Here is a 57,671-nt window from a genome sequence, read left to right as displayed (position 1 = left end):
AATATATTAATGTTCTCTTGCGTTGAAACAAGCTTTCCTTCGGGCAGATATTCTGACATTTTATAACCTCCGTTGTATCGGTAATAATGTTTACAAATAAACATATGATATTTTGCGCGAAGTTATGACATAGGCAAAAATCTTTGCAAAAACCTCTGAATTTGCAATTTTTCACGATTTGTGTTATTATAACGTTGTGTGTTTTAAATCCAATCCCGAAAGGAAACAGAATATGAACACTAAAAGGTATCTGAAAACACTGTGTGTTTTTATGACTGCTGCAACTTGTGTTTGTTCAGCTATTTCGTTCTCAGGGTGCGAAAGTAACCAAACACAGTCTGCAACTTCTGACGAAATACAGACTACTTCTGTCGGCTCGTTAAGCACAGGCGACGAAGCCACTGCCGCAGGAGCACTTGAGGAACTCGGAATTGACGCAGACTCGCTCGGAATTACTCCTAACATCTTCTATGATAAGTCTGACCGAATCGGATTCCAGCTTGATATGCCCAAAGACGGCGACACCATAGCGGTTATCCACACAACACAGGGCGACATAACGTTAAGATTCTTTCCCGAGCAGGCTCCCAAAACAGTTACAAACTTCATCAATCTTGCAAAAGAGGGCAAGTATAACAACACCACTTTTCACAGAGTTATAAACGACTTTATTGTTCAGGGCGGACACATCGGAAACGATGAGAACAACCCCAACGGAACAAGCTCGTACGGCTCACAGTTTGAGGACGAATTTTGTGACAAGCTTCTAAATATCAGAGGCGCAGTGTCTATGGCAAACACTTCACGTGATACCAACGGAAGCCAGTTCTTTATTAATCAGACAAGCAAAGAAGCATTTAACGCCGACGGCGGCTGGACAAAATATGAAGACTGGTGGAAAAACGTTAAAACCCAGCTTGTTAATTACAAAGATTCAAGTTTGCTCTCGGCATTTATTCAGGAAAACGGCGACAAGTGTTATGACACCGACATTATCGGTGACGAAATAAGAAAAATCTACGAACTTTACGGCGGTAATCCTAATCTTGACGGCGCATACAATGCCGTTGACAGGGGAAACACCGTGTTTGCCCAGGTTATTGCCGGTATGGACGTAGTTGATAAAATTGCAGGAACCAAGGTTGACGAAAATTATAAACCTGCGGAAAATATTGTAATTGAAAGTATTGAAGTTAAAGAATATTCTTCTGCCGACGCAACAACTGCGGCGCAGCAGCAAACCACAGCACAGCCAACCACATAATAAACCGCAAGCACTTTTAAACGGGAGTATCTTATGACTGATTATCCGATTGTTGCGATAATGTATGATTTTGACAGAACACTATGCACCAAGGATATGCAGGATTACAGCTTTATTCCAAGCCTTGGAATGACCGAAGAAGAGTTTTGGCGTTATTCAAATCAGCTTGGCAAGCAACAGCATATGGACTCTATTCTTGCATATATGTTTGCAATGGTTAAAATTTCACATGACAAAAACATTCCGCTTCAGCGCAAAACCCTTGTTGATATGGGCAAAAACGTTGAGCTTTTCAGCGGCGTTTACGAATGGTTTGACAGGATAACGCAATTTGGCAGAAAACATAACGTATTGGTTGAGCACTATGTAATTTCGTCGGGAATGAAAGAAATTATCGAGGGCACAAGTATAAGCAAGTTTTTCAAAAGTATTTTTGCCTGTGAGTTTCTTTATGACGAAAACGGTAACGGAATTTGGCCAAAGACCGACGTAAACTACACCAACAAAACCCAGTTTGTTTACAGAATAAACAAGGGCGTTCTTGATGTTGCAAACGACGTTGACCTTAACCGCTCAATGCCCGACGACAACAAGCGTGTGCCGTTTTGCAATATGATATACATAGGCGACGGACTTTCCGATGTTCCGTGTATGAAGATGATGAAAGCATACGGCGGATATTCAATTGCCGTTTATCAGCAAAAGGACAGCAAGGTTGAAGAATTGTTAAAAAAGGGCAGGGTGAATTTTATCTATCCTGCGGATTACAGAGAAAATTCGGGACTTGACGTCACGGTAAAAAACATCATCAAAAAAATGTCAATAAGTGAGATTCTATATAAGGAAAACATAAAACAACTCAAGAAAATTTAAGAATTAAAGATATTCTGAAATACAAAAATAGCAGGTTCAAATTTTTTGAACCTGCTATTTTTATCAATTTTTATTATTTTAAGAACACTTATCAACTATATTAAGGTTATAGATATAATTTCCGTCAACATCACCCGATATTCCGCCTACCGAAAGCACCCAAGTGTATTGATGCAGGTCAAAAAGCGTACATTCGCTCATATCGCCGTCAATTTGGGCAACCCAGTATGAATAACCCAATCCGATTATACTCTTATCAAGCTTTGAACCGTACCAGCTGACAGGAGCATAAACGCCTGCACGGTAAGAGCTGTTGCTCGTTATGTAACCGCAAAACGATTTGCAAATGCCTGACATCATTTCTTTTGAATAGGTTGACTGATAATCACATTCAACGTCAAAATACAAAGGCATATCAAGTTCTTTTCCGTCAATGGCTTCTAAGCAGGTTTTAGCCTCAAGAACAGCGTCGGTAGAGCTGTCCGCATATGAAAACCAATATGCTCCCACCTTTAAACCTGCCGATTTTGCGGCGTAGTAATAGGAATCAAATCTGTTATCTTTTTGGCTTATTTCATTTCCGAATCCCGCACGCAATATTACATAATCATAGCCCGAAGCTCTTACGGCATTAAAATCCACATCTCCCTGCCACGAGGATATATCAATACACTTTACGGTTGAGCCGCAAACGGTGACCTTACACCTTGCAGAAACACCGTTACCGGTTCTTGCCCAAACATATGCCGTACCCTGAGAGACGGGCTGAATTTCACAATTGTTGCCGTCTAACTTTTTAACCCTTACTATGTATTCGTTACTGCTGCCCCATTCAAGGCTTTGAGAGTCAATTTTAGAACCTGAATTTGAAGTTGCATTAATCTCGTAATTCTCTCCGACCTTTAAGCCAAGCGAGGATTTCCCGAGTTTTATTTTTTTCGGCTGTTCCAACACTTTAACTTTACAGCTTGCCTCAGCGCCGTTGCCAAGACTGCACTTTATTACGGCGGTTCCCGAAGCTTTTGCCGTTATTGTTCCGTCGCTTGCCGCAACTGCAACATTTTCATCTGTTGAAATATAATTCGGTTCAAAGCCAAATGTGTCGCTTATCGGGAAAAGTTTAAACTTTTCCCCTACTCCCAACTCAATTGAGTATGAATTAAGTTCAAGTAAATTCGGCTCAGTCCGAGGTTGAGTTTCATAATCCGTTGCTTTTTGCGTTGGCTCGGTAACAGGATATGTTGTAGACTCCTCATTTCTGTCTGTACTCGGAACAGTCGATTCGGTTTCATCGGGAATTAACGGAAGTTCCTTTATTATACCGCACAGATATTTTTGCAAAACACTCGCATCAGACACAGTAATTCTTCCGTCACGTTCAAAATCATATTCATTTTGTTCGCTCTCTGATAAAGTAATCAAATCGGCAGCAAATTTCTGAATAATAGTTGCGTCATTTACACCGTAATCGGATACCGCAACCGTATCGGGCGTACTTTCTGCGGCAGAAATCGGCGCAGTATAAGCAAATGCAGTCAGAACCACCGCACATACGATAAAAGCAGAGAAAAAACGTTTTAATTTCATATGTATCTCCTAAATAACGTGCAAAATTTCAGAGCATACAACCGATTGCAGGAAATGCAAAAAGGCGTAAGATACTCATAATTTCATTGGACATTATAATTTTTAAAAACATCTGCCCTATGATTATAACACAAGACACGGCAGTATTCAATTTAAAATGGCTTTTTAATGCGCTTTTTGCTATGCAAAGCAAATTCTCACCTTAATAATCAGTCTTGCCTATAATAAAAAATTTAATGCAAATTGCTGTTTTGCACAGATTCCAAATCGGATATTCTGTGGTCGGCAGTCTTAATTTTGTTATCAATCACCGCTTCGTGCTGTTCAATTCGATATACACGTTCAATCAAATTATTGTGTTTATCTACCTTTTTTTCAAGCTGTTCGATACGATAATTCAAAAGTCTTGCAGTAGTTATCACACCTGCAAGCGCACCGACAAGTGTGCCTGCAAACGAAAACAGGGCAATAATGATTTGTTCGCTCACAACTTCACCTCCGCAATAGGGCAAAAAGAAAGAGAAATTGCATAAAAATATGCAACTTCTCTTTAAATCGAAGTAACGCTCCGTTTTGCTTGCAAAGAGCAGAGTATGCAACAGATTGCAGTCAATGCAGGGTGCGTTTGCTCCTATCGTCAAATTGTGGGATTATCTGTCCTCATTTAAAATTTTTATATTCCCTTATCGTATTAGGAGGCAAAGGACATCTGCACGATGATTGTCTTTACAACAAAGGTTTAAGATATTGTCCCGTAAACGACTGCGGATTATCCGCAACCTGCTCAGGAGTACCCTGGGCAATCAGCGTACCGCCCATATCTCCGCCCTCCGGTCCGAGGTCGATTATATGGTCAGCGGTCTTAATCAAATCAAGGTTATGCTCGATAACCACAACCGTGTTTCCGCCGTCAACCAACATTTGAAGAACGTCTACAAGTCTGTGAACGTCTGCAATATGAAGTCCTGTTGTAGGCTCGTCAAGTATATATATTGTCTTTCCCGTGCTTCGTTTTGAAAGCTCGGTGGCAAGTTTTACACGCTGAGCTTCACCGCCCGAAAGTGTTGTTGCGGACTGTCCAAGCTTTATATATCCAAGTCCGACATCACAAAGTGTTTGCAATTTTCGTGAAATTTTGGGCTGGTTTGCAAAAAACTCCGTGGCTTCTTCAACAGACATTTCAAGCACATCGTTTATTGATTTTCCCTTATATTTTACCTCAAGGGTTTCACGGTTATATCGTTTGCCCTTGCACACTTCACAGGGAACGTACACGTCTGACAGGAAGTGCATTTCAATTTTTATGATACCGTCGCCCTGACACGCCTCACAGCGACCGCCCTTAACATTAAAACTGAAACGGCTTTGCGAAAATCCTCGCATCTTTGCGTCTTGAGTAGAGGCAAACAATGCCCTTATATCGGTAAACACACCTGTATATGTTGCAGGATTGGAGCGCGGAGTTCTTCCGATAGGGCTTTGGTCAATTTGAATTACCTTGTCAAGATTTTCAATGCCTTTAATCTTTTTGTGTTTTCCCGAAACCGTCTTGGCACCGTTCAGCTCACGAGCAAGCGTTTTATAGAGTATTTCGTTGATAAGAGAACTTTTGCCCGAACCCGAAACACCTGTTACGCAAACGAACTCTCCAAGCGGTATCTTGACATTTATATTTTTGAGATTATTTTCAGCCGCTCCGATAATTTCAAGAAATTTGCCGTTGCCCTTTCTCCTGTTTTCGGGAACGGGAACACAGCGTTTTCCGCTTAGATATTGCCCTGTAACAGAATCTTTGCAGGCTTTTATCTTGTTTACATCTCCCGTGCAGACAATCTGTCCGCCGTGTATTCCCGCTCCGGGACCCACGTCAACAATATAGTCTGCGGCATACATTGTGTCTTCGTCGTGTTCAACCACAATAACTGTATTTCCAAGGTCACGCAAACGCTTCAGCGTGCTCAACAGCTTTTCGTTGTCACGCTGATGAAGACCGATACTCGGTTCGTCAAGAATGTAAAGCACGCCCATAAGCGAGCTTCCTATCTGGGTTGCAAGTCTGATACGCTGGCTCTCTCCGCCGCTCAGTGTTCCCGAACTGCGTGACAAAGTCAAATATCCAAGTCCGACGCTCTTCAAAAAGTTCAGACGTTCCTTGATTTCTTTGATTATCTCCGCCGCAATAATCGACTCTTTTTCGGTCAACTTAAGGTTTTCTACAAATTCAAGCGAATCAACAACAGACTTTTTGCAAAAATCCGAAATATTAATTCCGCCGACCGTAACCGCAAGGCTTTCGGCAGAAAGTCTGTCACCGTGACAGGCGTCACATGGGATTTCCGTCATATAACTGCGAATTTCATCCTTAATCCAGTTACTGCTCGTTTCATTGTAACGGCGCTGAAGATTGTTGATAATGCCCTCAAACGGTTTTTCATAACTTCCGCTGCCGTATACCGACTTTCGCTGTATTTTTAACGGTTCATCACCTGTTCCGTATAAAATCGCATGAATAACATCATCAGGTATATTCTTCAGCGGTTCCGAAAGTGAAAAATTATATTTTTTGGCAAGCGCCTCAAAATACATTGCCGCAATAGAGCTGCCCTCCATTGCCCAGCCGCTGCCCTTTATGCCGCCGTCTTTAACGCTTTTATTCTTGTCGGGAATTATTTTGTTTTCATCGATTTTAAGAAAAACTCCCAATCCGGTACATTTTGGACATGCGCCAAAGGGATTATTAAACGAAAACATTCTCGGAGTCAGCTCGTCGATACTTATGCCGTGTTCGGGACAAGCATATTTTTGAGAAAAAGTTACGTCTTCCCCGCCTGAAACATTCACTACAATAAGGCCGTTTGCAAGTTTTGAGGCAGTTTCAATGCTGTCGGAAAGGCGAGAAGTAATCTCGGGCTTGATTACAAGTCGGTCAACGATTACATCAATATTGTGCTTTTTATTTTTCTCTAACGGAATTTTTTCAGATAAATCATATATTACTCCGTCGGCACGAACACGAACAAAACCCGACTTACGTGCGCTGTCAAGCACTTTGGCGTGTTCTCCCTTTCTTCCCCTTACCACCGGAGCAAGCACCTGAATTTTTGTTCTCTGCTCATAAGTCATAATTTTGTCAACAATCTGGTCAACGGTCTGCTGTTTAATCTCACGTCCGCAAATCGGACAATGCGGCACACCTATTCTTGCGTAAAGCAAGCGCAGATAGTCGTAAATCTCGGTAACCGTGCCTACGGTTGAACGGGGGTTCTTGGAAGTGGTTTTTTGGTCAATTGATATTGCAGGTGAAAGTCCCTCAATGCTCTCTACATTAGGCTTGTCCATTTGACCGAGAAACATTCTTGCATAAGACGAAAGGCTTTCTACATATCTTCGTTGTCCCTCGGCATATATCGTATCAAAAGCAAGAGAGCTTTTTCCCGAACCCGAAAGTCCTGTAATAACAACCAGTTTGTTACGAGGAATTTCAACATTAACATTTTTTAAATTGTGTTCTTTTGCTCCCCTGACAATAATTTTATCAAGTTCCATTTAATCTCACCTCTTAAAAATCGCAGAGATAAAAAATGCTCCCCTTGACGGGAAGACATTTAAATCGGAGCAATGCTCTGCTATGTTTGCCAAAGGCAGAGCTTGCAATAAATTGAAAACAGTGCAAAAAGCGTAAGCTCTTCGGGATTTCAGTCGCAAATTGCAGCTTTGACTGAAATTCTGATGTACCCCTGCTTTATAGGCGGAGCGCTTATGCACTTAGGTTATAAAAGTCTGCCGCAAGGGGACGACATCTGCCGCCCCCAAGCGGAATTAATAATTATTCTTTTGAAGAATCATCTTCTGAATTGTCGCTGTTGTTTGCAACTTCATCAGGTTCAGCAGATTCAACCGGTTCAACATAGGTTCCGTTCATAACCGCTTCAAAGTCTTCACTGCCCATCTTTTCGTGTTTGATAAGATAAGCCGCAATTTCGTGGAGCTTATCGATGTTGTCGCTAAGAATCTTAACGGCTCTTTCGTAACAATCATTTACTATCTTGAGAACAAGCTCATCAATCTTAGCTGCGGTAGCCTCGGAATAATCCTGAGTGCGTCCCATATCACGACCGAGGAATACGCTGTTGTTGTCTGAACCGTAGTTTACACAGCCGAGTTCCTTTGTCATACCGTACTTGGTAACCATTGAACGCGCGGTTTTGGTTGCCTTTTCGATATCGTTTGAAGCACCTGTTGAAATGTCGTCAAGGATAAGCGCCTCTGCAACACGTCCGCCGAGTGCAACAACAATATCTTCAAGCATTTCGTTTCGTGAATTATAGGATTTATCCTCAGTCGGAAGCGGCATTGTGTATCCGCCTGCCATACCGCGAGGAATAATTGAGATTTCATGAACAGGGTCCTGAGTTTCGAGCTTATCAAACAGAATTGCGTGACCGGCTTCGTGATAAGCTGTCAGCTTCTTCTCCTTATCGCTCATAATCTTTGTCTTCTTCTCGGCACCGACAACTACTTTGATGGTAGCTTCCTCAATTTCCTTCATTGTAATTGCCTTTTTGTTTGCACGTGCGGCAAGCAAAGCGGCTTCGTTAAGAAGGTTTTCAAGGTCTGCACCGGTAAATCCGGCAGTTGTCTTGGCAATCGTCTTTAATTTAACATCAGGAGCAAGAGGCTTTTTGCGTGCGTGAACCTTGAGTATTGCCTCACGTCCGTTGACATCAGGATAGCTTACAACTACCTGACGGTCAAATCTTCCCGGACGAAGAAGTGCAGGGTCAAGAACGTCAGGTCTGTTGGTTGCGGCGATAAGGATTACGCCCTCGTTTACACCAAAACCGTCCATTTCAACAAGCAACTGGTTAAGAGTCTGCTCACGTTCATCATTGCCTCCGCCAAGACCTGCGCCTCTCTGACGGCCGACTGCGTCGATTTCGTCGATAAATATAATGCACGGCGAGTTTTTCTTTGCCTGGTCAAACAAATCACGTACACGTGAAGCACCCACGCCGACAAACATCTCTACAAAGTCTGAACCCGATATTGAGAAGAACGGAACACCGGCTTCACCTGCAACAGCTCTTGCAAGCAAGGTTTTACCTGTTCCGGGAGGTCCCACAAGAAGAACACCCTTAGGGATTCTTGCACCGAGTTTGTTGAACTTTTCAGGGTTCTTAAGAAATTCAACAACTTCTTTCAATTCTTCTTTTTCCTCGTCTGCGCCTGCAACATCATCAAATGTTGTCTTGCACTTTTCATCGTTTGTATTTTTAATCTTGGCTTTGCCAAAGTTCATCTCTTTGCCGCCAAGACCTGCACCGCCCATACGCTTCATTATGAATACCCAGGCAGCGATAAATATAACAACAAGAATTACAGTCGGAATTAAGTCCAAAAGAAGCGAATTGTCGCTTGCCCGAACATAATTATAAGTCATCGCCTCATCGGCAGACGCCTGATACGGCTTGATGTCATCAATAAATCTTTGAATATCGGCAAGCTGACCTTTGACTACTACCTGATTTGGCTTTTTGCTGTTAAGAATAGAGGTTGAATCGGAACTTGCCTTTGTTGAGTCTGTCGGGTCTGTTGCTGACTCAGTATTGCTTGAGGCATTGCTTCCGATTGACGATGTAGAATCATCATAAGCCTTTTCGCCCTCTTTAAGGGTAATTTCAATTGCACCGGTACCGTAATTGATAGTATAACTGTCAACTTTATCATCAACAAAGTACTGAACAAGCTCCGAGGTTTTCGGCGGCTCGCCCTGTCTTGAACTGAGAATCATTGCGGCAGCAAGAATAATCAAAATTGGAATACCTAAATAAAGAAGCAGATTGCGTACCTTTTTCTTGTTATCCAATGCGTTTCACTCCTCTTTATATTGTTTGTATGTAATCAACGATTATGAAAAATTTACGAATAAACCGAAGGTTTAAGAACGCCTATATACGGGAGATTTCTGTATTTTTCGTCATAATCCAGACCATATCCGACAATAAATTCATCGGGAATTGTTGTTCCGATATATTCCGGAACAAGCGAATTTACTCTGTGCTGAGGTTTGTCAAAAAGGGTGCAAATTCTAACCGACTTTGCCTTTTTTGCTTTAAGATAATTTGCGATAAATTCAAGCGTATTGCCTGTATCAATAATATCCTCAACAATCAAAATATCTTTGCCCTCAATCGGCACGGACATATCCTTTGATATTGTAACATCGCCCGAGCTTTTTGTTGAACTTCCGTAGCTTGAGGCAACCATAAAATCAATCGCAAAATCAAGATTGATTTTTCTGACAAGGTCAGTCATAAACACAAAACAACCCTTCAAAAGTCCCACAACTACAAATTCCCTGCCATTATAGTCCTTTTCTATCTGTTTTGCAAGTCTGTTCACAATATTTTCAATATCTTTTTCAGAATAAAGTACATATTCAACGTCCTTGTGCATTATTTTGCCCTCCCGATTTATCTGTTTTTATTGATAAACAATTTTTTTTATTTAAAAATTCGCCGTCAGCGGAAAACCCGATTTTTTCGCACCATAAAACTTTTGAGTCAAGTGCAAGCAAAAGCAGATTATCCCTTATTTCTGACGGAATTTTCATTTCGTTCATAAGTTTTCGCAAAGACTTTGTAACATTGCGTTTTTGCGGTCTAAATGTGTCGCCGTTCCTGCGGGTTCTGAACATCGGAATCGGCTGATTTTCATCCGAATTTAAATATTCGGCAGAATAATGTTTGCCCAAATACTCAAACTCAGCCGTGTTTTTTAACGGAATCTCGATTTTATATGAATTAACGGATAACAAATCTGTGTTTACTATCCTGAAAATGTTCTGTTTTGAAACTGCGGTATAGTCCTTGGAAAGTTCAACCGCACCGCCGTTTTTCAGTATTCCCGTCATAAGCTCAATGTGCCTGTATTCGGGTTGAAATTCGGCATACTCATTGCATAAAATTGATAAAGCGGCCTTAATCACTGCCGTATCATAATTCAAAAGCATTTTACAGTCAAACCCCAAGTTGTTTTTGCAACTGCTAAGTGCTGACCTTGCCTGCTTTTTGATATAGTCGTGTGCTTCTCTTGCGGCTTGAGAAAAACGCATTGCGCTGGTCTCAAAGCTCGGATTTATTTCTTTTAACGGCACCACAACCGAGTGCCTTATTTTATTGCGTGTATAATCATCAGATAGATTGGTGCTGTCTGTAACAAATTCGAGGCTACGTTCTTGGCAATATGCCTCAACCTGTGAGCGTGTTACTTCTATCAGCGGTCTTACGATATTTCCCCTAACGGGAGAAATCCCGCCCGCACCGTTAATTCCCGAACCTCGGGCAATATTATATATCAGCGTTTCCGCATTGTCGGACATTGTGTGAGCTGTGGCAACTTTGGCATTGAGTTTTTCTGAAAGTTCATCAAAAAAGCGGTAGCGAACATTTCGCCCACATAACTCTTCACTGATTTTTTGTTGCTTTGCCAGAGTCCTTACATCAACTTTTTTTATAAATAATTCAACATTATATTTCTCACAAAGAATTTTGCAAAAATTTTCATCACGTTCCGCCTCTGCTCCTCTGAGCAAATGATTTACGTGAGCGGCATAAATTGTAAGATTATATAATTCTTTTATATCATTAAGATTATCAAGCAAAGAAACGGAATCAGCTCCGCCCGAAAGCGCAACAACCACCCTGTCTCCGCTTTTAAGCATATCATATTTTTTTACGGCGTCGGCAATCAGACTATTCATTTCTGTCCTCCGTGCCCGAGAACCTCATAAATTCGCCCTGCCAATGCAACTTAACGGTACTTGTCTCGCCGTGACGGTTTTTGGCAACAATACACTCGCCAGAATTCATATCGGCATTCGGCGCAGCCGCCTGTTCGGCTGTCTTGTCGCTGTAATATCCCTCACGGTACAAAAACAATACAATATCCGCATCCTGCTCAATTGAACCCGAATCACGCAAGTCGGAAAGCTGGGGTCTGTGGTCGGTACGCTGTTCCGAGGCACGGGACAACTGTGAAAGCGTAATTACGGGTACGTTCATTTCCTTTGCCAAAATCTTCAAGTTTCGGGTAATCTCCGAAATTTCCTGAACACGGTTATCAATTCTTCTTCCGCTCGCCATAAGTTGAAGATAGTCGATAATAACAAGGTCAAGATTGTGAAGCCTGCGCAAACGCGACTTCATTTCCGTAATTGTAATTCCTGGAGTATCGTCAAGATAAAGTTCGGTTTTCTTTAATATATCGCTTGCGGGAATGAGTCTTTCCCATTCCTCATCGCTGAGCTTGCCTGTTCTAAGCTTTGTGCCGCTTACAAGTGCTTCTGTTGAAAGCAAACGGCTTACAAGCTGCTCTTTTGACATTTCAAGAGAGAAAAACGCAACCGTCTTCCTGCTTTTGCATGCGGCGTGGCGTGCAATATTGAGCGCAAAACTTGTCTTACCCATACCGGGACGAGCCGCAAGCAAAATAAGGTCGCTTCGGTTAAGTCCCGTAATCATTCGGTCAAGGTCACCGATACCTGTTGGAATCGGCTTTAGACTGTCGTCGGTGTCTTTGTTCAAGGCGTCAAGACGATTAAAGGTCTGAAAAATGACCGAATCAATATGTTCAAGCCCCGACCTTTGATTGCCGTTTCTTATATCAAAAATCTTTTGCTCGGCAGAATCAATTAAGACGGAAGAGTCTTCTTCTCCTGCTGTTGCGTCGTCAATAATTTCTCTTGCGGCGGTAATCAGTCTGCGAACATTGTATTTTTCGGCAATCAGCTTTGCATACGACGGGGCGTTGGAAATTGACGGACAATTATTTACCAAATCCATAAGATAGGTTTTGCCTGTTGCATCGTCAAAAGCCTTATTCTGTTTTAATTTTTCAAGCAGGGTTACAAAGTCAACCGCCATTCCGAAGTTTATCATTTCCTGCATCTGAGAAAAAATCAGCTTATGCAAAGAAACATAAAAATAATCAGGCGACTTTATATAATCAATTACCTTGTCAAAAACATTGCTGTCAAGAATGATTGCACCAAGCACTGCCTGTTCGGCTTCGGGACTGTACGGCATATTTGCAATATCATACGCACCCGTAAATTCTGAATCTGCCATTTTGTACTCCAAACATATTGCTTTTCGGATAAGATTTCGGTTCTTACGGCACCAAATCAAACATTGATATATATAAATCGCAGTAAAGATTTCGCCGTAAATCAACAATATAAAAACTTTTTAAAAGATTATTTCTGTTCTGACACCTGAACGTCTATTTTTGCCGAAATTCCCGTAAACAACTTAACTTCGGCAGAATATGTGCCAAATTCCTTTATGTCACGTTCAAGCACAACCTTGCGTTTGTCAACGGGAATGTTGTACTGCTTTTTGATTTCTTCGGCAATTTGCTTTGCGGTAATACTGCCAAACAATCTTCCGCCCTGACCTGCCTTTGCGGTCATAACGAACTTTTTGCCCTCAAGAGTTTTCTTTTGGCTTTCAGCCTGCGCCTTTGCGGTGGCAAGTTTAAAGTTCTTGGAATTTTCTGCATTTTTATATTCATTCATAGCCTGGGCATTAGCCTCTTTGGCGAGTTTTTTCGGCAGCAAATAGTTACGTGCGTAACCGTCCGATGCCTCAACAAGCTCTCCCTTTTTTCCGAGGGCTTTTATGTCCTGCAATAAAATAACTTTCATAATCTACAATCCTTTCTTAGGAATTATCGGCGTCGTCAAGCACTGAATCAATCGCAGACACAAGCAGATGATAAACCGTGTCTTTGGCGTTCTTCTCAAGCTGGGTTGCCGCCATCGTCTGGTGACCGCCGCCGCCGAGTTTTTCCATTATTATCTGAACATTTACACGTCCGTAACTGCGGGCGGAAATGTTTATCTTGTCATTATCATTAAATATAACAAACGATGCGCTTATTCCTTTGAGCGTAAGCATTTCGTCTGCGGCTTGTGCCGCCGCAAGTCTTACGTCCGCCGAGGAATGTTTTGAAAACGAAATTGCACACCCTCTGTAAACCTGGGAACTGCAAACAATGTCCACTTTCTCACGATAAGTTTCAATACTGCCTGAGAACATCTCTTTTACAGTAAGGGTGTTTGCACCCTTTTTGCGAAGATAAGCGGCAGCTTCAAACGTTCTTACGCCTGTTTTAAGCACAAAATTCTTTGTGTCAAGCATAATGCCTGACAAAAGGGCGTCAGCCTGAACATAGCCGAGCGGTGAGTCGTCAAGACAGCTTATAATTTCACTGCACATTTCCGACGCGGATGACGCCGAAGGTTCGTGGCAAAACACAAGGGCGTTGTTAATGTAGTTAACCGCCTTGCGGTGGTGGTCAATTACTATTACACGTCTGCACTTTTCATAAAGCTGAGGACTCTCAAGAGAATGTTCAATGTGCGTGTCAACAACAATAAGCAGAGTTCTGGGGGTTACGCCTCTTTCTGCTTCTTGCGGAGTGATAAAAATTTCTTCCTCAAGTCTTTCCGAAGCATAATCAATCAACTGCTTTGCCATTGAGGTTTCACGGTTGATTACAACTTTGCTGTAACGCTTAAAAGACTTTTCCATTATGCATTGAAGTCCTATTGCAGCACCCACGCAGTCAAGATCAGAAAACCTGTGACCCATAATAAAAACTTTATCGGCGTCGCAAACGGCACGGCTCAGGGCGTTGGCAATTACTCTCATACGCACCTTGCTCACCTTTTCGGTTGCAGCCGCCTTGCCGCCAAAAAATTCATAACTGTTATTGCTGAGTATAGCTACTTGGTCGCCGCCTCTGCCGAGTGCCATTTCAAGGGCTTTTCGAGCGTTCATCTCGCTGTCTTTAATAAGCTTTTCTCCTCTGCTTAGTCCGACAGAAATAGTGGCTGTAAGATGGTTTGCGTTAATTGAGCGAATTGTTTTGAGAATCGGAAACTTTGCGGCAGTCATTTTATCAATGTCCGAATCTTTAAAAATTATCATATAACGGTTGGTTCCGACTCTCTTGTAAAGAGCGTTGTACTCCGCCGCCCATTTTTGAAGCGATGTTTCAACCGAAGCCACTATCTCGGAATACGCTTCGTCGGAATCATTAAAGAAGTCCTCCGCATTATCAAAAGAAATCAGGGCAACGCAGGGCATTGTTGAGTGATATTCACGAACTATGTTTTTATAATATGTATTTTCAAAGAAATGGCATACTATTCCGTCGCCTGCCGACACACAAAAAGCCGTAAACTCCTTGCCGTCGCACGCAATGTCAACACCCTCGCTGTCGCACACCTTGCTGATATCAAAACCGGATAAATATGCGTTTATGCTCTCGCCCTCAGGGCTTTTGCCGCCACACATAACCTTGCGAAAGCGGGCGTTGCACCAAAGTATGTCGCCGTCCTTGCCTGAAACCGCAACAGGATATTTGTACTTTTCAAGGTGCTCGGGATTAAAGCCCTTTATTTTTTCTGCGGTACTCTTAACAATACCTTTTATATAATTTTGAAATCGAATCGACAATACAATTACAATCGTAAAAGCACCGACAGTTATGCCAAGCTCGATATAGCACAATATTTTATTGTAGCTGTAAGTCGCCATTGTCATCATCAGCATTGCCATAGCAAAAATCAGAAACCAAGGCGTCAGCGTCCAATGCTTTCGTTTCATAATCTACTCCTGTTTTGAGTTAAGAGTTTAATATAAGACAGTTATTAACGATAAACTAAGAACGTGTGCGTTCAAAAGCGGAATTTAGCCGCAGTTTTGAACACATATCAGTAAAATATTTAAGTCAAAGCAAATCCTGCATAAATTGCAGGCAGTGTATAAAAACGTCAGCCCCTCAGGGCTTCAGCGGAAGATTATAACTTCCGCTGAAATTCCGAATATCTCATTCCGCCTCAAAGACGGATACATCTGTACTTAGGTTATACTTCCTGTAAAATCGGCAAAATCATCGGTGCTCTGCGTGTGCGCTGAGCAATCAACTTTGCAATTTCTTCCTTAATGCGATTTTTGATTATTCCCCACTCGTGAACATTTTTGTTTGCACAATCTTCCAAAATTGAAAGGGCAAGTTGCTTGACCTCGTCAAGAAGTCCCTCGCTTTCACGAACATAAACAAATCCTCTTGACACAATATCTGGTCCGCTGATTACGTGGCCGTCGTAAACGTCAAGCGAAGCAACTATTATTATAAGGCCGTCCTGTCCAAGGTGCTTTCTGTCGCGCAGAACTATGCTGCCGACATCACCCACGCCGAGACCGTCAACAAATACTTTTCCCGACGGAACCGGAGCAAGCTCTTTCATATAGCTTTCGTTTACTTCAACAGTGCTTCCGACATCGCCGATATATATATTCTTTTTGTTCATTCCGAGAAATTCTGCAAGTTCTGCGTGCTTTCTGAGGTGCTTCTGCTCACCGTGCACCGGAATAAAATACTTTGGCTTTACAAGCCTGTGGATAATTTTAAGTTCCTCCTGACAAGCGTGTCCGGAAACATGAACCTCATACATTGATTCGTAAATAACCTTACAGCCTCTTTTAAGCAACTCGTCAACAACGTTGCCGACTGTTTTTTCGTTGCCGGGAATAGGATTAGCCGAAATTATAATAAAATCGCCCTCTCCTACAACAACCTTGCGGTGGTCAGAGTATGCCATTCTTGACAAGGCGCTCATAGGTTCTCCCTGGCTTCCGGTTGTTACAAGAACAATCTCTTCGGGAAGATATTTGTCAAGCATATCAATATCTATTAATATGTTTTCGGGAACGTGAAGATATCCGAGCTTTTTGGCAACCTCCATATAGTTGACCATACTTCTGCCCGAAAAGGCAACTTTTCTGCCGTACTTTTCAGCGCAGTCAATAATCTGCTGAACTCTGTTTACATTTGAAGCAAATGTTGCAATAATAATTCTGTATTTCTCGGCACTTCTGAATAAATTATCAAAACTTCCCGACACAAGTCTTTCGGTCGGAGTATAGCCGGGGCGTTCAGCATTGGTGCTTTCGGCAAGCAAAGCAAGGACGCCCTCGTCGCCAACCTGTGCAAAGCTTGACAAATCAATCATATCGCCTGTAATAGGAGTACAGTCAATTTTAAAGTCACCTGTGTGAACTATTGTTCCTGCCGGGGTTTTGATTGCAAATGCAACCGCATCGGGAACTGAGTGATTAACGTGAATAAACTTAACACTCATACAGCCGAGCCTTATTACATCGCCTGCATTAACAACATTAAGTTTTGCGGAGCTGATAAGGCTGTGTTCCCGAAGTTTGTTTTCAACAAGCCCCAGCGTAAGCGGAGTACCGAAAATCGGGATATTTACTTTTGAGAGCAAGAACGGAAGCCCTCCGATATGGTCTTCGTGACCGTGGGTAAGAACCAAGCCCTTTACTCTGTCTTCATTTTGTTCAATATAAGTAAAATCCGGAATTACAAGGTCAACGCCAAGCATATCTCCGTCAGGAAATGCCATTCCGCAGTCAACAATTATGATGTCGTTTTGACACTCAATCAAGGTAATGTTTTTGCCGATTTCATTAAGTCCGCCGAGAAACGAGATTTTAACCGACGGTTTTTTTGCGGAATTTGACTTTTTATAGTAGGGTTTTTTGCCCTTTTGTGCGTTTTGACTTCTCTGAAAGCTCTCAAAATTTGCAAATTCCTTTGAATTGTTAGGTCTTCTTCCCTGATTTGAAGCCTTTGAAAACTGATTTGGTGTATTTTTTTTGTTCTTTGAGTACCAATTCTGTTTTGATTTGTTACTTGTTTTTTTGGTTTGTGTACTCACAAATTTACCTCCGTGTTTATTTAAAATTTAAAATATATATTCAGAAGAATCAGACTAAATTCTGTATAAAAATAAAATAAATACAGAATATTATAATTTGTCGCCGTCAAAAGACAAGAATATTTAGCGGCCATATTCACGGCAAATTTTTCTTCTGATTTAATCCGTAAATCCTACGGAATTTATTCCCATTTTTAGTTAAATATATACTACTTCATAATATATTTATTTATTCTACCTCAGATACAGTCATTGTGTCAAGGCATTAAAAGAATTAAAGACATTTTATTTTAAGCAACAAACAGGAGGAAATTTGCGGCGTTGTTCCTAATGTATACCGAATTTATAGGTTTTTAGTAAAATCGCTTGACTTTTGGGAAATTAAGCCGTAAAATAATAGTTAGCAGAGTCTAACCTGTATGCATTGTAAACTATTATACATTAACTCTCTCTAATTGGCAATATTAATAAATAATGGTTGCAATTATCAATTCAGAGTATTATAATAGGTAATAAATGCGATACGGCAAAAATGCAGTGTTGCACAATCATTGCATAAGGAGAATTTGCTTGAAACACGTAGATGTTTTTACGGACGGCGCTTGCAGCGGCAACCCCGGTCCGGGAGGATGGGGAGCAATTTTGAGGTACAACGGCCACGAAAAGGAACTTTCGGGCGGAGAGGCTAATACCACCAATAACCGAATGGAGCTTTCGGCGGTGATAAACGCCCTCGGTGCACTAAAGCAGCCGTGCGAAGTAACGCTGTACAGCGATTCTCAGTATGTATGCAACGCATTAAAGCTCGGCTGGGCAAAAAAGTGGAAAGCAAACGGTTGGATGCGTAACAAAAAAGAACCTGCCCTCAATCCTGAACTTTGGGAAAGTCTTTTGAATCTTTGCGAAGTACACAAGGTTGAGGTTGTGTGGGTAAAAGGTCACGCAGGTCATCCCGAAAACGAGAGATGTGACAGACTTGCCGTTGCAGCCGCACAAAAATATATTTAATGATTTGCGAAGGTGATATATATGAGAGAAATTTATGCCGATAACTCGGCTACAACAAAAATCGCACCCGAAGTGCTCGACAAAATGATGCCGTACCTTACAACTTACTACGGCAACCCGTCAAGCCTTTACAAAATAGGCGGAAAAGCCAAAGAAGCAGTTGAAAAAGCAAGAGAAAATATTGCCAAAAACCTCGGCGCCGCTCACGCAAGCGAGATTTACTTCACTTCAGGCGGAAGCGAGTCGGACAACTGGGCTCTTAAGGGTGTTTGCCATGCGCTTAAAGCAAAGGGCAAAAAACATATTATTACTTCAAAGTTTGAGCATCACGCAATTCTTCACACTTGCAAGGCACTTGAAAAAGAAGGCTTTGAGGTAACATATCTTGACGTTTACGAAAACGGCATCGTTCATCCCGAAGATGTTGAAAACGCAATAAGAGAAGATACGGCAATTGTTTCGATTATGTATGCAAACAACGAAATCGGCACAATTCAGCCTATTAAAGAAATCGGCGAAATCTGCAAAAAGCACAAGGTACTTTTTCACACAGACGCTGTACAATCTGCCGGTTATGTAAAAATTAATGTCGTTGAGCAGAATATTGACCTGCTCTCTATGACAGCTCACAAAATACACGGTCCAAAGGGCTGCGGACTGCTTTATATCAGACGCGGCATCAGAATAGACAACCTCATTGAGGGCGGCGCACAAGAAAGAAACAAGCGTGCCGGCACAGAGAACGTTCCGGGAATCGTAGGTCTTGACGCAGCTTTGCAGATGGCTGTCGATACTATGGACGAAAGATGCGCAAAGCTCACAAAAATGCGTGACAGACTCATTGACGGACTGCTTAAAATCGAGCGTTCAAGAATTAACGGCGACAGAGTTCACCGTCTGCCGGGTAACGTTAATATGTGCTTTGAGGGAATTGAGGGTGAAAGTCTGCTTCTTAAGCTTGACCTCAACGGAATTTCCGCTTCATCAGGTTCTGCATGCACTTCAGGCAGTCTTGACCCAAGTCACGTTTTGCTTGCTATCGGTCTTCCTCACGAAATTGCACACGGAAGTATGCGACTTTCGTTCTCTGACGACAACACAGAGGAGGATATTGACTATATCTTAAAGGTAGTACCTGAAATTGTTAATTATCTGAGAGCTATGTCTCCGCTTTGGGAAGATATTAAAAAGCGTGAGGCAGCCGAAGCGGCTCAAAAATAATCAGGAATTATAAATGTAATAAACAGGAGGTAAATATATATGGCTTATTCGGAAAAGGTTATGGATCACTTTGCAAATCCGCGTAATGTCGGCGAAATTGAAAATGCAGACGGCATTGGCGAAGTTGGCAACTCAAAGTGCGGAGATATTATGAAAATGTACATCAAGGTTGATAATGACATTATCACTGATGTAAAATTTAAAACATTCGGCTGCGGCGCAGCTATTGCCACAAGCAGTATGGCAACCGAGCTTATCAAGGGCAAGCCGATTGAAGAAGCTTTAAAGCTTACAAACAAGGCAGTTATGGAAGCTTTGGACGGACTTCCGCCGGTAAAGGTTCACTGCTCTGTTTTGGCTGAGCAGGCTATCAAGGCTGCTGTTTCCGACTATTACAAGAAAAAGGGCATTGACCCCGAACCGATTGTCGGCACAGTACCTGAGTGCACATCATGCTCTTGCGGCTGATAACAAATAAAATATAACGTAGTGCAGATGGTACTCACCTCTTAGGTGGGTACCATTCGGTTTTTTGGCGGGAGTTATAATCCCCGCAGAACCCCTAAGGAGCTGACGCTCCTTTGCACCCTTGCAATCTGTCGCAAATTCTGCTTCTTGAAAGCAGAGGTTGCTCCGATTTAAGACTTTAAACAACAGAGGTCAGGCTGTTTTGCCTGACCTCTGATTTTTTTATATTTTAAAGTTGTCATATAAGGACTTGCACCCTTACAAAATAAGTTTAACCGAAAATTTGATTAACAAGGTTCTGCTTAACACAGAACACCGTGATGTATATTATTTCTTTTCGGTTAGGAGTTTATTTAACTCATCCATAAAGGTATTAATATCCTTAAACTGGCGATAAACCGAAGCAAAACGCACATATGACACCTCGTCAGCCGCCTTTAACTGCTCCATGGCAAGCTCGCCAATCTGCATTGTAGTTACCTCACGGTCAAGACTGCTTTGGATTTTTGCTTCAATTTCGTCAACCATAGATTCAATCTGCTGAATTGAAACAGGACGTTTTTCACAGGCGCGCAAAATTCCTGCCGTAAGCTTATTACGGTCAAAAACTTCACGTGATTTGTCACGCTTAACAACGATTATCGGAACGGTCTCTATTACCTCGTGGGTAGTAAAACGCTTGCCGCACTTAAGGCACTCACGACGTCTGCGGATTCGCTCACCGTCATCAGCGGAACGTGAGTCAATAACTTTGCTTTCTTCATAACCGCAATATGGACATTTCATCTGCTTTCACCCCTGTATTATTCTCTTAAATAATTATAACATATTCCCGATAAAATTCAAGAAAACAATAATTACAATTATATTACAGAGAAACGGCACAGAATATAAAAGACTCAATTTAATCTGTATGACAGTGATTTGTTAATATTTCCGAGAAGTTTTCCCACTCCGAAAATCAGAAGCATCTCGGGGATGCACTTTACTGCCTGGCTTATAAATCTTGCAGACAGAAAAACGGTATAAGGTGTTCCCTTGCTTGCGCCGTAGAGCATAAACAGCCAAAGAGCCGCAAGGAATGTCTCTACCGCAAATGTATTAACAAGCCATGCTATTAGAACACGCGGGATTGTAACCTTGTTTTTATAAAATGCAAAGCCGTAAATCAATCCGGTAATCAAACCGCTTATAGTGAATCCCGGAAAATATGCGCCGGTCGGACTTATCAAAAATGAGATTATATCTCCCAATGCACCCACAAGTGCGGCAGGAAACGGTCCGAACATTGCTCCGGTTGCGGCTATCGGCAAAAATGCTGCCGAAATTTTGACATTGTTACCGAAGAACGGAAGTGTTGCGTTTGCAAACATTCCCAATACCACTCTTAATGCAAGCAGCATTGCAATACAAACAAGCGCATAGACATTTTTTAATTCTTTGCAAGAATCATAGAACTTTTTTAATTGTGACATTTTGACCTCCAAACACTGCTTTTGATTAAGTAACATTAATCAAAAGGTTGAATTACTCGGTGTTGCTTTAGGAGGTAAAGTTGCATTGTCAACAAAAAAAGCGGACAGAAAACTGCCCGCTTCAAAAACGTCCCAAAGTAACAGCGGGATGCGAAATCTGTACCGCAGAAGCAACGCTTCTTTCGTTTTTGCGGCAACTCCCCGTCCGCAAAACACTTTACGCACAAATTTCTACTCTGTGATGTTGTCTTTCGACAAATTTACTTTAAATCGGAAAAACGCTCTGCTTTGCTTGCAAGTAACAGAGATTCGACCGATTGCAAGTCGTGCAAAAGAGCATTAGCTCTCCAAAATTTCGGTCAAATATAATCTTTCACCGAAATTCTGAATGAAACCCGCCGCCTTAAAAGCAAGTAACATTTGCATTCTAATTATATCACTAAAGGAGTCTGTGTCAAGCCCTTTTGTGACTGCTGAACGAACTGTTCATCTTTTTTATTACATTTGAAAGCGGTTTGTAAATTAGAATTGTAACAATTGAAACAACAAGCCCCTTTGCAAGTGTAAAAGGCACATTAAAAATTACAAGCGATTTTAAAAGGGTGTCCGAACTCGGAAGAATTGTTTTGTACATTGCAACAATCGAGTCCATATCGCCGCCGAACCACATATTCGCATACGCAGGATAAACAATGACAAAGTTTACAATTACGCTTGCAACAGCCATGGCAACTGCGCCGATTATGCAGGCAACAACCACTCCCTTTTTATTTTTATGGTATTTATAGATTAAGCCTGCCGTAACCACAAAAACAGCTCCGAGCAAAAAGTTAGAAAGCTCTCCCACTCCCCCTGAGGTTCCGAAAGGAAGATGGATAATGTTTTTTAACAGGCAAATCACAATACCCCACAAAGGGCCGAGCACAAACGTGCCTATAAGCTCGGGCAAGTCCGAAAAGTCCAATTTTAAAAACGACGGAACAAGCGGAATTGAAAATTCGATATACTGCAACACTACTGCAATGGCAGTAAGCATGGCGGTAACCGTAAGCTTGGTTGTGAGAATGTTGTTGTTTGTTGATGTACGATTATTCATTGCGACCACTCCTTATACTGACAACCGTAACAGGTTGTTTGAGCGCAGCTGAAATTAAAAAATTCGTCAGAAAAATCAGATTTTTCTCATATAAATCTTTAATCCGATTAATGTTTCAAAATTTTTCACTTTCGGCAGCTCACAGTATGATAAAATTTTAGAGTATCGTCGGGAAAAAGAAAACCCGTTACAAAACGTAACGGGAGCGTTATGCACCAATAGTGCCAATCTTCTTTCATCCGGACTATAACCGTCGGTGCCTGAATTTCACAGGCTCGGCAAGCAACGCTTGTTCGTGGACTTTGACCACCGGTGGAGAATTTCACTCCGCCCCGAAGACATTCAATTAATATTATAATATCATTGCAATCATAATTTGTCAATGGCAATATATTTTCAAACGAGTGTAATTTATTGTTCTCGGCGTTTCAGGCTTCTTAGATAATTCTTAGTGCCATCGTCGATTCGCCTGCTTTCAACGCATTTTTGAACGGTTCGGTTAAAGGTTATATCGTCAAGCGAATTGCTTCTTAAGTACGCCAAGGTTTTTTCCCTGCACTTTGCAACAGCCGTTGCAAGCAGCCACGCCTGTGCGACGCTTACATAATAGGCTTTATTATTAATTCGATCACAGCGTTTAAGCACACAGTCTATGTAATCGTCATCAAGATAGTAGTTTAACATTATAACAACGGCAACACGAATTGCCCACTCGTTTTTGCTGTCAAGATACTTTTGAATATATTGAAAAAAATCAACCCTGTACTTTTTTACCTCTTTAACGGAGCAACAAAATCCGTCACACACCGCCCAACTGTCAACACTTGGAACAAAACTGTCAAAAAGACTTGCAAAGTCATTAAAATCTTGAGTTTTAATCAGCCCGATTACATATGCCTTAAGCATACGAATTTCGTAATAGTCATCGGCTGCCGACTCTAAAAAACTGCGGGGATTTCCCTTTGCAATCTCTTTGCTGATTTCACGCAAACGAGGAACCCTTATTCCTATAAAAACGCTTTTATCATTATCCGGCACAAGCGAAGAATGAAAGTCACGGTATTTTAAATCTGCCTCGCTCTTTAGAAGCTCAACTAAGTTTGCAAAGTCATCTTTCGTCCAGTTCTCAAGCCTTAGTTCCATATTTTGACTTCCTTTTTGCATCATATTCGGCGCATGGAGTATTAAGGTCAAGATAGGCAATATCATGATGAGGTACACGGTCTTTTTCGGGAGGAAGCTGCATATAATCGCCGAAAACCATTCTCAAATATTCATCATATCCCGACATACACGGCAGCTTGATACCCTCAAACGTAACATATGAAACCGAATCGTAGATGCGCTTGGGATACTCTTTTTTCATCCAGTACGGACCCGAACAAAGCTCGGTAACGCACTTGTTTTCGTCAATTTTGTATTTTGTCATATGTTTTTCGGCAGTGCGCCAAATCTTATTGCGAATCTTTTTGCCTCTGAAAATTGAAAGCAGAATCTTGCTTCCGAAGCTCATTATGCCCCCGTGATTTTCAGGTACAATCTGAGCCAAAAAAAGCGAATAAAGCATTGTCCAAACAAACTGCATTTTGCGTGCAAAGCGGCTGTCGGGACAAACATCAAGGGGAAATACATCAAGCACAAGCCCGTGCGGAATGTCCACATCGGTCTGATTTGTTTTTACCATAGTGTAATTTGTATCCGTTATTGTAACGAATATATTACCTGTAAACATTTCATCATCCGTCTTTAGCAATCTGAAACGTCCGTCAGCCTTTTGTTCTTTCCAAAGCACAACAAGTTTTTCATAGTCGGGTCGCGGCATAAGCACGTCCGCATCATCGTCCCACGGGACAAATCCGCCGTTTCGCAGTGCTCCGATTAGTCCGCCGCCTATAAGATAAAACGTCAGGTTGTTTTTCTGACAAAAATCTCTGAAATATACAAGCATATCGAGCTGTTTTACTTGCAGCTCACGCAGAACATTGGGGGTTAAAGTAACTTTATCAGACATATTATTCACCAACTTTGTCAGTAACAATCGTGTTTTTGGCAACCTTTCTTTTAACCTTTTCTATATGCTCTTTGGCTTTGCTGTTTTTAATTTTGTGCTGCCAAAACGGAATCTGAATAAGTCCAACCAGTGTTCCGATACCGTACGATATATGCAAAAGCGGAAAAATAAACGGCAAAAGAAAAAACTGAGGATGAATGTTTTTCATTGTAAAACACGCAACGGTGTTAACAACGTCGAACATTCCGTACAATATAATGAATATGTATAAAAACAGCGGATAACCCAAAAATGCGAGTATTGAACAGGCGATAATCATCAACAAAAATACAAAGGGAACAAAATGAAAATATGATATACAGCCGGGACATTCCGACACGGTAAGCCCTATCCAACGTCCGTTAGAATACTTTTGCCTTATCATAGTTCTAAGATTATTCCTTGAGTGCTGATAGGAGATAATGTCGGGGCAACAGGCAAGTTTGTAGCCTGCCTGACGTATTCTGTAATGGAACTCATTATCCTCTGTTCTTCCGAGGTTTTCATTAAAGCCGCCGACTTTTTGAATCACCTCACGGCGGTATGCTGCGTGAAAAAGGCTGTCAAGATATTCCTTTTCTGCCGCAGGTCTTCGGTAGCTTGCAATTGAGCTTCCGAACAGGGAATCCTCAGCCGCAAGCAAGGTAAGCTTCCAGGGAGAAACATTTGAGCTAATGTTAGGACGTCCGCCGCCGACAACATCTTCACCCTGATTTATGTTATACACATTTCTTGACACAAAGTTTCGCGGTATTCTTGCATGAGCGTCAACACGAATAATTATATCCCCTCTGGCAGTCATAAGTGCCTCATTCCACGAAAACGCCTGGTTTTTCTTGGCACACCGAACAATTTTAACGTCCCAAAAGTTGTAACCCTCGTTTTTAAACCGCTCCATCATTTCGTAAGTTCCGTCTGTTGACATACTGTCAACAAACACCACTTCAATATTTTCGTGCGGATAGTCCTGAAGCGAAATATCCTTAAACAAGCCTTTTAATGCGTTCGCTTCGTTATACGCTATCATACATAACGATACTGTCATATCAATCCCCTGTTTCTTTCATACATAACAAGCCATCGTGTTGAATTTACCGCTGATACAAGATAGTACGGCAAAACATATATTGCAGGAACAACAAAAAAGCAAAGCAAAATCCAGCCCAAAAAGCTGATTGTCAGCTTGATTGCCGAACCCAAGTGTCTCAGTGAAAACGGAATTAGTCTAAATACATAGGCTGACACCGGTTTGCTGTCGTCAAGTGCATAATACGAAAGTGGATAATAAAGCACAATCAAAAAGAATAACACCTTGACTATAACCGTAACAACCATTGACAGCACGAGGATTGCCGATGTTAAGTCAAAATTTAAACTTCCGGTTAAATCAGCGTCTAATGCGTTGGAAGCATAAAGATATGCGTTAAGAACTCCTGTTATCACGTTGTATATTACAAACAAAGCAAGGTTTAAAAGCAATGTCTTTAAATATCTGTTTATTCCTCTGAAGAAATAAAACATATCGGAAACTTCTGTTTTTTCATACAGCACAACGTTTGCCGCCATCTTGATTACACCGTTAATAATCGGCGATATGAAAACAAAGCCCATCTCTATTAACGAAGCGATAACCACATAGGAAATTTTATTTTCATCTGCAATTTCATAGGTGTTTAGGTCAACAAGATTGAATACAAAAGCAAACATACTGACAATATTCATAAACAAGATAAGTGCAATACAAACAACCGAACCCCCGGCAATAATCGGAAGCCAGTTGCCGCTTAAAGACTTTCTTGCCTGATTTTTTATAATTCTTTCGGTTTTCATTCAGTCATCCCTTTTTAGTGTAATCTAAGTGCGGAAGTTCAGCTGAAGTTATAATTTTTCCACTGAATTTCTGAGGAACCGACGCCCCTATGCACCGTCTGCAATCGCTCGCAAGTTCTGCTCTTTGCAAGCAAGGCAGAGCGATTCTCAGACTAAATATTACAATGTATAAAGCCTGTATATTGCCTCAAGGCAAATTTGAGCGTGCTTGAAGAAGTTATTATAATCCACACTTTCGTCGGCGTTGTGCATACGTATATCATCGCCCTTAAAATTCGGTCCAAAGGCAACGCCTCTGCCTCCGAGCTTTCTTGCATATGTTCCGCCGCCTGTGGAATAAATATCAACTTCTTCACCTGTTACGCTTTTGTATGTTTCGGAAAGCACCTTAATCAGCTCTGAATCCTTTTCTGCGTACAGCGGCTTTTCGTGGTTTAATACTTCTGACTTTAGATTGCTGTTTTCAGCAACTTTTTCAAATTGCTTTATAACCACATCGCTGTTCACAGTAACGGGATAGCGTATGTCAAACTGAGCGTACGCTTTGTTTTCTTCAATATGGACACAGCCGAGGTTTACCGTAAGGGAACCCGAAACGGAATCGCTCATCTTGAGTCCGAGCGAACGGCCGTTTGTCTCTTTATTTATTGCATAATCTATAAACGAGCATATAGAGCCGATTTCTGGAACATCATATGCATTTGCAATAAGGTCAATAAGCTCCAATGCCGCATTCTGACCTTTTTCGGGTTCGCAGGCGTGCGCCGCCTTTCCCCTGCTGATTATCATAAGGCCGTCAATTGTATAATTAAATTCAAAATTGCCCTTACTTGCGTCTGCAAGCCTCATAAGGAGCTGCTCGTCATAGCTTGACGAATCAAGCATTACATATGCCATATCAGGTACTGCATTTATTGCATTGCCGGAATGGAACTGAGAAAGTGTTTTTGCGTCGTTGCGTTCGGTGCTGACCTGTATATGAAGGATTCCTTTTTCGGCACAGCAAATTCCGTATTCACTGTCGGGCGTGAAAGCCATATCTGGAAGCGGCATTCTTTCAAAATAGCCGTCCATATCGTCCATACCTGTTTCTTCGGAAGTACCGTAAATTGCACGGATTGTGTTTTTTCCTGCAACGCCTTCGTCTTTTAAAGCACGCAGACAATAGAGATTAACCAAAGCCGCTCCCTTGTCGTCCGCAATTCCTCTGCCGTAAATTCTGCCGTCTTTTTCGGTAAGAACATACGGGCTTACACTCCAGTTGTTTCCGGCAGGAACAACGTCAAGGTGTGAAAGGACGCCGCAAAGTTTTCCTCCGCTGCCAAGCTCAACATGAGCGCTTTTGTCTGTAACACGCTCCGAAAGCAAGCCAAAATCGCTTGCACGCTTAATTATAAACTTGAGCGCTCTGTCACACTCGTCATCCCTTTTACCGTCAATGGACTGCATTCCTATAAGTGTGTTTAAATCCGCAAGCAACTCGTCTTTATACTTTAAAATTTTATCGCCGAATAACATAAATATCAACTCCGTTTACTAATTTTTCGCTTTTTATAAATGTGAACCAATACTGTTACACCAACATATATTGCAAAAGCACAGCCTGAAGCTATACTTATTAATAATCCTGTACTAAATCCCGGCGTTTCATAATAAAACTCAATATTGCAATCTGTATTTGCCGGAACTTTCACAGCCATAAAGCCGAAATCGACTTTTTCAATGTCAACAGGGCTTCCGTTTACGTATGCGGTAAAGCCCGTGCTGTACGGAACGCTGAAAAACAGCAGATTGTCATCGCCCTTATTATTAAATTCAGCTTTAAATCCGTTGTTTGTATATTCAAACGAACTGCAGCTTGAAGCGACAAGTTTTTGGCACTGCGCCTTGTACTGCAATTTGCCGTACTTATAATCATCAACAACACTGTCAAAACTGTCGGGGTCATCACCGTAAAGCAGCTTATACTTTTCGTCCGTATAGCCTGTAATGTCGGAATACTTTGACATTACCTCACGGCTGAGAATGAGCGAATAAAGCGTTGCTTCGGTTTTGTTGCTGTCTTTAACTCTTTCAAATTCTTCTTCGGTAATAAAGCTGTCAAATGTAAATCCCATAGGTATATAACATTCGTTTTGGTATATATCAAAATTATTGCACGTTTTAATATATTTCCAATAAGGCATCTTGGTGTTTCCCTTATCATCAAGGAACGAATAATCGCTGTCACTGCTGTCGCTGTCTTTGTTATAATCAAAGTAATATTTGCAGCTGAGCAATCCCCTAAGCCCATACACGGAAAAATTAGGTCTTGAAGCCACGTCACGGGTAACTCCCATTGCATTATAAAACTGCATAATAGACGGTGACACCAAACTTTGAAAACAGTTTATGCTCTGAATTTTCCAATACATCGGGGTATTATCAACACACTTATAAAAATCACTTCTTACGTTTTCCAAATCATCGATTTTTATATCGTCACGCGCATTGATAATGTCATCCTTAATTTTTTGCGTTGTTGAGCTTGAAATAACTCCGGTCCCGATAATAAAATATGAACTTAACAAAGCTACAATTAAAACTCCCGATATTGAGGCTATTGAAAATCTTAACAGGTTATGCCTGAACTTTTTAAAGATGAGTATAAACGCAAGAATACTCATCAGCGCCATCAAAACATATATCCAAAAACGCTCAAATGTTGCCTGAACGCCTATTGAATAAAATTCTTCGCCGTTTTCATCTTCGGTAATATTCGGCATAAACCCAATAAGCAGAGCCGCACCTACCGTAAGCGAAACCGACCATATCGTCGCACGCCGCCAATTCTTTTCGGAGCAATCTTCAAGAGCACGCAAGCTTGCAAGTATAAACATCAATACGAGCATATAAAACCAGCGTGTGTAATAAATAGAACTGTTCAGCAATTGGAACAGGCTGTTAAGCACCGGAACAAACGCAAACAGCATTAAAAGCGTAATAAATTTTTTGAGCCAGTCACGCTTGGCAGACTGCAAAAAGGCTATAACTCCCGTCATACCGAAAAGCGGAAGCCAACCTGCAACAGAAGCCCACTTGCAATTGGACTCAGGCGTGAAAACAGGCATAGCGGGCAAATCCGCAGGGAATAAAAATCCGAGAATCACAAGCCAATATCGCTGAGCCTTGTTGTTAACAAGCGCTTCCCAGCCGCTTGGCAAAGTATCCAATCGGGGATTTCCCATAATGCCCAAAACAGACGGCAAGAGGATGAATGTCGAAGCCGCAAAACCTATAACGGTTTCGAGCGCAAGGAGCAAAAATTCCCTGAACTTGAATTTATAAGCTTTGGTAAGCGTAATCATAAGAAAATATATTACAACAAAAACTACCTGACCCGCAAAAAAGTAATAATTTACAACGCAAGCCGCACAAACCGCAACCGCAAAAACTCCGCGCCTTTTGTCATATAAAAATGCATCCAATGCAGCCAAAAGAAGCGGAAAAACAATCATCGGCTCGTGAAAATGGAAAAAGAATACGTTATAAATTGAGAAGCCCGAAAACGCATACAAAAGCCCGCCCAAAACTGCGTACATCTTGTTTTTTACATAACGCTGCAAATACACATGAGCTGACGCAGCGGCACAGGCAAACTTTAAAATTAAAATGGGACCGATAAGATAAGGAACAAATTCGTTCGGAAACGGTATTGTCATCCAAAAAAACGGACTGCCCATAAGATAAAAGCTGTAACTTGACAAAAGGTCAGAGCCAAGGTCGGTTGTGTGGCTCCAACCGAGCTGACCGCTCTTTACAGCGTCGTGAACCATCTGATAAAACGGAATTTCCTGAACATTAAAATCGCCGTAGTAATAAAAAATTCCGCCGTTTAAAACAATAAACGGAACAAACAAAATAGCAGCAGCAACAAGAGCTGTAAAAAAAGTTAGCAACAGGTAGTGCCTGTTTTTGGGTTGAAAACGTCCAAGCCTTGCTGTCATTTTAATTCTCCTGACTGGTAATAAATATGAAACGTCATACGATAGTATATACAAATATTGTCTTTGACTTTTTATTATAAAATAGTATAATATCAATATATTATATCATATTCAAAGCTTATTTGCACTAATTTTTGTAAAAAAGCGGGGGATTTTTAATGCCGTACCATTTTTATGCAATGATGTCAAGAATGAAATACATCAACCGCTGGGGATTGATGAATAATACTAAAAACGAAAACATCAGTGAACACAGCCAACAGGTAGCAATAATTGCACATTGTCTTGTGCTGATACACAACAAACGCTTTGGCGGACACCTTGACGCCGAAAGAGCCGCCGTGCTTGCGATTTTTCATGACTCTACCGAGATAATCACAGGAGATATGCCCACTCCGATTAAATACTTTAATCCTCAAATAAACGAAGCCTATAAAAAAATAGAGAACGTTGCGGCAGACAAGCTTATATCAATGCTCCCCGAAGATTTCAAAGAAGACTTTGAAGAAATTATAAAAGCAAACGGCGAGCAGGATAAGGAGCTTAAAAAATACGTTAAGGCGGCGGACAAATTTTCTGCGCTTATTAAATGTATTGAAGAACTCAGAATGGGAAATGATGAATTTATAAAGGCAAAAGATACCATTGAAGCTTCTTTAAAAAATATGAATCTGCCCGAAGCGGAGGTTTTTGAAAAGGAATTTTTGCCTTCGTTCAGCCTTGCGCTTGATGAACAGGAATAATGTCGTTAATTAATCAAAAACACAGTAAAATGAGGCTTTTTAGCGAAATCGTAAAGTTATTATTCTTGTATGGAATTATCTGACAAATAATTATGATATAATAAATTGATAAGTTTATTTTGGATTATTGTATTTTACATATTAACCTAAACGGAGGTGCAGTATGTCTAACCAAACCAAAGGAAATTTAGTTGACATAAGCTCAAACACCCAGGTTCTGAATTTGTATAAGAAGAGGGGCAGAATAAAAAGAATCGTATGTATCGTTCTCTCTGTTATCTTTCTTCTATCGGGGAGCGGATTTGTTTATTACTATTCTGTGTTAAACTCAATGAACTACGTTGATATTTCTAACGACAATGATAACACCGGCTCTACTTTGCCGAGTTCTTCCGATGTTTTTGGCAACGGAACTTCAAGCAACGATTTACTTCAAAACTCAAAAGTTCTTAATGTTATGCTCTTCGGCGAAGATAATAATCATGGTGACAAGTATGGACGTACCGACACAATGATTATGCTTTCAATTGATAATATCCACAAAAAAATCAAGCTGACTTCTTTCCAGCGTGATACTTATGTGTATATTCCGGGCAACGGTTATGATAAAATTAACGCTTCGTACACGTTGGGCGGCGCAAAACTTTCAATTCAAACCATTGAAGCAAACTTTGGAATTAAGATTGACAGATATGCTGTTGTAGATTTTGAAAGTTTTATAAAAATCATAGATACCCTTGGCGGTATTGATATGGAAGTTACTCAGGACGAGATTGACTATATTAACTATCAGATGTATAAAAACGACCAGACCGATACCGCAACAACAATTACCGATGCGCCCGGCAACGTTCACCTAAACGGTCAGGAAGCGCTTTGGTATGCGCGTGACAGAGGTTTGACAAAGGGCGAAGATGACAACGAAATCGGAATTGACGGCGATGACTGGGACAGAACATCCCGTCAAAGAAAATTGCTTGAAACTTTGTTTGAAAGTATGAAGAGCGCAGATTTGGGACAAATTGTTTCAATTGTAAGCTCAATCGGTCCTTTGATTACGACAAATCTTAAAAAGGACGAGATTACAGCGCTTGTTTCAAATGCATTGACATATTTAAAATATGACGTTGAACAGTATTATGTTCCCGAAGAGGGACTTTGGTACTATGACGATGACACACCGTCGGGTTCCGTTATCAGAATTGCCGATATGGAAAAACAGCGAATTGCTTTTGCTAAGTTTATATATGAGGTTGGCGACAGCAGCTCAAATAACGGCAACGCCCAAACCACAACAAGCAGCAACTAAAACTAAACAGAATTTATAAACGGGCTGATGAATCAATCATCAGCCTGTTGTTTTTTGGTATTGTCTTGAGAGAGTGTTATGATACAATTATATTAAAACCATAATACAACGTATATCAACCTGTTAGAATATTAAGTTACAAGGCAGAAAGACAACAAAGGTACGCAACGCAAATTATGAGGCTTTATGCGACAAATCTTTTAAATCACATAGTAATAATCAATCATACACAACAAAACGGTCGGCAAAACTGCCGACCGTTAATTTGTTATAGCATTAATTAGTTTTAATAATTGTTCCGAGCTTGTTGCGCGGAATTGAGAAAGCAACGTTATTTGCGTGGTCTCCCACTCTCTCAAGAATTGTAAGCATATCAAGAAAGATAGTGCCCTTTTCAGCGTCACAGACGCCCTTGTTCATTCTGTTTATGTGATTAAACTTATAAATCTTTACATAGCTGTCAAGTGAACTTTCGGTTTCAATAACTGATTTTGCGAGCTTAAAGTCTACGCTTTGAGCGTTAAACATGGTAAGACCGTCATCAAGCAGTTTGGTAACCAGCTCATCAAGATTGTGAAGCTCAGCGTTTGCTTCATCAGTAAACTTGATTTTTCCGTCAATCATTTCACGTGCACGTTCGGTTATGTTCTCTGCGTGGTCGCCGATGCGCTCAATATCCTGAATTGCGGAATACATAACGCCCATTGTTTTTCGGTCAATATCAACAATATCAAGTCCGTTGATTTTAACTATATAACGGGTAATTTCGTGGGTTAAGTAATCAATAACCTTTTCGTTCTTTTCAACTTTTTCAATGTAATGCGGGTCTTGCTCAAAAAAGGCTCTCATTGCGTAATGATAATTCTTATTGGCAAGCTCTCCAAGACGCTTACACTCATTTTCTACTGAGCGAACAGCCATAGGCGGAGTAGTAAGAATACGATTGTCAAGGTAAACTGTCTCCATCTTTTCCCTATCATCATTGAGGTCAGGCAAAATCATCTTTGTGATTTTTATAATAGGATTTGAGAACGGAAGCAGGATAACTGTAATTGCAATATTAAACAATATATGCACAGCGGATATTTGAGCCGCAATGCCTACTGTTTGAGCCGGGAACAACATTTCGATTAATTGTGTATACGGCAATAATGCAGTAATTAATGTCATTATTGTTGCACCAAAGCAACTTATTAAAAGGTTTGAAAGCGCAATCTGCTTTGCGGTTCTGTTTGCGCCCATTGAAGACAGAATTGCCGCTGAACAGGCACCAACGTTAAATCCATATACAATATAGACAGCCTGGTCAATGTTTGTTATTACCCCGGCAGTTCCCAAAGCCATCAGGATACCGACTGAAGCCGATGAGCTTTGAATGATTCCCGTAAATATAATGCCGACAATAAGACCAAGCAACGGGAAACTGAGTTTATCGGCAATGCTTAGGAATGCATCGCTCTCGCCCATCCATCTGAGATTATCACTCATTAGCGAAAGTCCCAGGAACAACATACCAAAACCGGCAGCAATTTGTCCGTAATAGCGGTAATTGTTCTTTTTACTGAACGTGATTACAAGCGCACCCGCAAAAATAAATATCGGAACAAAAGCCTTGATATCAATCGCAAGCAAAAGTGAGGTTACCGTAGTACCGATTTTGGCACCAAACAATATTCCGATTGCCTGTCCAAGCTCCATAAGTCCGGCATTGGCAAAACCAACAACCATTGCGTCCGTTGCCGATGAACTTTGAATTACACCGGTGACAAGCAAACCGACAAGCATAGCAACAAATTTGTTGCTCGTTATCTTCTCAAGAAGATTTCTCAGCTTACTTCCTGCGGCAAGCTCAAGGCCCTCACCCATATTTTTCATACCGATAAGGAATAAACCCAAGCCGCCAAGCGCCATAATCAGTTTAAGCACAATCTCATATGTATACATAATTGCATATCTTCCTTACTGCATAATACTATGTCCAAAATGTAATTATATTCGGATTTTTTTGCAAACGGTGCGAACCAAGCTTCTGAATAAAACAAATCAAGATAAAAGCGCAGATATTAGCTTCATTCATCCAATCAAGAATTGCACACTTATAGTATTATACCATATCCGCAAATATATTTCTACAAAAATTAGAAAATAAAAATTTTTAACAGTATTTTACAAAACAAAAGGTTGGAGTTAAATAACTTCCAACCTTTTGTCAGTGCAATACCCTCCAATTTTATAAGTATACACTGATTGACTATTTATCAAGTTTTACATAAAAAATATTTAAGAACATTTCAAAGAACGCATCTTCATCAATGTGATATTCCGCATATTTTTCGCCCATCTTTACTTCACCGGGGACATTCTGCATATTTAATGCGTTGAAATTGTTCTGTAAGGCTTCGCTTGCAAGATAAGTCGCCTTGTTTGCACCGACATTTGTCATCATATATGGCGAAGCGGCATTATATAAGTCAAGCAAAGTGGTAAAATCAGCCTTGGTTGATGTTACAAGCTGATTGAAAAATGCATTAAGATATTGCTTTTGCCTTTTCATACGACTGTTATTTGACAAAAGCTTAGTTGTGTCACGATAACGCACATATGATTCAGCGTCTTTGCCCCACAGCGTAACAGTTTCGCCTTCGGTAAAATTCCTGAAAGTCTCAATCGGGGTAAGCTCAACGCCGCCTACGGCATCGTTCATATAGGAAATTCCGTCCAAATCAAGTGCGACATAGGAATTAATCGGAACGTTATAAAACAGTCTTCTAACTGCCGCCACTTCATTTTCACAGCTTTTTTCTTTGCCGTCACCATATGAATATGCAAGACAAATCTGCTCTTTCTTGGTTCCTACGTATTTACCCTCAGTTGAATATGCCTCAACATCGGCTATGGTTTCACGGGATATGCTTACAAGAGTTGACTTAGACGTTTTGGTATCATAAACCAAAAGCATAAGAGCATCGGCGTCGCCGTTTTGACCGTAGGTATCATCCTCAGTCTCAAAATCACGTTTATCTACTCCCATAAATAATATGCTCGCCAAATTCTCGTTATACATATACCTATCGCCTTTGTAGGTTATATATTCACCGTTTTCGTGATTTTCAATATTATCGGGGACTTTAAGTGAAACATCTTCAATTTTGGTAGTCATATCACTTTTACCTGTATTAAGAAGCACCGCAACTGTTCCGATAGCGGCAAGTGCAATTGCAATAAGTACACATAATACAATGATAATTACCTTTTGCCAACGTTTCAGATGCTTATGACTGCCTTTATGAGAAGATTTTTTTCTTTTTTTGATATTACCCTTCGGAACTAAAAAAACAGATTTATTAACCGATTTATTACTTTCGCTCACTTCATTTTGTTTTTCGTTGGTACTTTCCGGGATTTCATCGCTAAAAACATATCTTCTGTTAGTATGTCGGTTCATCCTTAATTAACACTCCCTGTACCAAAAATCTACCGTCATTGTTGCCGTTGAGACATGTGCTGAGAGTAAGCAGCTTACTGTCAAGATTGAGCTCAACGTCACTGTTAACGTTACGAACATCCGAATGTGGATTCATAACGTCGTTTATATATTCCTGAAACACATTATCGTCAGCAAAATTAAACGAATTCATTATATGCCTTGAATCATAATTATAGGCAGAAACAATTTCATACGTCAATTTTCTGTTTTTCTGATAAATGTAAATATACTTGTTCTCATTAAAGAAATCTTCATCTTCAAATTTATGCAAATCGGCAAACATACTTCCGTCAAGCATATTATGACCGTAAAGCACGGTGTCTCTGTCAGAAAAATTACGTAAATTTGAAAATTCGGAATAAATCGAACCTGCAAACAGGTAGTTTTTATTTACATCATGGTCAATGTAAAACAAGTCGCTGGTCTTGCTCTGCAAAACAGGATAATCAATATTCGTGTTCGGAATTGTTATCCAGGCATATATTTCGTCATTTGTATTTGCAAGAGCATCAAAATCAATCGGATTTTCGGCTAAATCAGTATCGGAATTTTCATAAGAAGCTCCCGATGTTTGTATCTGTGCGGTTGTTGCTTCAACTGAAGATTTGACACTGTTATAGTCATTTTGTGCTTTTAAATTATTTACAAAAACAAACAGCACACATACGAGTCCTATTAGAATAATTATTAAGAACGTAACCAGTAAAACATAAAGATACGTCTTTTTTTGTTTATTGTCGTTATTTTCCATATAACACACCACAAAATATGTATCATCAATGCACAAAGTTCACAAAAAGTGTCATTACGCAATTGAACATTTACACAATTTTATTCATTACTAATTCAATAGCATTATATAACAATATACCTCTTATGTCAACAATCAGATAAAAATATTGACATAATAATAAATATTCAACCAAAATAAAAAAACCCTTGTATTTCTACAAGGGCGAAATAATTAAAAATTATTTACTTAATTTGCGGCTAACAATTACAGCACCGATTGAAGCAAGTGCAATTGCTGAAATAGCAATTGGAAGAGCAGGTGTTGTACCTGTCTGTGGTGAAGTCTTGCTTGTATTTGTAACAACTGTTGTGTTATTTGCTGAGCTGTTAGAAGCTGATGAAGGTGTTGTAGCTGAACTGTCAGAAGGTGAAGTTGGGTTTGTAGTTCCGCCCGTTGTAAAGTTTGGTGTAGCTGTGATGTCACCAAAAGTTTCAACTACAAGCTTTTCGGAATCAAGTGAACCTGAATTAATTTTATAGTCACCGGCAATAGTCCAGTTAACAAAAGTATAGCCGTCGTTAGCTACCGGGCTAAGTTCAATAAGTGTACCGCCATTTGGTCCTTTGCCAACCTCTGAAGCAACTACATACTGAGCTGAACCACCGTCAGACGGTGTTACTACAACATTTACTTCTTTGCCGCCTGTCGGGCTCGGAGCCGCAAAAACCGAGGTGCAAGAAAATGCGATAAGCATCATTGCAAACAGAACAGACATAATTTTAAAAGTTTTGCTTTTCATAATTTTTCCTCCCATATTCAAATATTGATTTAGAAATAAATATACCAATATTTATTTTGTACCCTAAGTTTACCACAACTGTTTAAAAAAGTAAAGCGTTTTTTGCATTTTTTTAATTTTTAACGTATTTTTAGTCAGATATTTGATTTTAAGGGCTTAGATTGACTATTTAATGCTTCATTGGAAATTAAGCGACCTTATCATAAAATACACTTAAAAATTGTTCAAAAAACTCTTCTTCTCTGATTCGATACTCTGCATATTCATCACCCATGCTCATATCTCCGGGTATATTAAGAATTTCAAAATCCATTCCGCTGCCCATAATAAAGTTTTTTGATAAATATGAAATAGTTGACGCACTTAAATTTGTACAAGAGTACGGAGCTGTTGCATTAAACAAATTCATCGGAGTGGTTATGTCCAACTTTGTTTGAGCAGCAAATTTTTTCATAAACGATTCAACATAAACCTGCTGTCTTGAGTTTCTTTCAAGGTTTGCCTCAACATCTTCGCTGTCACGTGTTCGTACAAAATTTTCTGCTTCAACACCTTCAAGATGATATGTTATTCCCTCGTGGAAATCACCTATGGTAACAGGTGATACTACGTCAACACCGCCTACGCTATCATTGACTTCAGCAATACCATCCATATCAAGTGAAAAGTATAGATTAATTGGAATGTTATAAAACAAATTTTGTACCGCACTTACAATATTTGCGCAGCTTGACGCTTTGCCGTCGCCGTAAGCATACGCAAGACAAAGCTGTGTCTCTTCCATTCCGACATACTTTCCGTTGATATCATAAACAGGAATATCCGTCATTGTATCACGCGGAATATTAACCATATATACTTTATTGCTTAATGTATCCATAGCCATGATAACGTCAACATCGGCTTGACCGCCGGTTTGGTTGGCGTTTGTTTCATCCATACTTCTCTTATCAACGCCCATAAACATCATGTTGACCATATCTTCTTTGTACTTATACAGCCCGCCGTTATAGCTTATGTATTGACCGTCATTTTGAGAAATAGCACCTAAGCTGTCCGGAGCATTAATTGAGTAATCATTGTTTTTAAGTTCCTGTTCACCCTTATATATCAAAAACGCAAGAGTTCCTGTAAAGGCAACAACCAAACCGATTAATGTACACAATGCAGCGATTAAAACCTTCTTCCAGGTCTTCATCTTCTTTTTGTGATGATGGTGATGGTGGTGACCGTGGTGGTGATGATGATGGTGACTTCCCGAAGACGAAGAAGTATGAGTTCTGTGTTTTTTGGGAATTTTAAAAACATAGTCATCACATTCATCGGAAACCTGACGTTCATCTCTCTGAACAGGTTCACGAAGGGCATAATCTTTTGAAAGATAGATTTCCTCATTCGGTCTGTTTTCAGATGATTCTTCCGTATTTGTGTCGGCGTTTCCCTTTACACTTTCTTCGGCATTAACCTGATTATTAACTTTTTCGGTTTCAGCAGGTTCATTTGCCGAATTTTCCGCATCATTATGTTGGCTCATCGCTTACAAGCACCCCCTGAACAAGATAGCGACCCTGTCCGGAATTCGGACATGTACTTAAAATAACGATTTTATCATTAATTGTAACGCTTGTACCCTCTCTGACATTCGCATTTACAGAATGAGGAGAAAGCAAAGAATCAATGAACTTCTGATACACATCATCATCTGTAAAGTCAAATGAATTCATAATATGCCTGTCATCATAAATCAATGCCGAAGCAACCTCGTATGTTAATTTATGACCCGGAGTATATATGTAGAAATATGGATTTTCGTCAAAAAATGTTTTGTCTTCATACTTATGCAATCCTGCAAACATACTGCCGTTTGCCATATTATGACCGTACAAAAGTGTAACTCTGTCGGTAAAATCTTTTGAATTGCAAGACTGACTGTAAATAGCTCCCGGAAAACTGTAACGCTTGTTAATATCGTGACTGAGATAAAAATTGTCCTCTGAGTTGCTTTGCAGTACAGGATAATTGATTTGTGTATTCGGAACAACTATCCAAGCATACACTTCATCGTTTTTAGCCATAAGCGAATCAAAGTCAATAGGACCTTTGGATTTTTTCTCTGTTGCATCGGGCGTATCATTGTCCGCGTTTGTATCTATATCCTCATCAATATTAGCTGCGTATGAACTTGCAATATTATTGTAATCCGAAGTGGTATTATTGATAATAATTGTCTTATATACAAGATATGCACAAGTAACTGCAATCGCTAAACCAAAAACCACAATTACAGAAATAATTATAGTATTTCTGGTTTTTCTGTTTATTCGCATAATATATCACCTTAGTAACTATATATCTCAATGCAATTTTAACATTATTATGAAATAATGTCAATTATATTATATAAAAAATAAAGGTCACCTATATGGCAACCTTTATATAACAAGAATTAAAATCTACAATATGATACGATTGTCTTATTGCAAAATCAGTTTTTCTTAGCCTTTGTCTTTGCCAATACAACTGCAGCAGAAGCACAACCAATTGCTGAAATTGCAATTACGGCAAACGGAAGTGAATCGGAACCTGTCTTTGGAGACATTGAACCCGAATCCTTAACAACGGTTGAAGATTTATCGCATATTACCCTCGGCTGAGTTGCAACAGGGCTTGCAACGGTAGCTGCAAAAGCCGGAACTGCCGAAAATGCAACCAATAAAACTGCAATTGCAGAAACTAATAACTTTTTCATAAAATTACCTCCTAAATAATTGTAGCTAAAACTATTATTATAATAACACACAAATATTAATAAGTAAATAGTATTTTGAAAATTTTTTGTAAAAAAATCGACAGTTGGACAAATAAAAGTTGTCAAAATGACAAAATAGCAACAATTCATTCACAATCCTATTGCATATGACAGATATAAAATGTATAATATCTTTGGTTGATATATTAGCAAAAAAACCGCAAAAAATCAATACTTGAAGGGAATTTAACTAATATGGATATATCTCAAATTCAGGAAAAAATATTAAAGCTGAAAAAAGAAAAAGACGTCTGTGTACTTGCTCACAGCTATCAGGCACACGAAATTCTTGAAATAGCGGATTTTACAGGAGACAGCTACAAACTCAGCGTTGACGCAAGCAAGGTTAAAAACAAAAACATACTTATGTGCGGCGTTCGTTTTATGGCTGAAACCTGCAAAATTCTTTCTCCCGATAAAACCGTTTATCTTGCCCAGCCTCTTGCGGGCTGCTCAATGGCTGACCAAATGGACAAACAGCTTATTTCTCAGGTTAAAAAAATGTATCCCGACTACACGGTGGTTGCCTACATCAACACAACAGCCGAGTTAAAAACAATTTGCGACGTCTGTGTTACAAGCTCTTCCGCCGTAAAGATTGTGAATAATATTGATAACAAAAATATCCTTTTCATACCTGACTGCAACCTTGGAGACTATGTTGCAAAGCAATGTCCTGACAAAAACATCAAGCTTTTGAGCGGCGGATGTCCGATTCACGCTTGTGTAAACACAGATGACGTAAAAAAAGCAAGAGCGCTTTATCCCGACGCCGAACTTCTTGTTCACCCCGAATGTATTCCGTCTGTTGTCGAAATGGCAGACTATGTCGGCTCAACATCGGGCATAATGAACTATGCAAAGCAATCCGACAAAAAGGAATTTATAATCGGAACCGAAATCAGCATTGCCGAACATCTGCAATATGAATGTCCCGACAAGAAATTCCACTTCCTTACGCTTAAATTGATTTGTCCGAATATGAAATCCACAACGCTTGTTGACGTTTATAATTGTCTTAACGGCAACGGCGGAGAGGAAATTAAACTAGATGACAAAACAATTACCGACGCTAAAAAATGTATTGATGAAATGATTAGACTGGGTTGATAATAATGCCAAAAAAAGCACTTGTAGCTATGAGCGGCGGAGTTGACAGCTCTGTTGCGGCATATCTTACACAAAAAAACGGGTTTGAGGCAACCGGAATAACGCTTAAGCTGTTTGATAACGAAGACATCGGAGAAAAACGCGAAAAAACCTGTTGCTCTCTTGATGATATTGACGACGCCCGCAGCGTGTGTTATAAAATCGGTATTCCTTACTATGTTTATAATTTCAAGGACAGTTTTAAAGACACCGTGATTAAAAGGTTTATAAATGCCTATGAAAACGGGGCTACTCCAAATCCCTGTATTGACTGCAATCGCTTCATAAAATTTGAAAAATTGCTTCGAAGAGCAGAGGAACTTGACTTTGATTATGTGGTTACCGGTCATTACTCAATAATTGAATATGACGAAGGCTCAAAAAGATATCTGTTAAAAAAATCAATTGACAACACCAAAGACCAAAGCTATGTACTGTATTCCTTAACTCAAAAGCAGCTTGCAAAAACAATGTTTCCGCTTGGCGGAATGACAAAAGAAAATGTGCGAAAACTTGCAGATGAGCTTGGGCTTATTAATGCGCACAAGCACGACAGTCAGGACATATGCTTTGTTCCCGACGGCGACTATGCCAAGTTTATTGAACAATACACGGGCAAAACCTATCCCGACGGAGATTTTGTTGATGAAAACGGCAAGGTACTCGGAGAGCACAAGGGGATTATAAGATACACAATAGGTCAGCGCAAGGGTCTTGGCTTAGCTCTTCCCTGTCCTATGTATGTAAAAGAAAAAAATCTTGACGAAAACAAGGTTATTCTCTGCACCAACGACCGACTGTTTTCAAAGGAATTATATGCAACCGACATTAATCTTATTTCGGTTGACAAAATCACATCACCTCTGCATATAAAAGCCCGTGTTCGTTATAACCAACCGGAGCAGGACGCTATCGTTGAACAGATTGACGACAACACACTTCACATTGTCTTTGACAAACCGCAAAGAGCAATATCAAAAGGACAGGCTGTTGTGCTGTATGACGGTGATTACGTTGTTGGCGGCGGAACAATAATATAATATTAAAAATTTTATACGAGTTGCAAAAGAGCTATACTGATTGACTCGGTATAGCTCTTAATATTTATCAAAGATATGCTAAAAGCGTGCCCAACTATTGCTGAGCACGCTTTCATATTATTATTTAAAGAAATCTAAATAATAAATAAGATGATATTTACGGTATCAAAATATCATAAATCAGATTACTGCCAAGTTGCAACAGTATATTCATTTCCCGAACCGCCTGAAATATAATACTTTGCACTGCCTGTTACGGAAATATCAACTGTCTGGCTTTGACCGCCGTTATTGAAAATAATATGGTCTGCCGTACTTGGTATTTCGATTGTGTAAATTTTCTGACCGTAATCATTGGTTGTTGAATATGTCATTGCATTACCCGGCCAAGCTACCATACTTTTATCCGATGTACTCCAATAATAGCAGTTTACTGCACTCCAATTCATATTGTTTGTAAAGGTTATTGTGTACTTGTCGGTAGATGCAGGGTCAGTTGGGTCAACGGGAGGAGTTGTAGGATTTGGGGCCTCCGAATAATTGCTCCAGCTTCCGTTCTTGTAAATCTTGTTTCCGCCCTGCAATGCAATATCATCTGTCTGACTAACTCCGTCTGTGAAAATTATGTTTGTTGCATTGCTTGGAATCTCAATCTTATAAACATTGCCGCTCACGTTTGTCATTGACTCACCCGGCCATGTTGTCATCTTTGTATCAGAATCGCTCCAGTAATACGCTTTTACGGATGACCAATTACCGCTGTTTTCATAATATACGGTAATTTTATCCGATGGTGTTACGGATGTGGTAGGCTGAGTAGTTTCTGTCGGTTCCGGAACTGTCGGAACAACAGTAGTAGTCTCCTGACCGTAGTACGGTTCACCGGTCTTGCCTGCGTCACCGTAACTTGCAATGTATTTCTGAATGTATGTAGCACTCTTGATATTTACTCCCTCGCCGCCAACATTTGCAAGAGCCATCTGCAATTCATTGAGTGATATGGATGAATCCAGGTACATCTGAATTGCGGTTGAATCGGTAATATCAATTTTATCGTCAAGGTTAACATCACCGTAGTAATATTTCGGCGGTGCGGTTGTCGGAGGAACTGTTGTAGGCTCCGTTGTCGGTGTTGCAGTTGTAGGCTGGGTTGCGGTTGTCGGCTGAAACGAAGTTGTCGGCTGTGTATCAGGCTGTGAACCGCCGTTATAAAGATAAATAACATTTATAACGCCTGCACTGCAGTTGCCTGTTGCGTTTGCAGGTGTAATTTCATCTGTTCTGCCTGAAACCGCAGAAGTTGTGTAGCTGTCTGAAGCAGTTACTTTTGACTTGTTATCTACAACATCAGTTGCAATTTTCTTACCTGTCTTAATGTCTATATGGCTTGTAACAATCTTAGTGTTAAATGAAGCGGTCTTATTCTGAATCCAGCCTTCTCCTGATACAAGGTATCCTGACTCTCCCTGTCCCGGATCCTGAGCAGAACCTGAGGTTGGATGGAACATTACATAAGCGCAGGAAGCAGGCACATTGCAAACATACCAGTTATTGCCCTCGCTTGTCATAATCGTTGCATTATACCATGTACCGCAAGGCTGTTTTCCGTCATCAGTATATGCATAGCATCTGATTGAACTCCAATTGTTTGAATTGTAATAGTGAACCTTTGTGCTTGCGGAATCAAGAGCTTTGTAAGTGAATGTGATTGTTGTGTCGCTGCCCGAGAAAGTTCCCTTTGTCATTGCAGGATACTTGTCGGTATCGAGCTGATAGCCCTGAATTGCAGGAGCTGCAACATCATATGATTCGCCTGCCTTAAGGCGCTGTGAATCCTGGTCCTTAAGGCTCTTGCCGTTGCTGTCAACATAGTTTACCTTAAGATGTCCCGACTGGATTCCGTCTGACTTATATTTATAAGTTACGGTATAGTTGTTGCCACCTACAACCTTTCCTGAGGTTGCGCCATCTGTACCGATAAGCTCGTGGTCAAACAGAATTGTGCTGTCAGGAAGAGAACGATATGTTGAACCGTCTCTGTATTTTGCTGTTGAAGTCTTGAGCACATTGCCGTTTTCGTCAACGTGTTTAACTGTCAATGTACCGAAGTTATCTGTCTTTACGTTAAGTCTTGAGAAAGTTGAGCTCTGAACAAGTACAGCCGCGCTCTTTGCAGGAATGCTGTAAGAATTGCCCGATACTGTTCCAAGGCTCTTAAGACCTGCAGAATTTTGGTTTGCAACAACTGTCCAGCCGCTGCCGTTCAGTGTAATTGAATATGCCTGTGAACCGCCGTTTACAAGAACGCAAACATTGCCCCACTCATCGGATTTGTTGTTAGAATATGTATAAGCCACAACATAACCGTAATTAGACTGGAATGACGGAGTATTGAAAGAACCGCTGTGCATTGGAGTATAATTTTCTCTAATTGCAAGAAGTCCCTTGTAATATGCAACTATATCAGAATATTTCTTTACTCTCGTCCAATCGATTGCGTTGATTGCGTCACTGGATTTATAACTGTTGTGGTCGCCCTGCTTTGTGCGGCAGAACTCGGAACCTGCGGTCATAAACGGTATGCCCTGTGAAGTCATCAGCAATGTCATTGCCTCTTTCATCTGTCCCTTAAATGACTCGCTTGTTGAAGAATATTCAGAAGAGTAGTTACTCTTAAGAATCTTATCCCACAAAATCAGGTTATCGTGAGCGTCCGCATAAGCAATTGTCTGAGACGGAGCTTTTGCACCGAAGCCCTTGCCCTGAACACCTTGAACAACATTGTAAGTTTTATCGGTATTGCCCTGAATAAATCCTGTGGTTGCGTCATCTGTGCCGCCCTTGATTGCGTCACGGTATGAATCGCAGAACATACCGACTCTTGAATCAAGTGAAGAAGCTCTTGACTGTGAGCAGCCGTCGGAGATAGCGGTTGTGCCGCCTGTCCAAGGTTCGCCGTACATCAAAATCTTCTTACCTGAACCGTCGGAATAAAGTCCGTCAAGTGCAGAACGGATATCGTTCATTGTAGTTACGTCGTGAATTCCCATAAGGTCAAAACGGAAACCGTCAATGTGATATTCATCTGCCCAGTATTTTATGGAATCAATCATATACTTTCTGTACATAAGCTTATCGGACGCTGTTTCATTGCCGCAGCCCGAACCGTTTGAGTACGTAGATGATGATGTCATTCTGTAATAATAACCCGGAACAGTCTTTGAGAAGCAAGAACCTTCGGTAGCATATGTATGGTTGTAAACAACGTCCATTACAACCGAAATTCCTCTGTCGTGCAAAGCCTGAATCATTTGCTTAAACTCGGTAATTCTTGTGTTTCCGTCATACGGATTTGAAGAATATGAGCCCTCGGGCGCATTGTAGTTCTGTGGGTCATAACCCCAGTTACGGTTTGATGACGAACCGCCTGCAGCCTCGTCAACCGACTGGAAATCATAAACAGGCATAAGCTGAACGCAGTTGATGCCCTGCTCAACAAGATAATCAATTCCTGTTGAAACGGCACTTGAGCTTGTATCTGAGTTAAGCTTTGTGCCGCCCTCTGCAAATGCAAGGTATTTGCCCTGATTTTCTTCGCTTACACCTGAAGTGCTTGACGCCGAAAAGTCACGAACGTGTACTTCCCAAACAACAGCCTCTGCTGCGTTATTAAACAAAACGTGGCTGTCACTGTTCCAACCGTCAGGGTCGGTTGAATCAAGGTCAACTACCATTGAACGGTTGCCGTTTACGCCGACAGCCTTTGAATAAACGTCCTGTGTCTCGTTGGTTTTACTGTTTACCGTAACCAAATATGTATAGTAAACGTTTTTATAGTCACCGGTAAGTGTAGTTGACCAAACGCCGGTAGTGCTGTTTTTGGTCAAGGCATACTCGCCGATTACTCCCGCACCGGATTCACTGTCTGAACCGGTTCTGTAAAGTTTAACCTTAACAGAACTTGCGTCAGGTGACCATGTTTTCCATGTTGTGGAAGCAGCACTGTATGTGCTTCCGAGGTTTGATTCGTTATATGCTTTGTTTGCATAGTTTTCAAGGTAGCTTGAGTTGTAGTAAGAACCCGAAACGGATTCTTCGTCGGTGCTTGCCGCACTTGCGGCAAACGAAGCTGACCCCATCAACATTACAGCGGAAAGCAATAACGAAATCGACTTTTTGAATTTCATTGTAATCACTCCCTGTTTTAATAAACCGCTGTGCCAAATCACTTTGATTAACAGTTAATCCGAGCCGTTTGATTTTCGTTAACAAATACTATAACCAAAATCCAAGCTCTGAAAAACTGTTTACCTCCGCTTTTCAACATAGCAGTAAATATACATCTCCAAGTATATTTTAGCAAACAGGAAAAATTATATATTTCTGATTTAGAAATATAAAAACGTCTGCAAGCCAAACTTTGCAGACGTTTTTTGTACAAATTGTATATGCGTTTTTGTATTGAAAATAAATGCTGTTTATGTATTAATCAGCTTCCCGCACTCTCGTAGGCTCCTATTCCCTTGTTCCAAATTATAATTCCGATAACCATAAGAACAATTGAAATAACAACGGACAGCCCTATATTATAAAGAGGATTGTCTCCTGTCAAAATATACTTTGCGGGATAGTAGGAAGTGAAAGCAAACGGGATAACATAGGTGATAATCCATTTTACCGCATTATTGTAAATAGTTGCGGGATATTTGGCAAAATCATTTACCATATAAAACATATAGATTATATTTCCGCTTCGCTTTGTCCAAAAGGCAATTGCCGATGTTGCAATTTTTATTCCCGTGTAAATCAAAGTTGCAAAAGGAATAACGGCAATTCCGAGTATTATTTTCATGGCTGTCCACTCAATTGAAAGACTTGGCAGGGTAACGCAAACAAGCGCAATGCCCATAAGCAGCTCGCCCAAAGCGTCAATTTGAACTTTTTCAACCATAACGTGAAACAACGTGTTAATCGGACGTGTCAGATATTTGTCAAAATCACCCTTACGAACGGTAAAGTGACCGATAGACCAAAGATTGTCAAACAAAAGGTGGTCTATGCCCTTTGGTATCAGCGAAAAGCCGTAAATGAAGATTATTTCATTTACAGTCCAGCCCATAAGGTCAGGTATTTGACTGAAAATAATCCATAAAAACAGCAGGTTTGAACATTGCACCATAAGGAAACCGATAATTCCGACAATGAAATCGCCCTTGTACTCCATCATTCGTTTCAGTTCCTGGGCAATAAAAATTCTGTGAATTCTTAACATTCTTTTAATCTGTTTCATACTCATCCCCCCTGTACCGAAAGATGCTTAACGCATATGCGCCAGAAAAGCTTTGACATTCCCCAGAACGCCACAACCCAAAATATTTGCAGGCAAATATAATACAAAAGTGTAGTTCCGCTGTACATACCCATATATATCATTACAGGGGTATAGTTGAGCGAAGAAAAGGGCAAAAACAGGAACACCTGTTCAAGCGGCTTCGGCAAAAACGCAAGCGGTATTATTGCTCCCGACAAAAAACCGACAATGCAATTTTTCATCAAATTAACTCCCCAAAGATATTTAATTATAAAAGCAATAAAGCCAAAGCAAATATTAAAGAAAAAGTTTATAAGATAAGCAAAAGTACAGCTTATTAAATAAAGCAAAAAGCTTATAAAATTAAATTGTACGGAGCCTGTAAACACTACTCTGACAATTTCAACACCGACAACAAGCGGTATAATAAGGACACAAATTGTCATCAGCTTATTGCCGATTTCCTGAAACAAAAAGGTGCCGTTAAAGCTTACAGGTTTAACCAATCTCATCGCTATTGAGCCGTCTCGTATTTCTTCACCGATTAAATAAGCGGAATCGCTTGAAACCATAGTGCTTGTTAAATACATAAGAAAGATGTAAACAACCATCTGCGGCATTGTAAAGCCGTTCATTGAGCTTTCACCGCTTGAAGTGTACACCGCTTTCCATATAAAGTACGAAACAAAACACGCAAGCACATTGCCGAGCATATAAAATATCCAGTTTACACGATATGTAGCTGTTTCCTGTATTCCGGCGTTAATAAAGGGCGTATAGATTTTAAGCTTTCTCTTCATCCTGTACCCCCTGCTTATAAAGCCTGCGAATGATTTCTTCAATGTCGGCGTCCTTAACACTTATATCATTCACATTTATCTTTCCAAGCGTATAAGAAAGCATATCGGATACCGGCACAACCGAGCTGTTAAAACGCACCTTTACGGACTTTCCGTCGGTCTCTGTCGTTACAACATCATCGCTGATTCCAAAATGTTCTGCATAAGCAAGCGCCTGCTCAACATTTGCGGTGTCAGTATCAAAATGAAGCTCACGAATCTGGCCGTATTTGCTCTTAAGCTCAGAAATAGTACCGTCAAACACATTCTGTCCTTTGTCAATCATTACAATTCTTTTTGAAAGCGTTTCAATGTCGGCAAGGTCGTGGGTTGTAAGAATAACCGTGGTTTTTTCTGTCTTGTTTATGTAGTCGATTGCGTTTCTTATATTATCTTTTACAACAACGTCAAGTCCGATTGTGGGTTCGTCAAGGAACAAAACTTTAGGGCTGTGCAAAAGAGAAGCCGCAATGTCTGCCCTCATTCTCTGGCCGAGCGACAAGGTACGAACAGGGCTTGTAATGAAGCTTTCAAGGTCAAGCACTTCGTTTAAAAAAGCCATTCGCTTGTGGTAGCGGTCCTCGGGCACTTCATAAATTTCTTTTAACACGCCGTAAGTCTCTCTGAGCGGCAAGTCCCACCAAAGCTGAGTCCTTTGACCAAAAACAACTCCGATTTCTTTAACATAGCTTTTGCGGTCAACGGTCGGGTTTTTGCCGTTGATTGTACACTTGCCCGATGTAGGCGTAAGGATTCCCGTAAGCATTTTTATAACCGTGCTCTTTCCTGCGCCGTTAGGACCTATAAAACCGAGAATTTCACCCTCGGGAACTTCAAAACTGATATCGTCAACCGCCACAATTTTTTCGCTCTTTGGATGAAAAAGCGATTTAAAGCTTCCGAGTAAGCCCGGTTCCTTAATAGTCTTTTTAAATTCCTTTCTGAGATTTTCAACATAAATCATAATCTTGTCTCCTGTTTAACAATCCCTATTTTTAACAGACACGAAATTAAAAATTAGTTCATGCATATTTATTTTGCTTTTCAACGTAAAAGCAGGATGCATCAACTCTAAAAATATATGAAATAAGCTTTAAAATTTAGCATAATATTATCCGCAAGTAATAATATATATTAAGATTTTATCGTATATATTAACCAAAGTCAACAAAAACAACAAATTAAATAATTAACAATCTTTGTTCGAATATTATATATAATATTGTCGATTTAAATAAATTTATCCAATTTTTGCCTATAAACTTATGGTTATTTACTAAAATAAAAATAATTTTCAAAAAAATGTACAAAATTATTGACTACACAATAAGTGTTTGATATGATTTGTGAGTAAATTTATCACGCTGTGTGAGGAATAATGGTAGAATACAGAATTAATATCACAACAAGCGGCACTCATAAAGAATATGGCATCGACTTAATAATTGACAATTATGCGGTTGACTCAATTACCGGAATAACCGACAATTATTCCGACATAAAGGGACTTGCTGAATTTTGCAACGAACTTGAAGTTGAGCCATGTCACTTTATCTATGTAATAGAGGACTATTTAACCGATTTTAAGGTTAATTAAAATCTGTCATACGGTCTTTAATGAGGGCTTTAAAAACTTAATATTTTGTGCTATAATCATATCGGTGATGATTATGATTTGTAACTTGTGTCCAAGAAAGTGCAACGCCCAAAGGACTGAGCACGCAGGAAACGGATTTTGCCAAATGGGAACCCTTCCCGTAGTGGCAAGAGTTGCGCCGCATTTTGGTGAAGAACCGTGTATAAGCGGCAAAAACGGAAGCGGTGCGGTGTTTTTTTCGGGCTGTACAATGAGGTGCGTCTATTGTCAAAACTATGAGATTTCTGCCGAGAACAAAGGTATAACGGTAACGCCGGCTCAGCTTGCCGAATGTTATAAGATGCTTGAAAAAAGCGGTGTTCACAACATCAATCTTATTACAGCAGACCACTTTGTTCCTGCGGTTGTAGAAAGCTTCAAGATTTACAAACCAAATATCCCGATAGTGTACAATTGCAGCGGCTACACTTCGCCAAAAACACTGAGTATGCTTGATGGTCTGATTGACATTTATCTTCCGGACTTCAAATACAGTTATAACGAACTTGCCGTTAAGCTTTCGTCCGCTCCAAATTATGTTGAAACCGCAACTGCCGCAATAAAGGAAATGCTGTTTCAGGTTGGCAAACCTCAGTTTGACAAAGATGATATGATGACCAAAGGCGTTATTGTCAGGAACCTTATTCTGCCCTCTCACACCAAGAACAGTATCGGTGTTATTAACATTTTAAAGGAACACTTTGACAAGGATATTTTGGTAAGCCTTATGTGTCAGTATGTTCCTGCGGGAAAGGCGGAGGATTACCCAAGATTAAACCGCAAACTGACCGAACGTGAATACGACAAAGTCAAGCGGGAACTATTTTTAAGCGGTATGGACGGATTTACTCAGGATTTGTCATCGGCGGATACAAAGTATATTCCGAGTTGGGATTTATAACCATAGCGCAGAGAAGTTACACTCCTTTGCAAGCAAGTTTGAATATTTTTTATTAAAATTAATACATAAACTACAACAACGCAGCATTGATTTTGTGCTGCGTTGTTTTTAATTTGTTAAGCCATACGAAACACAAGAATTACCGAAAAAACATTTCCTTTTTGCTCGGCATAGACTTCACCGTTCATCAAAATCATAAGCTGTCGGCAAATATAAAGCCCGAGTCCGCTTCCGTTTACGTTATCCGAATTAGAACCACGCCAAAAGCTCTCAAAAACATGCGGCATCTCCCCCTCCGGAAGTGTGCTTCCGCTGTTTGAAATCTTAATAAGTCTGCAATTTTCCTCTGTGCAAAAGTCAATTTTTATAAAACTGCCGTCACCGTATTTTATGGCATTTTCTATTATATTCTGAATAACCTCAATACTGCGCTCAACGTCACCGTACATTATGCAGTCAGTGTAATCGGATATTATAAATTCGGTTTTATTTATACTCAGTTTATCTTTGTAATAATTTTCAATTCTGTTTATACATTCACTTAAATAAAACTCAGAGTTGTTCACATCAAAATTCAAAAAGTCATCTTTTGAATTTTTAATAATTTCACAAACATAACTTTCAATTTTATCGGCGTTTGAATTTATATTTTCTGCAACCTTTTTCTGTTTTTCAATTTCAGGATAAAGCCCTTTAACAAGAGCTTTGGACGAAAGTTTGATTGCAGAAAGGGGCGTTTTTATATCGTGAGAAAGCGAAAGCACAAGTGTTTTGCGCTCTTTTTGAAGTTTCAGTTCCTCTTCTTTCTGCTGCTCAAGTTTATCCCTAAGCAGCTCAAGCCCCCAAATAAATTTGCCGAAATAACGGCTTTTGTTTTCTTTCAGCGGCATAATCAAATTGCCTTTTGACAATTCATAGGGAATATCCGAAATTCTGTTAAAAGGGCTTATAACATTACGTTCAATATAGATTAGAATACCCACTACAAAAACCGCAAAGGCAATTATAACAATGTTCACGACAATGATTGTGGCATTGTTTACACCTGATATAATTTCATAATCAAACCTGTAATACAAATCGTTTATTTTTCTTACGGCATACTCGTTATCAGACCGAAAAAACGACTCATCCGGAAGTTTTGAAACCGCAATATTCTTTATGTATTTATAATCATCAATACAAAGGTCTTTGTTATTCTCAATTGAAGTAACCGCACGTTCTATTTCAACTCTATACTCGCCGTTCGGTTTTTCTCGACTGTTCAGAAGAAAAAAATTCACAATGATAATTACAAAGAATAAAAGCACACAAACAGATAATGTAAGCACTTTGAACTTTTTCATATCTTACTCCTCAAAGCGATAACCTTTTCCCCAAACTGTTGTTATATGTCTGGGATATTTGGGGTCATTTTCAATCTTTTCACGCAGCCGCTTTATGTGAACAGTCAGCGTCTGCTGTTCCGAAAAGCTGTCAAACCCCCAAATTTTATTGAAAAGCAATTCTTTTGAAAGTGTTTGACCTCTGTTTTCCACAAGATATAAAAGCAGGTCAAATTCCTTTGATGTCATCTGTAAAGGAGCTTCATTTTTATATACAATACGTGATGCACGATTAATTTTGATGTCACCCAAAATAACAGTATCGCTTTGATATCTGCGTTTAAAAATTCCTTTTATCTTTGCAAGCAAAATATCTATATCATACGGTTTTTCAATATAATCATCCGCACCGAGAATAAGACCGTTAAGTTTGTCTTCTTTGCCTACTTTGGCACTCACGATTATAATCGGGGTATTATCATTTTCTCTGATTTTGCGGCAAACCTCAAACCCGTCAATTCCCGGCAACATAATATCAAGCACAACAAGCCTTGCACCGTATTTTTCATACAGCGTCAAGGCTTTTTCTCCGTTTTCGGCAACGGAAACAACATAGTTTTCAGCTCTTAAAAAATCACAAAGCAATTCCGAAATTTCTCTGTTATCTTCAACAATAAGTATATCGGTCATATTACCAACCCATTTCCATAAGCCAATTGCTGAGAGTGCGCTCACGGTCACGCAGCTGTGAATCGGCGTTCCACTTTTCTAAATTATACTCTCCGCTTATATTGCCGTCAACCAAAAACATCACTCTGCTGCACTTTGCCGCAACCTTTACATCATGCGTCACAAGCATAATCGTTGTTCCGTCAGCGTTAAGCTTTGCAAGCTCATCCATAACTTCGTCGGATGTTGTACGGTTCAGCGCGCCTGTTGGCTCATCGGCAAAAATCATCTTAGGACTGTTTATCATGCTGCGACAAATACAGGCGCGCTGAAGCTGTCCGCCGGATACCTCATTGATATCATTATCAGCAATGTCAATTATACCAAGTCTTCGCATAAGGCTTTGGGCATACTCAACCTTTTCTTTGCGTGACTTTGTATTTGACTTTGACTGAAGCGACGGGAGGAGAATATTATCAAAAATAGTAAGATTTTTAAGCATATACATTTGCTGAAAAATGAATCCCATTTTATCAAGCCTTAGGTCTGAAAGCTCGCTTTCTGTAAAGCCTGAAAGCTCGTTTCCGCAAAATCTAACACTGCCCGCCGTAAAACTATCCATTCCGGATACGTTATACAGCAAGGTTGACTTGCCCGAGCCCGACGGTCCCATAATTGCAACCATCTCGCCCTCGGATATACTGAAGCTCACATTTTTCAACACATTATTCTGACGTTTGTTTATGATATATGTTTTACAAAGGTCTTTAACCTCAAGAATATTTGACATAGCGATACTCCTTATTCAATATTTGCAATTTCTGATGTACTGATTTTTCGAGTGCAAAGTGCCGTAAGCACTGCCGCTGTAATCGTGCATATAAACATTGCGGCAGGATACAAAATGAAGACTTCGGGTATGTTAACAATAAAATTTACATTTTGCATTCCCATCATCTTAAAGCAGGGGCCTGCTGCCAGATTTGTTATCGGCAAGGAAATTGCCGCACCGATGATTATTGAAACAATCATAATGTAGGCTATTCTAAGAGTATGAATTAAAACAATGCTTGAATTTCTGAAACCGATAGATTTAAGCATTGCTATTTCACCCTTTTCTTTTGAAATGAACGAACGTTCCATAAGCACAATAACAAGCATACAAATCATTAGGCATATCGGGGCTATGAGATATTTTAGGTTATTTATAGGTTCTGCTATATCGCCTATCATAGACTTCATATAGCCGAAAGAATCATAAACCGTTGCCTTGGGGTAAAGCTCTTTGAGCGTATCAATTCTGCTGCTTAGCACACCGGCACTTGGATTATCATTAAATCTGATTAAAATTCCGGAGTATCCGTTTGGAATAATGTTATTGAGTTTTACGTCATTGTAAAGCCGCACGCCTTCACCAAGATTAGTCAATGTCTGGAACTTTGCCGTGACAACAAAGCTCAGTTGGTTTTCACCGTCCGTAATTGTAACCGTATCACCGATATCGGCACCGATTTTTTCGCAAACAAGCGGAGTTAATGCAATTTCATTCTTATTCTGCGGTGCGGTGCCCTCAATATATTCATAATCCGAGGTATCGGTATTTATGCCCACGTATGTCTGAGATAAATAGCTGTTGCCGTTATGCCTCACTCTTAACTTATACACAATCTCCGTATAACAGGTAGCGCTCATATTATGTTCGTCAAGCTTGTTTTCAACATCCATACAACGTTTGTACAGCTTTTCGTTCGCATCTGTATAGTAATCCGGGTAATCGTCAAATGACATATATGCATCACCCGAAAGTACACCCATATAATTTAAAATGCTTGAATCTGTAATAGTGTTGCCTGTGTTTGAAAGAATCATCATCACTGTGATGCCGAAAATAAACACCAAAGCCATTACAACATACCGCTTTAAATTGCTTAAAATATCGTTAAGCGCAATAAACGGTATTGGCTTAAAATGAGACTTTGCCAAAGATAACTTGCTTTTCTTTTTAAATCGTTCACCCGTTGTGCCGCTGCGCACTGCGTCAATAGGCGTGAATTTTTTGATTTTTCGTGTGCACCAAAAGCAAAACAACATTACTACGATTACTACCAGGAATGAACATAAAACATTTATATAATACCTGCTGTCATTACCGATAATCATATTTTGCGAGGCACTTGACAGCAACATTTTTCCAAACGGAATACCAAAGAAAAATCCAATAAATGCTCCGACGCAGGAAATTACGAAAAATTTAACAAGATAAAGTCCGCGGATTTTTCCGTTCTTGATGCCGATTGCTTTCATAACACCGATTTCTCTGTACTCTTCTTCAAGAGTAAAATTAATTGAAAATCGCAAAACAGCAAAAGCTATTAAAATAAGGCCGACACTTACAATCAAAATGTAAGCGGCTATCACCTCATCCATAAAGTATGTGAGCTTTATTGTATCTCTATCACCCATAAATAATATCGGCAGGTCACAATCTGAAAGTTTGTTGCTTAATTCAGAAGTATCATCGGTGTTGATGTAATAAAACGAACCTGAAAGATTTGTTCTGTCTTTTGTAATATAGTTAAAGTCATTATCATTCAATATAAATCTTGACATTGAAATGGCACTTGAGCCGAGAAAGGCATCCTTTGAATATCCCTTAATTTTCAAATCAAGCTTTTTGTCATCCGTATCTATTGTTATTGTGTCGCCCAAAGAGAGTTTGTTATTATCCATAACATATTTGGGCAAGTATGTTTCGCCTTTCTCTACAACCGATATTTCATTATTATCGCTGTCATAAAAATTGATACATCTGTCAGAAAATGAAGTTAGGGTAGGCATATTAATATCAAGTTCTTCTCCGTTATGTGTAAACTTGCTTCCATCTGCAAAATACAGCAACGGTTCTGTTTTATAAGAAGAAACTGCATCTACATCATTGATAATATCGTCAATTGAGCTGTTATCTGATATTTCGGCAAAAAAGTCCGGCACTCCTGCCATTTCAAAATAGTCGTCAAATGCAGTTGCAACAGAGATAATATTATTAGTGCTGCTTGACACAAACATAGACGCAAGAATCACAAATAGCAGAAGAATAACATTCATTGTCTTTTTTCGTTTAAGGTCTTTTTTCAAAATATTAATATACAAGCTATCAACTCCCACAAAACTATTTTAACATAATTTGTACTCAATCAAATCCTGTAAATTAATAATACACTGCAAATTATTAAATAATCATTAAATATTATTTAAATCATATCAAGTCTCCGATTTTCCTGTAAAAAACAAGCTTGTGAGCGGTGCAAAGTGGGGCCCACTCTCAGCATTTTGGTGGGAAATTAACTTTCACCTAACTTTTGAACAGGACTCACTGCCTTAAAGCGAAGAGACATCTGCACTGTGGTTATATTTGAAAATTGAAAACCAAATTATATAAGTCTGCTATATGTTAAGGCAAATTAAAAGGCCTGACTAATTTATTAATGTATTTTTTCGGGGTTTCCAAAGCCATTCGCAATGAGTCCGGCATTTTTAAGCGTTTCCGCAATTGTGTATTACCTATCTTATCATATCAACTGCAAAAACAAGCGGTAGCCCTTTATCACCGCTTGCCTAATCAAACATCCATTTTTTAGAAACCAATTTCAATTATTGATATAAAGCCATTTTGCATATATTTACTAACCAAATATAAAAAGGTTCAATGTCAATAGTTGTGGTAACCCGAAAAATGGAAATGAACTAAATATAAAGACAAGCGATAGCATTAATTGCCATCGCCTGTCCATTTAATTATTCATTTTTCGGGGTTTCACAACTGCGGAGAAAGAAATTACTGTTAAACAACGCAAAAAAGAAGCCCCGCAAAAGCGGAGCTTCATAAATTTAAAAGTTAGAATTTTGATTATTTTACAGTCTGACCAACAAGACCTGTGTTCTGGTAGCCGCCTGCAAGATATTTCTGGATTAATGTAACGTCAAGAATAGAAATTCTTCCGTCGCCGTTTACGTCAGCAAGAGCTGTCTGAGCTTCATCAAGAGTGATAATGCCAAGACCTGCTTTCTGAATCAATGAAGCGTCTTCGATAGTGATTACGCCGTCACCGTTAACGTCACCATAGATGTCTGCCTTTGGAGTTGCGTCAACGATATCAATTCTAAACTTAGCGCCTTCCTTTGTGGTAGCGTTGAAGTTTGTAAGGTCAATTGTAAGTGTTACGTCTGCAAGTTCGTATTCTACTGCAAATGTAATG

Annotated in this window: 47 protein-coding genes and 2 riboswitches (1 of these 49 running past the window's edge); of the genes, 11 read left to right on the top strand and 36 right to left on the bottom strand. The window is 40.0% G+C overall.

The annotated features are described in order from the left end of the window. Positions 1–59, bottom strand: the beginning of a protein-coding gene (locus BLP46_RS04780; protein WP_092976439.1) for a S1 RNA-binding domain-containing protein. It extends 868 nt beyond the left edge of the window; 59 of the gene's 927 nt are visible here — the first part of the coding sequence; the start codon lies at positions 57–59; its stop codon lies off the left edge, out of view. A gap of 173 nt (positions 60–232) precedes the next feature. Here BLP46_RS04780 and BLP46_RS04775 point away from each other — a divergent pair, with 173 nt between their 5' ends. After that, positions 233–1,264: a peptidylprolyl isomerase gene (locus tag BLP46_RS04775; protein WP_207645209.1), complete on the top strand. Its 1,032-nt coding sequence runs from the start codon at positions 233–235 to the stop codon at positions 1,262–1,264. A 33-nt stretch (positions 1,265–1,297) separates the two neighbouring features. Then, positions 1,298–2,137 (top strand): HAD family hydrolase, encoded by an 840-nt coding sequence (locus BLP46_RS04770; protein ID WP_092976437.1) that lies wholly within the window; start codon positions 1,298–1,300, stop codon positions 2,135–2,137. A gap of 78 nt (positions 2,138–2,215) precedes the next feature. On the opposite strand, the gene BLP46_RS04765 is transcribed toward BLP46_RS04770, so the two are convergent. The 10 genes from BLP46_RS04765 to BLP46_RS04720 all read right to left on the bottom strand — a co-directional run bounded on the left by BLP46_RS04765 (position 2,216) and on the right by BLP46_RS04720 (position 17,531). Beyond that, complete coding sequence (locus BLP46_RS04765) at positions 2,216–3,724, bottom strand: GH25 family lysozyme (RefSeq protein ID WP_092976434.1); 1,509 nt, start codon at positions 3,722–3,724, stop codon at positions 2,216–2,218. A 233-nt stretch (positions 3,725–3,957) separates the two neighbouring features. Continuing rightward, entirely contained in the window at positions 3,958–4,212 is a 255-nt protein-coding gene (locus BLP46_RS04760) for a hypothetical protein (RefSeq protein WP_092976431.1), read from the bottom strand. 238 nt (positions 4,213–4,450) lie between these two features. After that, positions 4,451–7,270: an excinuclease ABC subunit UvrA gene (gene uvrA / locus BLP46_RS04755; RefSeq protein ID WP_092976428.1), complete on the bottom strand. Its 2,820-nt coding sequence runs from the start codon at positions 7,268–7,270 to the stop codon at positions 4,451–4,453. Positions 7,271–7,550: 280 nt separating this feature from the next. Then, a complete protein-coding gene (ftsH, locus tag BLP46_RS04750) occupies positions 7,551–9,590 on the bottom strand; it encodes an ATP-dependent zinc metalloprotease FtsH (protein WP_318259470.1) in 2,040 nt (679 codons plus the stop codon). 53 nt (positions 9,591–9,643) lie between these two features. Next, the gene (hpt, locus tag BLP46_RS04745; RefSeq protein ID WP_092976425.1) at positions 9,644–10,180 is read right to left on the bottom strand and encodes a hypoxanthine phosphoribosyltransferase; all 537 of its coding nucleotides are present in this window, start codon (positions 10,178–10,180) and stop codon (positions 9,644–9,646) included. Further along, positions 10,164–11,486, bottom strand: a complete 1,323-nt coding sequence (gene tilS / locus BLP46_RS04740; RefSeq protein WP_092976422.1) for a tRNA lysidine(34) synthetase TilS — start codon at positions 11,484–11,486, stop codon at positions 10,164–10,166. The genes hpt and tilS overlap by 17 nt, the downstream gene beginning before the upstream one ends. Next, positions 11,479–12,852 carry a replicative DNA helicase gene (gene dnaB / locus BLP46_RS04735; protein ID WP_092976419.1) on the bottom strand — a complete coding sequence of 458 codons (1,374 nt, stop codon included), beginning with the start codon at positions 12,850–12,852 and terminating at the stop codon, positions 11,479–11,481. Before dnaB ends, tilS begins: the two co-directional genes overlap by 8 nt. Positions 12,853–12,980: 128 nt before the next feature. Then, the gene (gene rplI / locus BLP46_RS04730) at positions 12,981–13,430 is read right to left on the bottom strand and encodes a 50S ribosomal protein L9 (protein WP_092976416.1); all 450 of its coding nucleotides are present in this window, start codon (positions 13,428–13,430) and stop codon (positions 12,981–12,983) included. 16 nt (positions 13,431–13,446) lie between these two features. Further along, positions 13,447–15,399, bottom strand: a complete 1,953-nt coding sequence (locus tag BLP46_RS04725) for a GGDEF domain-containing protein (RefSeq protein ID WP_092976413.1) — start codon at positions 15,397–15,399, stop codon at positions 13,447–13,449. Positions 15,400–15,659: 260 nt separating this feature from the next. Then, entirely contained in the window at positions 15,660–17,531 is a 1,872-nt protein-coding gene (locus BLP46_RS04720) for a ribonuclease J (protein ID WP_318259469.1), read from the bottom strand. Between the two features lie 570 nt (positions 17,532–18,101). Between BLP46_RS04720 and rnhA the strand changes: the two genes are divergently transcribed. Genes rnhA through nifU form a run of 3 tightly spaced genes read left to right on the top strand, consistent with a single transcriptional unit; the run spans position 18,102 to position 20,228 of the window. Continuing rightward, positions 18,102–18,539 (top strand): ribonuclease HI, encoded by a 438-nt coding sequence (gene rnhA, locus BLP46_RS04715; protein ID WP_092976407.1) that lies wholly within the window; start codon positions 18,102–18,104, stop codon positions 18,537–18,539. 21 nt (positions 18,540–18,560) lie between these two features. Continuing rightward, the gene (nifS, locus tag BLP46_RS04710; RefSeq protein WP_092976404.1) at positions 18,561–19,760 is read left to right on the top strand and encodes a cysteine desulfurase NifS; all 1,200 of its coding nucleotides are present in this window, start codon (positions 18,561–18,563) and stop codon (positions 19,758–19,760) included. 39 nt (positions 19,761–19,799) lie between these two features. After that, the gene (gene nifU, locus BLP46_RS04705; RefSeq protein WP_092976401.1) at positions 19,800–20,228 is read left to right on the top strand and encodes a Fe-S cluster assembly scaffold protein NifU; all 429 of its coding nucleotides are present in this window, start codon (positions 19,800–19,802) and stop codon (positions 20,226–20,228) included. A 327-nt stretch (positions 20,229–20,555) separates the two neighbouring features. Here the strand turns inward: nifU and nrdR are convergent, their stop codons facing one another. From nrdR to BLP46_RS04655, 9 genes are all read right to left on the bottom strand, one after another. Next, positions 20,556–21,014 carry a transcriptional regulator NrdR gene (nrdR, locus tag BLP46_RS04700; protein ID WP_092976398.1) on the bottom strand — a complete coding sequence of 153 codons (459 nt, stop codon included), beginning with the start codon at positions 21,012–21,014 and terminating at the stop codon, positions 20,556–20,558. Between the two features lie 113 nt (positions 21,015–21,127). Further along, positions 21,128–21,703 (bottom strand): folate family ECF transporter S component, encoded by a 576-nt coding sequence (locus BLP46_RS04695; protein ID WP_167669177.1) that lies wholly within the window; start codon positions 21,701–21,703, stop codon positions 21,128–21,130. A gap of 139 nt (positions 21,704–21,842) precedes the next feature. Further along, positions 21,843–21,944, bottom strand: a riboswitch (THF riboswitch). Between the two features lie 213 nt (positions 21,945–22,157). Further along, complete coding sequence (locus tag BLP46_RS04685; RefSeq protein WP_092976391.1) at positions 22,158–22,799, bottom strand: ECF transporter S component; 642 nt, start codon at positions 22,797–22,799, stop codon at positions 22,158–22,160. A gap of 223 nt (positions 22,800–23,022) precedes the next feature. After that, positions 23,023–23,143: riboswitch (FMN riboswitch) on the bottom strand. Positions 23,144–23,210: 67 nt separating this feature from the next. After that, positions 23,211–23,942 (bottom strand): DNA alkylation repair protein, encoded by a 732-nt coding sequence (locus BLP46_RS04680; protein ID WP_167669175.1) that lies wholly within the window; start codon positions 23,940–23,942, stop codon positions 23,211–23,213. After that, entirely contained in the window at positions 23,926–24,810 is an 885-nt protein-coding gene (locus tag BLP46_RS04675; protein WP_092976386.1) for a LicD family protein, read from the bottom strand. The genes BLP46_RS04680 and BLP46_RS04675 overlap by 17 nt, the downstream gene beginning before the upstream one ends. A 1-nt stretch (position 24,811) precedes the next feature. Then, positions 24,812–25,894, bottom strand: a complete 1,083-nt coding sequence (locus BLP46_RS04670; RefSeq protein WP_092976383.1) for a glycosyltransferase family 2 protein — start codon at positions 25,892–25,894, stop codon at positions 24,812–24,814. After that, entirely contained in the window at positions 25,891–26,679 is a 789-nt protein-coding gene (locus tag BLP46_RS04665) for a hypothetical protein (protein WP_092976380.1), read from the bottom strand. The genes BLP46_RS04670 and BLP46_RS04665 overlap by 4 nt, the downstream gene beginning before the upstream one ends. 159 nt (positions 26,680–26,838) lie before the next feature. Beyond that, positions 26,839–28,197: a Sapep family Mn(2+)-dependent dipeptidase gene (locus BLP46_RS04660; protein WP_092976377.1), complete on the bottom strand. Its 1,359-nt coding sequence runs from the start codon at positions 28,195–28,197 to the stop codon at positions 26,839–26,841. A 5-nt stretch (positions 28,198–28,202) separates the two neighbouring features. After that, positions 28,203–30,665 carry a YfhO family protein gene (locus BLP46_RS04655; RefSeq protein ID WP_092976374.1) on the bottom strand — a complete coding sequence of 821 codons (2,463 nt, stop codon included), beginning with the start codon at positions 30,663–30,665 and terminating at the stop codon, positions 28,203–28,205. Positions 30,666–30,823: 158 nt separating this feature from the next. Here BLP46_RS04655 and yfbR point away from each other — a divergent pair, with 158 nt between their 5' ends. Then, positions 30,824–31,408 carry a 5'-deoxynucleotidase gene (gene yfbR / locus BLP46_RS04650; protein ID WP_092976371.1) on the top strand — a complete coding sequence of 195 codons (585 nt, stop codon included), beginning with the start codon at positions 30,824–30,826 and terminating at the stop codon, positions 31,406–31,408. Positions 31,409–31,571: 163 nt separating this feature from the next. Next, positions 31,572–32,717 (top strand): LCP family protein, encoded by a 1,146-nt coding sequence (locus tag BLP46_RS04645; RefSeq protein WP_092976367.1) that lies wholly within the window; start codon positions 31,572–31,574, stop codon positions 32,715–32,717. A 276-nt stretch (positions 32,718–32,993) separates the two neighbouring features. Here the strand turns inward: BLP46_RS04645 and BLP46_RS04640 are convergent, their stop codons facing one another. From BLP46_RS04640 to BLP46_RS04610, 7 genes are all read right to left on the bottom strand, one after another. Then, positions 32,994–34,661 (bottom strand): Na/Pi cotransporter family protein, encoded by a 1,668-nt coding sequence (locus BLP46_RS04640; protein ID WP_092976364.1) that lies wholly within the window; start codon positions 34,659–34,661, stop codon positions 32,994–32,996. A 307-nt stretch (positions 34,662–34,968) separates the two neighbouring features. Then, the gene (locus BLP46_RS04635) at positions 34,969–36,162 is read right to left on the bottom strand and encodes an LCP family protein (RefSeq protein WP_092976361.1); all 1,194 of its coding nucleotides are present in this window, start codon (positions 36,160–36,162) and stop codon (positions 34,969–34,971) included. Continuing rightward, positions 36,146–36,955 (bottom strand): class B sortase, encoded by an 810-nt coding sequence (gene srtB / locus BLP46_RS04630; protein ID WP_092976358.1) that lies wholly within the window; start codon positions 36,953–36,955, stop codon positions 36,146–36,148. Before srtB (BLP46_RS04630) ends, BLP46_RS04635 begins: the two co-directional genes overlap by 17 nt. Positions 36,956–37,175: 220 nt before the next feature. After that, complete coding sequence (locus BLP46_RS04625) at positions 37,176–37,736, bottom strand: hypothetical protein (RefSeq protein WP_092976355.1); 561 nt, start codon at positions 37,734–37,736, stop codon at positions 37,176–37,178. 187 nt (positions 37,737–37,923) lie between these two features. Beyond that, entirely contained in the window at positions 37,924–39,270 is a 1,347-nt protein-coding gene (locus BLP46_RS04620; protein WP_092976352.1) for an LCP family protein, read from the bottom strand. Further along, positions 39,257–40,063: a class B sortase gene (gene srtB, locus BLP46_RS04615; protein ID WP_092976349.1), complete on the bottom strand. Its 807-nt coding sequence runs from the start codon at positions 40,061–40,063 to the stop codon at positions 39,257–39,259. The genes BLP46_RS04620 and srtB (BLP46_RS04615) overlap by 14 nt, the downstream gene beginning before the upstream one ends. A gap of 158 nt (positions 40,064–40,221) precedes the next feature. Then, positions 40,222–40,485 carry a hypothetical protein gene (locus BLP46_RS04610; RefSeq protein WP_092976346.1) on the bottom strand — a complete coding sequence of 88 codons (264 nt, stop codon included), beginning with the start codon at positions 40,483–40,485 and terminating at the stop codon, positions 40,222–40,224. 255 nt (positions 40,486–40,740) lie between these two features. Between BLP46_RS04610 and nadA the strand changes: the two genes are divergently transcribed. Continuing rightward, complete coding sequence (gene nadA, locus BLP46_RS04605) at positions 40,741–41,655, top strand: quinolinate synthase NadA (protein ID WP_092976343.1); 915 nt, start codon at positions 40,741–40,743, stop codon at positions 41,653–41,655. A 5-nt stretch (positions 41,656–41,660) separates the two neighbouring features. Next, the gene (gene mnmA, locus BLP46_RS04600; RefSeq protein WP_092976341.1) at positions 41,661–42,734 is read left to right on the top strand and encodes a tRNA 2-thiouridine(34) synthase MnmA; all 1,074 of its coding nucleotides are present in this window, start codon (positions 41,661–41,663) and stop codon (positions 42,732–42,734) included. Between the two features lie 185 nt (positions 42,735–42,919). On the opposite strand, the gene pulA is transcribed toward mnmA, so the two are convergent. The 4 genes from pulA to BLP46_RS04580 all read right to left on the bottom strand — a co-directional run bounded on the left by pulA (position 42,920) and on the right by BLP46_RS04580 (position 49,848). After that, positions 42,920–46,921 carry a type I pullulanase gene (pulA, locus tag BLP46_RS04595; protein ID WP_092976337.1) on the bottom strand — a complete coding sequence of 1,334 codons (4,002 nt, stop codon included), beginning with the start codon at positions 46,919–46,921 and terminating at the stop codon, positions 42,920–42,922. A 302-nt stretch (positions 46,922–47,223) separates the two neighbouring features. Further along, complete coding sequence (locus BLP46_RS04590) at positions 47,224–48,024, bottom strand: ABC transporter permease (protein ID WP_207645208.1); 801 nt, start codon at positions 48,022–48,024, stop codon at positions 47,224–47,226. Between the two features lie 2 nt (positions 48,025–48,026). Further along, positions 48,027–48,845, bottom strand: coding sequence for an ABC transporter permease (locus BLP46_RS04585; RefSeq protein WP_092976334.1), 819 nt, complete (start codon positions 48,843–48,845; stop codon positions 48,027–48,029). Then, positions 48,829–49,848, bottom strand: a complete 1,020-nt coding sequence (locus tag BLP46_RS04580; RefSeq protein ID WP_092976330.1) for an ABC transporter ATP-binding protein — start codon at positions 49,846–49,848, stop codon at positions 48,829–48,831. The genes BLP46_RS04585 and BLP46_RS04580 overlap by 17 nt, the downstream gene beginning before the upstream one ends. A gap of 414 nt (positions 49,849–50,262) precedes the next feature. Between BLP46_RS04580 and BLP46_RS04575 the strand changes: the two genes are divergently transcribed. Both BLP46_RS04575 and BLP46_RS04570 read left to right on the top strand, forming a co-directional pair. Beyond that, complete coding sequence (locus BLP46_RS04575; protein ID WP_092976327.1) at positions 50,263–50,481, top strand: DUF6514 family protein; 219 nt, start codon at positions 50,263–50,265, stop codon at positions 50,479–50,481. A gap of 73 nt (positions 50,482–50,554) precedes the next feature. Then, on the top strand, positions 50,555–51,421 hold the full coding sequence (locus BLP46_RS04570) for a radical SAM protein (RefSeq protein WP_092976324.1): 867 nt from the start codon (positions 50,555–50,557) through the stop codon (positions 51,419–51,421). 116 nt (positions 51,422–51,537) lie between these two features. Here BLP46_RS04570 and BLP46_RS04565 read toward each other — a convergent pair whose 3' ends face one another. The 5 genes from BLP46_RS04565 to BLP46_RS04545 all read right to left on the bottom strand — a co-directional run. Further along, complete coding sequence (locus BLP46_RS04565; RefSeq protein ID WP_092976321.1) at positions 51,538–52,767, bottom strand: HAMP domain-containing sensor histidine kinase; 1,230 nt, start codon at positions 52,765–52,767, stop codon at positions 51,538–51,540. A gap of 3 nt (positions 52,768–52,770) precedes the next feature. Beyond that, entirely contained in the window at positions 52,771–53,436 is a 666-nt protein-coding gene (locus tag BLP46_RS04560; protein ID WP_092976318.1) for a response regulator transcription factor, read from the bottom strand. Between the two features lies 1 nt (position 53,437). Beyond that, entirely contained in the window at positions 53,438–54,205 is a 768-nt protein-coding gene (locus BLP46_RS04555; protein ID WP_092976316.1) for an ABC transporter ATP-binding protein, read from the bottom strand. A gap of 11 nt (positions 54,206–54,216) precedes the next feature. Then, positions 54,217–56,565: an ABC transporter permease gene (locus BLP46_RS04550; protein ID WP_092976313.1), complete on the bottom strand. Its 2,349-nt coding sequence runs from the start codon at positions 56,563–56,565 to the stop codon at positions 54,217–54,219. Positions 56,566–57,322: 757 nt separating this feature from the next. Beyond that, a partial coding sequence (locus tag BLP46_RS04545; RefSeq protein ID WP_207645207.1) for a dockerin type I repeat-containing protein occupies positions 57,323–57,671 on the bottom strand: 349 nt, incomplete at its 5' end.

Source organism: Ruminococcus sp. YE282 (assembly GCA_900101355.1).
Classification (GTDB): domain Bacteria; phylum Bacillota; class Clostridia; order Oscillospirales; family Acutalibacteraceae; genus Ruminococcoides; species Ruminococcoides bromii_A.
This window is presented reverse-complemented; position numbering and strand designations above follow the sequence as displayed.

Bases quoted from the DNA above. Each gene is read 5' to 3' on its own strand.
- BLP46_RS04775 (WP_207645209.1), top strand. From the start codon at position 233: ATGAACACTAAAAGGTATCTGAAAACACTGTGTGTTTTTATGACTGCT.
- BLP46_RS04770 (WP_092976437.1), top strand. From the start codon at position 1,298: ATGACTGATTATCCGATTGTTGCGATAATGTATGATTTTGACAGAACA.
- BLP46_RS04765 (WP_092976434.1), bottom strand. From the start codon at position 3,724: ATGAAATTAAAACGTTTTTTCTCTGCTTTTATCGTATGTGCGGTGGTT.
- uvrA (WP_092976428.1), bottom strand. From the start codon at position 7,270: ATGGAACTTGATAAAATTATTGTCAGGGGAGCAAAAGAACACAATTTA.
- hpt (WP_092976425.1), bottom strand. From the start codon at position 10,180: ATGCACAAGGACGTTGAATATGTACTTTATTCTGAAAAAGATATTGAA.
- tilS (WP_092976422.1), bottom strand. From the start codon at position 11,486: ATGAATAGTCTGATTGCCGACGCCGTAAAAAAATATGATATGCTTAAA.
- dnaB (WP_092976419.1), bottom strand. From the start codon at position 12,852: ATGGCAGATTCAGAATTTACGGGTGCGTATGATATTGCAAATATGCCG.
- rplI (WP_092976416.1), bottom strand. From the start codon at position 13,430: ATGAAAGTTATTTTATTGCAGGACATAAAAGCCCTCGGAAAAAAGGGA.
- BLP46_RS04725 (WP_092976413.1), bottom strand. From the start codon at position 15,399: ATGAAACGAAAGCATTGGACGCTGACGCCTTGGTTTCTGATTTTTGCT.
- nifS (WP_092976404.1), top strand. From the start codon at position 18,561: ATGAGAGAAATTTATGCCGATAACTCGGCTACAACAAAAATCGCACCC.
- nifU (WP_092976401.1), top strand. From the start codon at position 19,800: ATGGCTTATTCGGAAAAGGTTATGGATCACTTTGCAAATCCGCGTAAT.
- nrdR (WP_092976398.1), bottom strand. From the start codon at position 21,014: ATGAAATGTCCATATTGCGGTTATGAAGAAAGCAAAGTTATTGACTCA.
- BLP46_RS04695 (WP_167669177.1), bottom strand. From the start codon at position 21,703: ATGTCACAATTAAAAAAGTTCTATGATTCTTGCAAAGAATTAAAAAAT.
- BLP46_RS04685 (WP_092976391.1), bottom strand. From the start codon at position 22,799: ATGAATAATCGTACATCAACAAACAACAACATTCTCACAACCAAGCTT.
- BLP46_RS04680 (WP_167669175.1), bottom strand. From the start codon at position 23,942: ATGGAACTAAGGCTTGAGAACTGGACGAAAGATGACTTTGCAAACTTA.
- BLP46_RS04675 (WP_092976386.1), bottom strand. From the start codon at position 24,810: ATGTCTGATAAAGTTACTTTAACCCCCAATGTTCTGCGTGAGCTGCAA.
- BLP46_RS04670 (WP_092976383.1), bottom strand. From the start codon at position 25,894: ATGACAGTATCGTTATGTATGATAGCGTATAACGAAGCGAACGCATTA.
- BLP46_RS04665 (WP_092976380.1), bottom strand. From the start codon at position 26,679: ATGAAAACCGAAAGAATTATAAAAAATCAGGCAAGAAAGTCTTTAAGC.
- BLP46_RS04660 (WP_092976377.1), bottom strand. From the start codon at position 28,197: ATGTTATTCGGCGATAAAATTTTAAAGTATAAAGACGAGTTGCTTGCG.
- BLP46_RS04655 (WP_092976374.1), bottom strand. From the start codon at position 30,665: ATGACAGCAAGGCTTGGACGTTTTCAACCCAAAAACAGGCACTACCTG.
- yfbR (WP_092976371.1), top strand. From the start codon at position 30,824: ATGCCGTACCATTTTTATGCAATGATGTCAAGAATGAAATACATCAAC.
- BLP46_RS04645 (WP_092976367.1), top strand. From the start codon at position 31,572: ATGTCTAACCAAACCAAAGGAAATTTAGTTGACATAAGCTCAAACACC.
- BLP46_RS04640 (WP_092976364.1), bottom strand. From the start codon at position 34,661: ATGTATACATATGAGATTGTGCTTAAACTGATTATGGCGCTTGGCGGC.
- BLP46_RS04635 (WP_092976361.1), bottom strand. From the start codon at position 36,162: ATGAACCGACATACTAACAGAAGATATGTTTTTAGCGATGAAATCCCG.
- srtB (WP_092976358.1), bottom strand. From the start codon at position 36,955: ATGGAAAATAACGACAATAAACAAAAAAAGACGTATCTTTATGTTTTA.
- BLP46_RS04625 (WP_092976355.1), bottom strand. From the start codon at position 37,736: ATGAAAAGCAAAACTTTTAAAATTATGTCTGTTCTGTTTGCAATGATG.
- BLP46_RS04620 (WP_092976352.1), bottom strand. From the start codon at position 39,270: ATGAGCCAACATAATGATGCGGAAAATTCGGCAAATGAACCTGCTGAA.
- srtB (WP_092976349.1), bottom strand. From the start codon at position 40,063: ATGCGAATAAACAGAAAAACCAGAAATACTATAATTATTTCTGTAATT.
- BLP46_RS04610 (WP_092976346.1), bottom strand. From the start codon at position 40,485: ATGAAAAAGTTATTAGTTTCTGCAATTGCAGTTTTATTGGTTGCATTT.
- nadA (WP_092976343.1), top strand. From the start codon at position 40,741: ATGGATATATCTCAAATTCAGGAAAAAATATTAAAGCTGAAAAAAGAA.
- mnmA (WP_092976341.1), top strand. From the start codon at position 41,661: ATGCCAAAAAAAGCACTTGTAGCTATGAGCGGCGGAGTTGACAGCTCT.
- pulA (WP_092976337.1), bottom strand. From the start codon at position 46,921: ATGAAATTCAAAAAGTCGATTTCGTTATTGCTTTCCGCTGTAATGTTG.
- BLP46_RS04590 (WP_207645208.1), bottom strand. From the start codon at position 48,024: ATGAAACAGATTAAAAGAATGTTAAGAATTCACAGAATTTTTATTGCC.
- BLP46_RS04585 (WP_092976334.1), bottom strand. From the start codon at position 48,845: ATGAAGAGAAAGCTTAAAATCTATACGCCCTTTATTAACGCCGGAATA.
- BLP46_RS04580 (WP_092976330.1), bottom strand. From the start codon at position 49,848: ATGATTTATGTTGAAAATCTCAGAAAGGAATTTAAAAAGACTATTAAG.
- BLP46_RS04575 (WP_092976327.1), top strand. From the start codon at position 50,263: ATGGTAGAATACAGAATTAATATCACAACAAGCGGCACTCATAAAGAA.
- BLP46_RS04570 (WP_092976324.1), top strand. From the start codon at position 50,555: ATGATTTGTAACTTGTGTCCAAGAAAGTGCAACGCCCAAAGGACTGAG.
- BLP46_RS04565 (WP_092976321.1), bottom strand. From the start codon at position 52,767: ATGAAAAAGTTCAAAGTGCTTACATTATCTGTTTGTGTGCTTTTATTC.
- BLP46_RS04560 (WP_092976318.1), bottom strand. From the start codon at position 53,436: ATGACCGATATACTTATTGTTGAAGATAACAGAGAAATTTCGGAATTG.
- BLP46_RS04555 (WP_092976316.1), bottom strand. From the start codon at position 54,205: ATGTCAAATATTCTTGAGGTTAAAGACCTTTGTAAAACATATATCATA.